Source organism: Pseudomonas fluorescens (genome assembly GCF_001307275.1).
Classification (GTDB): domain Bacteria; phylum Pseudomonadota; class Gammaproteobacteria; order Pseudomonadales; family Pseudomonadaceae; genus Aquipseudomonas; species Aquipseudomonas fluorescens_AA.
The window spans coordinates 1,381,293-1,438,717 of record NZ_CP012831.1; the positions used below are offsets into that span (position 1 = coordinate 1,381,293).

At 62.3% G+C, this 57,425-nt stretch carries 53 protein-coding genes (2 of these 53 cut by a window edge); 20 read left to right on the forward strand and 33 right to left on the reverse strand.

Features of this window, described 5'->3' with window-relative positions; genetic code table 11:
- The 10 genes from lysS to AO356_RS06290 form a co-directional block, all read right to left on the reverse strand.
- Positions 1-594 carry the beginning of a lysine--tRNA ligase gene (lysS, locus tag AO356_RS06245; RefSeq protein WP_060739030.1) on the reverse strand. It extends 909 nt beyond the left edge of the window, so only the first 594 of its 1,503 coding nucleotides appear in the window; its start codon is at positions 592-594; its stop codon lies off the left edge, out of view.
- A 108-nt stretch (positions 595-702) separates the two neighbouring features.
- Positions 703-1,798, reverse strand: a protein-coding gene (gene prfB, locus AO356_RS06250; RefSeq protein WP_095963568.1) for a peptide chain release factor 2 whose coding sequence is annotated in 2 segments (ribosomal slippage) — positions 703-1,725 and positions 1,727-1,798 — 1,095 coding nt in all. Because the reading frame shifts where the segments join, the coding sequence is not laid out codon by codon here.
- 258 nt (positions 1,799-2,056) lie between these two features.
- Positions 2,057-3,058: a response regulator gene (locus AO356_RS06255; protein ID WP_060743078.1), complete on the reverse strand. Its 1,002-nt coding sequence runs from the start codon at positions 3,056-3,058 to the stop codon at positions 2,057-2,059.
- A 48-nt stretch (positions 3,059-3,106) separates the two neighbouring features.
- Positions 3,107-4,117, reverse strand: coding sequence for a chemotaxis response regulator protein-glutamate methylesterase (locus AO356_RS06260; protein ID WP_060739031.1), 1,011 nt, complete (start codon positions 4,115-4,117; stop codon positions 3,107-3,109).
- Positions 4,114-6,378 (reverse strand): hybrid sensor histidine kinase/response regulator, encoded by a 2,265-nt coding sequence (locus tag AO356_RS06265; RefSeq protein WP_060739032.1) that lies wholly within the window; start codon positions 6,376-6,378, stop codon positions 4,114-4,116. The genes AO356_RS06260 and AO356_RS06265 overlap by 4 nt, the downstream gene beginning before the upstream one ends.
- Positions 6,375-7,043, reverse strand: a complete 669-nt coding sequence (locus tag AO356_RS06270; RefSeq protein ID WP_060739033.1) for a chemotaxis protein CheW — start codon at positions 7,041-7,043, stop codon at positions 6,375-6,377. The genes AO356_RS06265 and AO356_RS06270 overlap by 4 nt, the downstream gene beginning before the upstream one ends.
- Positions 7,040-8,305, reverse strand: a complete 1,266-nt coding sequence (locus AO356_RS06275; RefSeq protein ID WP_060739034.1) for a CheR family methyltransferase — start codon at positions 8,303-8,305, stop codon at positions 7,040-7,042. The genes AO356_RS06270 and AO356_RS06275 overlap by 4 nt, the downstream gene beginning before the upstream one ends.
- Entirely contained in the window at positions 8,302-8,838 is a 537-nt protein-coding gene (locus AO356_RS06280) for a chemotaxis protein CheW (protein WP_060739035.1), read from the reverse strand. Before AO356_RS06280 ends, AO356_RS06275 begins: the two co-directional genes overlap by 4 nt.
- Positions 8,838-10,460, reverse strand: a complete 1,623-nt coding sequence (locus tag AO356_RS06285) for a methyl-accepting chemotaxis protein (RefSeq protein ID WP_060739036.1) — start codon at positions 10,458-10,460, stop codon at positions 8,838-8,840. The genes AO356_RS06280 and AO356_RS06285 overlap by 1 nt, the downstream gene beginning before the upstream one ends.
- Before the next feature lie 223 nt (positions 10,461-10,683).
- Positions 10,684-11,394: a tellurite resistance TerB family protein gene (locus tag AO356_RS06290; protein ID WP_060739037.1), complete on the reverse strand. Its 711-nt coding sequence runs from the start codon at positions 11,392-11,394 to the stop codon at positions 10,684-10,686.
- Positions 11,395-11,578: 184 nt separating this feature from the next.
- Here AO356_RS06290 and AO356_RS06295 point away from each other — a divergent pair, with 184 nt between their 5' ends.
- The 9 genes from AO356_RS06295 (at position 11,579) to AO356_RS06335 (ending at position 20,632) form a co-directional block, all read left to right on the forward strand.
- Positions 11,579-12,493: a LysR family transcriptional regulator gene (locus AO356_RS06295; protein WP_060739038.1), complete on the forward strand. Its 915-nt coding sequence runs from the start codon at positions 11,579-11,581 to the stop codon at positions 12,491-12,493.
- A gap of 215 nt (positions 12,494-12,708) precedes the next feature.
- Positions 12,709-14,166, forward strand: coding sequence for a gamma-aminobutyraldehyde dehydrogenase (locus AO356_RS06300; RefSeq protein WP_060739039.1), 1,458 nt, complete (start codon positions 12,709-12,711; stop codon positions 14,164-14,166).
- Positions 14,167-14,256: 90 nt separating this feature from the next.
- A complete protein-coding gene (ydcS, locus tag AO356_RS06305) occupies positions 14,257-15,408 on the forward strand; it encodes a putative ABC transporter substrate-binding protein YdcS (RefSeq protein WP_060739040.1) in 1,152 nt (383 codons plus the stop codon).
- Between the two features lie 176 nt (positions 15,409-15,584).
- Positions 15,585-16,622 carry an ABC transporter ATP-binding protein gene (locus AO356_RS06310; protein ID WP_060739041.1) on the forward strand — a complete coding sequence of 346 codons (1,038 nt, stop codon included), beginning with the start codon at positions 15,585-15,587 and terminating at the stop codon, positions 16,620-16,622.
- Position 16,623: 1 nt separating this feature from the next.
- Positions 16,624-17,571: an ABC transporter permease gene (locus AO356_RS06315; RefSeq protein ID WP_060739042.1), complete on the forward strand. Its 948-nt coding sequence runs from the start codon at positions 16,624-16,626 to the stop codon at positions 17,569-17,571.
- Positions 17,561-18,379 (forward strand): ABC transporter permease, encoded by an 819-nt coding sequence (locus tag AO356_RS06320; RefSeq protein ID WP_060739043.1) that lies wholly within the window; start codon positions 17,561-17,563, stop codon positions 18,377-18,379. The genes AO356_RS06315 and AO356_RS06320 overlap by 11 nt, the downstream gene beginning before the upstream one ends.
- Positions 18,380-18,535: 156 nt before the next feature.
- The gene (locus AO356_RS06325; protein ID WP_060739044.1) at positions 18,536-19,960 is read left to right on the forward strand and encodes a gamma-aminobutyraldehyde dehydrogenase; all 1,425 of its coding nucleotides are present in this window, start codon (positions 18,536-18,538) and stop codon (positions 19,958-19,960) included.
- Between the two features lie 146 nt (positions 19,961-20,106).
- Positions 20,107-20,370 carry a CopG family ribbon-helix-helix protein gene (locus tag AO356_RS06330; RefSeq protein WP_060739045.1) on the forward strand — a complete coding sequence of 88 codons (264 nt, stop codon included), beginning with the start codon at positions 20,107-20,109 and terminating at the stop codon, positions 20,368-20,370.
- On the forward strand, positions 20,333-20,632 hold the full coding sequence (locus tag AO356_RS06335) for a type II toxin-antitoxin system RelE/ParE family toxin (protein WP_060739046.1): 300 nt from the start codon (positions 20,333-20,335) through the stop codon (positions 20,630-20,632). The genes AO356_RS06330 and AO356_RS06335 overlap by 38 nt, the downstream gene beginning before the upstream one ends.
- A 44-nt stretch (positions 20,633-20,676) precedes the next feature.
- Here AO356_RS06335 and AO356_RS06340 read toward each other — a convergent pair whose 3' ends face one another.
- Positions 20,677-20,862 carry a hypothetical protein gene (locus AO356_RS06340; protein WP_003198116.1) on the reverse strand — a complete coding sequence of 62 codons (186 nt, stop codon included), beginning with the start codon at positions 20,860-20,862 and terminating at the stop codon, positions 20,677-20,679.
- Positions 20,863-21,223: 361 nt separating this feature from the next.
- Here AO356_RS06340 and AO356_RS06345 point away from each other — a divergent pair, with 361 nt between their 5' ends.
- On the forward strand, positions 21,224-22,852 hold the full coding sequence (locus AO356_RS06345) for a glucan biosynthesis protein D (protein WP_060739047.1): 1,629 nt from the start codon (positions 21,224-21,226) through the stop codon (positions 22,850-22,852).
- A 176-nt stretch (positions 22,853-23,028) separates the two neighbouring features.
- On the opposite strand, the gene AO356_RS06350 is transcribed toward AO356_RS06345, so the two are convergent.
- The 3 genes from AO356_RS06350 to AO356_RS06360 all read right to left on the reverse strand — a co-directional run bounded on the left by AO356_RS06350 (position 23,029) and on the right by AO356_RS06360 (position 26,887).
- A complete protein-coding gene (locus AO356_RS06350) occupies positions 23,029-24,135 on the reverse strand; it encodes an NADH:flavin oxidoreductase/NADH oxidase (protein WP_060739048.1) in 1,107 nt (368 codons plus the stop codon).
- A 332-nt stretch (positions 24,136-24,467) separates the two neighbouring features.
- A complete protein-coding gene (gene recJ, locus AO356_RS06355) occupies positions 24,468-26,177 on the reverse strand; it encodes a single-stranded-DNA-specific exonuclease RecJ (RefSeq protein WP_060739049.1) in 1,710 nt (569 codons plus the stop codon).
- A 167-nt stretch (positions 26,178-26,344) separates the two neighbouring features.
- A complete protein-coding gene (locus tag AO356_RS06360; RefSeq protein ID WP_060739050.1) occupies positions 26,345-26,887 on the reverse strand; it encodes a YaeQ family protein in 543 nt (180 codons plus the stop codon).
- 147 nt (positions 26,888-27,034) lie between these two features.
- On the opposite strand from AO356_RS06360, the gene AO356_RS06365 reads away from it, so the two are divergent.
- Positions 27,035-28,234, forward strand: a complete 1,200-nt coding sequence (locus tag AO356_RS06365; protein ID WP_060739051.1) for a CaiB/BaiF CoA transferase family protein — start codon at positions 27,035-27,037, stop codon at positions 28,232-28,234.
- Between the two features lie 327 nt (positions 28,235-28,561).
- Here AO356_RS06365 and AO356_RS06370 read toward each other — a convergent pair whose 3' ends face one another.
- The 11 genes from AO356_RS06370 to ffh all read right to left on the reverse strand — a co-directional run bounded on the left by AO356_RS06370 (position 28,562) and on the right by ffh (position 39,066).
- The gene (locus AO356_RS06370; protein WP_060739052.1) at positions 28,562-28,849 is read right to left on the reverse strand and encodes a DUF3509 domain-containing protein; all 288 of its coding nucleotides are present in this window, start codon (positions 28,847-28,849) and stop codon (positions 28,562-28,564) included.
- Positions 28,850-29,012: 163 nt separating this feature from the next.
- Complete coding sequence (locus AO356_RS06375; RefSeq protein WP_060739053.1) at positions 29,013-30,401, reverse strand: transporter substrate-binding domain-containing protein; 1,389 nt, start codon at positions 30,399-30,401, stop codon at positions 29,013-29,015.
- Between the two features lie 120 nt (positions 30,402-30,521).
- On the reverse strand, positions 30,522-31,931 hold the full coding sequence (gene thrC / locus AO356_RS06380) for a threonine synthase (RefSeq protein ID WP_060739054.1): 1,410 nt from the start codon (positions 31,929-31,931) through the stop codon (positions 30,522-30,524).
- A gap of 104 nt (positions 31,932-32,035) precedes the next feature.
- Positions 32,036-33,340 carry a homoserine dehydrogenase gene (locus AO356_RS06385; protein ID WP_060739055.1) on the reverse strand — a complete coding sequence of 435 codons (1,305 nt, stop codon included), beginning with the start codon at positions 33,338-33,340 and terminating at the stop codon, positions 32,036-32,038.
- A 132-nt stretch (positions 33,341-33,472) separates the two neighbouring features.
- Positions 33,473-34,204 carry a bifunctional protein-disulfide isomerase/oxidoreductase DsbC gene (gene dsbC, locus AO356_RS06390; RefSeq protein ID WP_060739056.1) on the reverse strand — a complete coding sequence of 244 codons (732 nt, stop codon included), beginning with the start codon at positions 34,202-34,204 and terminating at the stop codon, positions 33,473-33,475.
- A gap of 260 nt (positions 34,205-34,464) precedes the next feature.
- Positions 34,465-35,361, reverse strand: coding sequence for a site-specific tyrosine recombinase XerD (gene xerD / locus AO356_RS06395; RefSeq protein ID WP_060739057.1), 897 nt, complete (start codon positions 35,359-35,361; stop codon positions 34,465-34,467).
- 132 nt (positions 35,362-35,493) lie between these two features.
- The gene (gene rplS, locus AO356_RS06400) at positions 35,494-35,844 is read right to left on the reverse strand and encodes a 50S ribosomal protein L19 (protein ID WP_003175895.1); all 351 of its coding nucleotides are present in this window, start codon (positions 35,842-35,844) and stop codon (positions 35,494-35,496) included.
- A gap of 45 nt (positions 35,845-35,889) precedes the next feature.
- Positions 35,890-36,663, reverse strand: a complete 774-nt coding sequence (trmD, locus tag AO356_RS06405) for a tRNA (guanosine(37)-N1)-methyltransferase TrmD (RefSeq protein WP_170845966.1) — start codon at positions 36,661-36,663, stop codon at positions 35,890-35,892.
- The gene (gene rimM / locus AO356_RS06410) at positions 36,645-37,181 is read right to left on the reverse strand and encodes a ribosome maturation factor RimM (RefSeq protein WP_058544503.1); all 537 of its coding nucleotides are present in this window, start codon (positions 37,179-37,181) and stop codon (positions 36,645-36,647) included. Before rimM ends, trmD begins: the two co-directional genes overlap by 19 nt.
- 5 nt (positions 37,182-37,186) lie before the next feature.
- Complete coding sequence (gene rpsP, locus AO356_RS06415) at positions 37,187-37,438, reverse strand: 30S ribosomal protein S16 (RefSeq protein ID WP_003198088.1); 252 nt, start codon at positions 37,436-37,438, stop codon at positions 37,187-37,189.
- Positions 37,439-37,689: 251 nt separating this feature from the next.
- Positions 37,690-39,066, reverse strand: a complete 1,377-nt coding sequence (ffh, locus tag AO356_RS06420) for a signal recognition particle protein (RefSeq protein WP_060739058.1) — start codon at positions 39,064-39,066, stop codon at positions 37,690-37,692.
- Between the two features lie 195 nt (positions 39,067-39,261).
- On the opposite strand from ffh, the gene AO356_RS06425 reads away from it, so the two are divergent.
- The 8 genes from AO356_RS06425 (at position 39,262) to cmoB (ending at position 48,645) form a co-directional block, all read left to right on the forward strand.
- A complete protein-coding gene (locus AO356_RS06425) occupies positions 39,262-40,074 on the forward strand; it encodes a cytochrome C assembly family protein (RefSeq protein ID WP_060739059.1) in 813 nt (270 codons plus the stop codon).
- Between the two features lie 12 nt (positions 40,075-40,086).
- Positions 40,087-41,328: an HlyC/CorC family transporter gene (locus AO356_RS06430; protein ID WP_060739060.1), complete on the forward strand. Its 1,242-nt coding sequence runs from the start codon at positions 40,087-40,089 to the stop codon at positions 41,326-41,328.
- 290 nt (positions 41,329-41,618) lie between these two features.
- Complete coding sequence (locus tag AO356_RS06435) at positions 41,619-42,932, forward strand: MFS transporter (protein ID WP_060739061.1); 1,314 nt, start codon at positions 41,619-41,621, stop codon at positions 42,930-42,932.
- 152 nt (positions 42,933-43,084) lie between these two features.
- Entirely contained in the window at positions 43,085-45,499 is a 2,415-nt protein-coding gene (gene lon, locus AO356_RS06440; RefSeq protein WP_060739062.1) for an endopeptidase La, read from the forward strand.
- Positions 45,500-45,714: 215 nt separating this feature from the next.
- Positions 45,715-46,107, forward strand: a complete 393-nt coding sequence (locus tag AO356_RS06445; RefSeq protein WP_060739063.1) for a protease inhibitor I42 family protein — start codon at positions 45,715-45,717, stop codon at positions 46,105-46,107.
- 2 nt (positions 46,108-46,109) lie between these two features.
- Positions 46,110-46,745 carry a lysoplasmalogenase gene (locus AO356_RS06450; RefSeq protein WP_060739064.1) on the forward strand — a complete coding sequence of 212 codons (636 nt, stop codon included), beginning with the start codon at positions 46,110-46,112 and terminating at the stop codon, positions 46,743-46,745.
- A 203-nt stretch (positions 46,746-46,948) separates the two neighbouring features.
- Positions 46,949-47,692, forward strand: a complete 744-nt coding sequence (gene cmoA, locus AO356_RS06455) for a carboxy-S-adenosyl-L-methionine synthase CmoA (RefSeq protein ID WP_060739065.1) — start codon at positions 46,949-46,951, stop codon at positions 47,690-47,692.
- On the forward strand, positions 47,689-48,645 hold the full coding sequence (gene cmoB / locus AO356_RS06460; RefSeq protein WP_060739066.1) for a tRNA 5-methoxyuridine(34)/uridine 5-oxyacetic acid(34) synthase CmoB: 957 nt from the start codon (positions 47,689-47,691) through the stop codon (positions 48,643-48,645). The genes cmoA and cmoB overlap by 4 nt, the downstream gene beginning before the upstream one ends.
- Positions 48,646-48,887: 242 nt before the next feature.
- Here cmoB and tadA read toward each other — a convergent pair whose 3' ends face one another.
- From tadA to AO356_RS06490, 6 genes are all read right to left on the reverse strand, one after another.
- Entirely contained in the window at positions 48,888-49,385 is a 498-nt protein-coding gene (tadA, locus tag AO356_RS06465) for a tRNA adenosine(34) deaminase TadA (protein WP_060739067.1), read from the reverse strand.
- Positions 49,385-50,761: a multicopper oxidase family protein gene (locus tag AO356_RS06470; protein WP_060739068.1), complete on the reverse strand. Its 1,377-nt coding sequence runs from the start codon at positions 50,759-50,761 to the stop codon at positions 49,385-49,387. The genes tadA and AO356_RS06470 overlap by 1 nt, the downstream gene beginning before the upstream one ends.
- 124 nt (positions 50,762-50,885) lie before the next feature.
- Positions 50,886-51,410, reverse strand: coding sequence for a helix-turn-helix transcriptional regulator (locus tag AO356_RS06475; RefSeq protein ID WP_060739069.1), 525 nt, complete (start codon positions 51,408-51,410; stop codon positions 50,886-50,888).
- 247 nt (positions 51,411-51,657) lie between these two features.
- Positions 51,658-52,065, reverse strand: coding sequence for a DUF6632 domain-containing protein (locus tag AO356_RS06480; protein WP_060739070.1), 408 nt, complete (start codon positions 52,063-52,065; stop codon positions 51,658-51,660).
- Between the two features lie 123 nt (positions 52,066-52,188).
- Positions 52,189-54,168: a tetratricopeptide repeat protein gene (locus AO356_RS06485; protein ID WP_060739071.1), complete on the reverse strand. Its 1,980-nt coding sequence runs from the start codon at positions 54,166-54,168 to the stop codon at positions 52,189-52,191.
- A gap of 317 nt (positions 54,169-54,485) precedes the next feature.
- Positions 54,486-55,043, reverse strand: a complete 558-nt coding sequence (locus AO356_RS06490) for a hypothetical protein (RefSeq protein ID WP_060739072.1) — start codon at positions 55,041-55,043, stop codon at positions 54,486-54,488.
- Between the two features lie 185 nt (positions 55,044-55,228).
- Between AO356_RS06490 and AO356_RS32990 the strand changes: the two genes are divergently transcribed.
- The gene (locus AO356_RS32990) at positions 55,229-55,540 is read left to right on the forward strand and encodes a hypothetical protein (RefSeq protein ID WP_060739073.1); all 312 of its coding nucleotides are present in this window, start codon (positions 55,229-55,231) and stop codon (positions 55,538-55,540) included.
- A 120-nt stretch (positions 55,541-55,660) separates the two neighbouring features.
- Here AO356_RS32990 and AO356_RS06500 read toward each other — a convergent pair whose 3' ends face one another.
- Together AO356_RS06500 and AO356_RS06505 are read right to left on the reverse strand one after the other, a co-directional pair.
- Positions 55,661-56,437 (reverse strand): class I SAM-dependent methyltransferase, encoded by a 777-nt coding sequence (locus tag AO356_RS06500; RefSeq protein ID WP_237140804.1) that lies wholly within the window; start codon positions 56,435-56,437, stop codon positions 55,661-55,663.
- A 152-nt stretch (positions 56,438-56,589) separates the two neighbouring features.
- Positions 56,590-57,425: the 3' portion of an alpha/beta fold hydrolase gene (locus tag AO356_RS06505; RefSeq protein WP_060739074.1), read on the reverse strand. 10 nt of this gene lie beyond the right edge of the window; only the last 836 of its 846 coding nucleotides appear in the window; its start codon lies beyond the right edge, outside the window; its stop codon occupies positions 56,590-56,592.

A 57,425-nucleotide genomic window follows, 5' to 3' on the forward strand; every position in this document is an offset into this window, starting at 1 on the left:
GAAGTCACGCTTCATCAGGAAGCTGCGGATGTGGGCGATGACTTGCGAGCGCACGCGGAACGTCTGGCGCACGTCTTCGTTGACGATCAGGTCGACGTAGCGCTGGCGATAGCGCTGCTCGGTGTCGGTCAGGCCGTGGTGCTTGTCCGGGAGCGGGCGCAGGGACTTGGTCAGCAGGCGCACGCTGGTCATCTCGACGTACAGGTCGCCCTTGCCGGAACGAGCCAGGGTGCCTTCGGCGGCAATGATGTCGCCCAGGTCCCAGGTCTTGACGGCAGCCAGGGTTTCTTCCGACAGGGTCTTGCGGTTGACGTAGACCTGGATGCGCCCGGTCATGTCCTGGATCACCATGAACGAACCACGATTGAGCATGATACGACCGGCCACCTTGACTGGAATCGCCGCCTCGGCCAGCTCTTCCTTGGTCTTGTCCGCATACTGCTTCTGCAAGACGTCGCAGTAGGCGTCGCGGCGGAAGTCGTTGGGGAAGGCCTGGCCCTTGGCGCGCTCGGCAGCAAGCTTTTCCTTGCGCAGGGCGATCAGGGAGTTTTCTTCCTGTTGCAGGGCTTGCGGGTCGAGTTCTAGGTCGCTCATGTCTTTAAGGATTCCATCACAGGTTCGTTGCCCCCGGCCCGGGCCGGAGTTTGCGAGCGAGCCGCGCTTCTTGATGGAAGCGTGCCCGCCCGCCGCATGGGTGTCGCGTTACAGCCCTTGTTTGAGGCTGGCGATCAGGTATTCATCGATATCGCCGTCGAGCACCTTGTCGCAATCGCTGCGTTCGATGCTGGTACGCAGGTCCTTGATCCGCGAGGCGTCGAGCACGTACGAACGGATCTGGTGACCCCAGCCGATGTCCGACTTGGTGTCTTCCAGCGCCTGGGACGCCGCGTTGCGTTTCTGCACTTCCTGCTCGTACAGGCGGGCCCGCAGCATCTTCATCGCGGTGTCTTTGTTGGCGTGCTGGGAACGCTCGTTCTGGCAACTGACCACAGTGTTGGTCGGTACGTGGGTAATCCGTACCGCCGAGTCGGTGGTGTTGACGTGCTGGCCACCGGCCCCGGAGGAACGGTAGGTGTCGATGCGCAGGTCCGCCGGGTTGATCTCGATTTCGATGTTGTCGTCGATTTCCGGCGAAACGAACACGGCCGAGAACGAGGTGTGGCGACGGTTGCCGGAGTCGAACGGGCTCTTGCGCACCAGGCGGTGCACGCCGATCTCGGTCCGCAGCCAGCCAAAGGCGTATTCGCCCTTGATGTGCACGGTGGCGCCCTTGATCCCGGCGACTTCACCGGCCGACAGTTCCATGATGGTGGCGTCGAAACCGCGCTTGTCAGCCCAGCGCAGGTACATGCGCAGCAGGATGTTGGCCCAGTCCTGGGCCTCGGTGCCGCCGGAACCGGCCTGGATGTCCAGGTAGGCGTTGTTCATGTCCATCTCGCCGCTGAACATGCGACGGAATTCCAGCTTGGCGAGGTTCTCGTCGAGGCGTGTCAGCTCGGCGACGACATCGCCGACCGCGCCTTCATCGTTCTCTTCGACAGCCATGTCCAGCAGGTCGCGGCAATCGGCCAGGCCGCTGGACAACTCGTCCAGGGTCTCGACGATCTGCGCCAGCGCAGAACGCTCGCGGCCCAGTTCCTGGGCGTACGAAGGGTTGTTCCAGACATTCGGATCTTCAAGCTCGCGATTGACTTCGGTCAGGCGCTCATGCTTTTGATCGTAGTCAAAGATACCCCCGAATAGTTTCGGAGCGCTCGGACAGGTCCTTGATGGTGTTAAGGATCGGGTTGATTTCCATGGCGGGCAGCACTCGTTGGCGAACTTTTGAAAGCCGGCGAGTATAACGTAATCAAGCGCCAGCGGCAGCCCGCCTGGCGGCTTTAGAGGATTGAGGCTTGCTCAGCGCAGATCGCTCGTAACAAGTGAGCTGTGGGAGCAAGGCTTGCCCGCGATGAAGTCGGTGCGGTTTCAAGTGGAAACAAGGTGCCTTCATCGCGGGCAAGCCTTGCTCCCACAAGCTTATCCCTCACCACAAAAGCCAACTCGCCCAGCTGTATTATTCGACCCCCACCCGATTACGCCCATTGTGCTTGGCCAGGTACAGCCCCTTGTCCGCCGCCGAGATCAATTGCCGGCAATCGCCACCTTGCTGCGGCGTGACGGTCGAGACGCCAATGCTGATGGTCAGGTTCTCGCCGCCGTCGGGCGTGGTGTGGGGGATTTTCAGGGCGACGACGCTCTGGCGCAGTTTCTCGGCCATCAACCGGGCGCCGCCCGGCGAGGTGCCGGGCAGCACCAGGGCGAACTCCTCGCCGCCGTAGCGGGCCGGCAAGTCGGACGGACGGCTGCACGCCTCGCGGATCGCCGTGGCGACCTTGCGCAGGGCTTCGTCGCCCTCCAGGTGACCGAAGTTGTCGTTGTAGGCCTTGAAGTAGTCCACGTCGATCATCAGCAGCGACAGTTGGCTCTGGTCGCGCATCGCCCGGCGCCATTCCAGCTCCAGGTACTCATCGAAATGCCGGCGATTGGACAGCCCGGTCAGGCCGTCGGAGTTCATCAACCGTTGCAGCACCAAGTTGGTGTCGAGCAGCTGCTGCTGGCTGACCCGCAGTGCGCGATAGGCCGCGTCGCGCTGCAACAGCATCATGTAGGAACGCGAGTGATAGCGGATGCGCGCCACCAGTTCGATGTTGTCCGGCAACTTGACCAGGTAGTCGTTGGCCCCGGCGGCGAACGCCGCGCTCTTGACCAGCGGGTCCTCCTTGGTGGACAGGACAATGATCGGAATATCGCGGGTGGCGGGATGGTTACGGTACTCGCGCACCAGGCTCAGGCCGTCGAGGCCGGGCATCACCAGGTCCTGGAGAATCACCGTCGGCTTGATACGAATCGCCTGGGCGATGGCCTGGTGGGGGTCGGAGCAGAAATGGAAGTCGATGTTTTTTTCATTCGACAGCCCGCGCCGCACCGCTTCGCCGATCATCGCCTGATCGTCGACGAGCAAGACCATGGCGGCGTTCTCATCGCGCTTGAAATCGTCGAGCTGCAGGTCATTCATCATGGTGGCTTACCTGGGTACGGCCCGGGGCAAGGCTCGCGGGGTTCTTCATGGGGTCACAATCTCCAACAGCCGTGGCGCGATGGCGTCCAGGGCAAGAATATGGACGGCGGCATCGATGGCGGCCGCGGCTTTGGGCATGCCATACACCGCGCTGCTGCGCTGGTCCTGAGCGATGGTCACGTAGCCCTGCTGACGCATGAGTTTAAGCCCTTGCGCACCGTCGCGGCCCATGCCGGTGAGCAATACGCCCACCGCGTCACCGCTCCAGTACTGGGCGACACTTTCAAAAAACACGTCGATGGAGGGCCGGTAGATCTCGTTCACCGGCTCGGCGGTGTAGGCCAGTGTGCCGTCCTTCAACAAACGCAGATGATGGTTGGTCCCGGCCAGCAACACCGTGCCACTTTGCGGCGTCTCGCCGTGCCGGGCCAGGCGCACCGTGTGGCCCGACACGCTGCCCAGCCACTCGGCCATGCCCGCGGCGAACACCTCGTCCACATGTTGGACCAGCACGATCGCTGGGGCAAAGTCCCGCGGCAACGCCTTGAGCAGCACTTCCAGCGCCGCCGGCCCGCCCGCCGATGACCCGATGGCCACCAGGCTCTTGCGCGACACCGCCGTACGCTGCGCCGCTGGCGCGGGGCGTTCATGCCTGTTGCGCTCACCGATCAGCCAGCCGATGTTGGCGATCTTGCGCAGCAGCGGCGCAGCCGCGTCCGCCGGATTACCAACACCCAGGGCCGGGGTATCGACCACATCCAGCGCGCCATGGCCCATGGCCTCGAACACCCGGTGGACGTTCTGCTGGCTGTCCCCGGTGACAATCACGATAGCGCAGGGGCTGTCGGCCATGATCCGCCGGGTGGCCTCCACGCCATCCATGATCGGCATGAGCAGGTCCATCAGGATCAGGTCAGGGGTGTATTCGGCGCAACGCTGCACCGCCTCGGCCCCGTTGACGGCCACCCAGACCAGCTGATGCGCCGGCTCGAACGCCAAGGCGCGACGCAGGGCCTCGACCGCCAGGGGCATGTCATTGACGATGGCGATCTTCAAGCGCGCGCCCCTCCGATCAGTTCAACCACGGCGTCGAGCAAGGCGTCGTCGTGGAAGCTCGCCTTGGCCAAATAATAGTCGGCGCCGGCGTCGAGGCCACGGCGACGATCCTCTTCACGATCCTTGTAGGACACCACCATCACCGGCAGCGACTGCAAGCGGTTGTCGCGCCGCAACAGCGACACCAGTTCGATACCGTCCATGCGCGGCATGTCGATATCGGTGATCAACAAGTCGAAATCCTCTGAGCGCAATGCATTCCAGCCATCCATGCCATCCACCGCCACCGCCACGTCATAGCCGCGATTGAGCAGCAACTTGCGTTGCAGCTCGCGCACGGTCAGGGAATCGTCCACCACCAGGATTCGCTTGCGCGGGGCCTGGGCCTGGTTCTGCCGGGCGATGCGCTCCAGGCGCCCGGTATCGAGCAACTTTTCCACCGAGCGCAGCAGGTCTTCGACATCGATAATCAACACCACCGAGCCATCGTCGAGCAGGGCCCCGGCGGAAATGTCCTGGACCTTGCCCAGGCGTTCGTCCAGGGGCAGGACGACCAGGGTTCGCTCGCCGATGAACCGCTCCACCGCCACCCCGTAGATCGTCTCGCGCTCGCGGATCACCACAACCTTGAGGGTCTGGCCGCCGTTCTGCGTCGACGGGCGATCGAGCAACTGGCTGGCGGCGACCAAGCCGATATGCCGGCCTTCGTGCCAGAAATGCTGACGCCCTTCGACCTGGACGATGTCTTCCGGCGCCAGGTCGCACATGCGTTCAATGTGAGCCAGGGGAAAGGCGTACGCCTCACTGCCGACTTCCACCACCAGGCTGCGCACCACCGACAGCGTCAGCGGCACCTCGAGATGGAAACGACTGCCCTCCCCCGCCGTCTGCTCCAGCACCACCGCCCCGCGCAACTGCCGGACCATGTGCTGGACGGCGTCCAGGCCGACGCCGCGCCCGGATACTTCGGTGACTTTGTCGCGCAGGCTGAAACCGGGCAGGAACAGGAAGGTCAGCAGTTCCTCTTCGCTCAGGCTGGCGGCGGTTTGCTCAGGGGAAAGACCGCGCTCGACGATGCTGCGGCGCACCCGCTCCAGGTCCACCCCGGCGCCGTCGTCCACCAACTCCAAGACCAGCAGGCCAGCCTGATGAGAGGCGCGCAGGCGGATCAGGCCTTCGGCGGGCTTGCCGGCCAGTATCCGTTGCTCCGGTGCTTCGATGCCGTGGTCCACGGCGTTGCGCAGCAAGTGGGTCAGTGGCGCTTCGAGCTTTTCCAGCACATCGCGATCGACCTGGGTTTTCTCGCCTTCGATCTCCAGGCGTACCTGTTTGCCCAGGCTGCGGCCCAGGTCACGGACCATACGCACCTGCCCCGAAAGCACATCGGCGAACGGCCGCATGCGACAGGCCAGCGCCGTGTCGTACAGCACCTGCGCCCGTTGACTGGCCTGCCAGGCGAATTCATCCAGCTCGGCGGCTTTCTGCGCCAGCAACTGCTGGGTCTCGGCGAGCAAGCGGCGGGCATCGCCAAGGGCTTCCTGGGCCTGCAGGCTCAGGGCATGGTCCTTGAGGTGTACGTTCAACTCTTCAAGGGCGCGCAAGCCAGTGCCTTGCTGGCGCTTGAGCCGTTGCAGCGTCGCCAGCCAGGGCTTGAGGCGCTGGGTCTCGACCAAAGACTTGCTCGACAGGTCGAGCAAGCTGTTGAGACGTTCGGCCGTGACCCGCAAGACCCGCTCGCCGCCTTCGGTGACCCGTTTATTCTTCGAAGCCGGCTCCGCTGTCGCGAACGGTTCCGGAACGAGCAGCTCGACACCGATGGGGTCGACAGGCACCTCGATGCTTGTCGGTACCGGCGCTGGCAGTTGTGCAGCGTTGGGGTCGAGCAATCGCCCCATCAACGCCACATAGGCATCGATATCCGGGGCGCCGACGTTGTTGCCCGGCGTGGCGATGCGCGTCAGCAGGTCGGTGCCTTGCAGCAAGGCGTCGATGTGCTCGGCCCCCAGCACCAGGCGCCGCTCCTGGGCACCGACCAGGCAATCCTCCATGACGTGGGCCACGCTGACGCCAGCGTTCACCCCGACGATCCGTGCCGCGCCCTTGAGGGAATGCGCCGCACGCATGCACGACTCGAGGTATTCGGCCTGGGTCGGATCGCGCTCCAGCGCCAGCAAGCCGGTGCTCAGCACCTGGACCTGGGCTTCGGCTTCCAGGCTGAACAGTTCCAGCAATGAGGCGTCGCGCATCTGGTCAGGAGTCATGACAGACTCCGGGCCACGGCGGACAGCAGCTGTTCTTCATCCAGCCAGCGCAGGCTGCGGCCTTTGTAGGGCAACACGCCACGGGTGTATTTGCCCGCCGATGGCGAAGCGCTCGCCAGGATGCGTTCATCGATGGCGTGGATGCCGTCCACCTCATCCACCGGCACCACCACCGGCCCACCCTTGGCCGCGACAATCAACATGCGCGGCATGACCCGTGTACCGGTAACCGCCGCGCCGGGCTCCAGGTCCAACAGCTCCACCAGCGACAGGCAGGCCACCAGTGCCCCGCGCACATTCGCCACCCCCAGCAAGGCCCGTGAGCGTTGGTGGGGCAACGAGTGGATCGGCTGCAACGGTGCCACTTCCACCAGGCTGCGCGTCGTCAGGCCCAGCCATTCCTCGCCGAGGCGGAACATCAGCAGCGAGCGCGTGACCACCTCGTTGTCCACCGGGGCCAGGGACAAGTCCCGTTGATCCTGCGGCAAGGTGTAACGGTCGAGCAGCCGGGTGGCGGCCGCCGAATACACCGAGCAATTGCGGCAGTGGATATGCTCGACCAACAGTGGACAGGATTTATCGCCATGCACCCCGATGCGATTCCAGCAATCATCGATTGCCTGGGCATCGTCATGGGTGACGTTGTAAGAAGCCGAACCGCTCATCGTTTGTGCTCACTGTCTACCGTGCGCCCGCTACGGGCGGCGCGTTCCTGCAATCGACGGGCTCCGGCCGCGTCTCCCTGGGAAGCCAGCAGCGCCGCCAGATGCACCAGGGCCTCGGCGTGTTGCGGTTCAAGATAAAGCGCCTTGCGATAAAAACCCTGGGCTTCAAGTGCACTGCCGGCCATGTCGCTGAGCAGGCCCAGCCAATAGAACACCTGGGCGTTCGGCGCATGGCTGCGCAAATACTCTTCGCACGCCGCACGGGCCTCGGCGCTTTTGCCACCGTTGGCCAGGGCGGCGATATTGGCCAGCAAGGTCGCGGCGTCGCTGCTCTTGGGTGGGGCAATCGGCGTGACGTTCGCGGCAAACGGCCGCGGCCGAATCACCGGCGCAACGACCCGGGGCGGCGGCTGACGAACCGGCAACGGCGGCGGCATCAACGCTGGCAACGGTTGAGGCTCCGCAGCCCCGTGGCGGCTGAAGGCGAACGATTGGGCTATCCCGATCGAGCGCATGCCCAGGCGTCCCAGCAAGCTGCCCTCGGCGGGGCCGATAAACAGCACGCCGTCCTGATGGGTCAGGCGCTTGAGCACCTCGAACACCTGCTGCTGGGTCGGCTGGTCGAAATAGATCAGCAAGTTGCGACAGAACACAAAATCGTAAGGTGCCTCGTGCACCAACAAGGCCGGATCCAGCAGGTTGCCCACCTGCAGGCGTACCTGTTCACGCACCCGTTCGCTGAGGCGGTAACCCTCGTCCGCGACGTCGAAATGCCGTTCGCGAAAAACCAGGTCGGCGCCACGGAAGGAGTTTTTGCCGTAGCGCGCGTCCTTGGCCCGTGCCACCGACAGCGGGCTGACGTCCAGGCCATCGACCTTGAACTGATGGGGCCCCAGGCCCGCGTCGAGCAAGGCCATGGCGATGGAATACGGCTCTTCGCCCGTGGAGCACGGCAAGCTGAGGATCCGCAGCGCACGCAGGTGCTTGATCTCGGCCAGGCGCTTGACGGCCAGCCTGGCGAGGGTTGCGAAGGATTCGGGGTAGCGGAAGAACCAGGTCTCCGGGACGATCACCGCTTCGATCAGCGCCTGCTGCTCCGGGGCCGAATGCTGCAGGGCCTGCCAGTATTCATCGGCGGTTCGCCCGGGCACGGCACTGATCCGTTGGCGCACGGCCCGCTCGATGATCGCGGTGCCGACGGAGGTCACGTCGAGGCCAATGCGCTCCTTGAGAAAATCGAAAAAACGTTGATCGTCGTTCATGGCGTTGGCCCGAGGTCGTCGAGGTCCAGCGGCGGCGCAGGAAACAGCAGCGCCCGAACGGATTCGTCGAGCAGGTCATTGACCCGCACCCATTGCAGCAACCCGTGGGCATCCTCGCGTACGGGGCCGAGGTACGGCGCCTGCCGATTGTCCAGGCCATAGGGTTTGAAATCGGCCGGATCACAACGCACGGTGTCGGTCGCCTGTTCCAGGATCAATCCCAGCACGTGCCCGGGTTGTTGCCCGTCGCTTCGATAACGCACCAGCACCAATCGTGTGCTGGTCCGGGCCTCGGCATTCTGGCCGAACGTCAGGGCGCACAGGTCGATCACCGGCACCATCGTGCCGCGCCAGGCAAGCACCCCCGCCACCCAGGACGGCGCCCGGGCAATCGGTTTGAGGGGCAAGCGCGGCAGCACCTCCACCACATCGATGGCCTGCAGGGCGTACCGTTCGTTGCCGATGCAGAACACCAGGAACAACGACTGGCGGGCCGTCGGTGCGGCGCCGCGCCGGGGATCGATTTCGCCCATCAGACTTTGAAACGCGAGACGCCGCTGCGCAGCCCCACGGCGACCTGGCTCAGCTCGTCGATGGCGGAACTGGCCTGGCGCAGGGAATCCACGGTCTGGCTGCTGGCATCGCCCAGTTGCACCAAGGCGTGGTTGATCTGCTCCGCGCCGGTGGCCTGGGCCTGCATGCCTTCGTTGACCATCAACACCCGCGGGGCCAGGGCCTGGACCTGATGGATGATCTGCGACAGTTGCTCGCCGATCTGCTGCACTTCGGCCATGCCCCGGCGCACTTCTTCGGAGAACTTGTCCATGCCCATCACACCGGCCGACACCGCGGACTGGATCTCACGCACCATCTGCTCGATGTCATAGGTCGCCACGGCGGTCTGGTCGGCCAGGCGCCGCACCTCCGTGGCCACCACGGCGAAACCGCGCCCGTACTCACCGGCCTTCTCGGCCTCGATGGCCGCGTTGAGGGACAGCAGGTTGGTCTGGTCGGCCACTTTGACGATGGTCACCACCACCTGGTTGATGTTGCCGGCCTTCTCGTTGAGGATCGCCAGCTTGGCGTTCACCAGGTCGGCGGCGCCCATCACCGAATGCATGGTTTCCTCCATGCGCGCCAGGCCCTGCTGGCCGGAGCCGGCAGCCACCGAGGCCTGGTCGGCGGCGGTGGAGACTTCGGTCATGGTGCGCACCAGGTCCCGGGAGGTGGCGGCGATTTCCCGGGACGTCGCGCCGATCTCGGTGGTGGTGGCGGCGGTTTCGGTGGCCGTGGCCTGTTGCTGGCGCGAGGTGGCGGCGATCTCGGTGACCGAGGTGGTGACCTGCACGGAAGAGCGCTGGGCCTGGGACACCAGCGAGGTCAGTTCAGCCATCATGTCGTTGAAGCCGGTTTCCACGGCGCCGAATTCGTCTTTGCGCGCCAGGTTCAGGCGCCCGCTCAGGTCGCCGCTGCGCATGATCGCGAGGATCTCGACGATGCGGTTCATCGGCGCCATGATCGCCCGCATCAACAACAACCCGCACAGTACGGCGACGATCAGCGCAACCAGGAACGACAGGCCCATGGCGACCTTGGCCGCCGTCACCGCGTCGCCAATGGTCTGGGTGGCGCTTTCCGCCAGCTCGCGATTACGCTCGATGATTTGATTCAAATGCCCGCGGCCGTCGAGCCACGCCGTCGTCAGCTCTGTGTTCAGCGCCAGTCGCGCCCCTTCGTAATCCTTGCGCTGATACAGGTCCAGGACCTTCGCCAGGGCCTTGTTGAAGTCCTGGTGATTGACTTCGAACTCGTCAAAAGAGACTTGGTCGGCCGGGTTCTGGATCAACTTCTGGTAGTTCTGTATCTCTTCGCGCAGGTGCTGCTCGAAACCCTGGTAGCGGGCCTTGTCCTCGGCGGTGATTTCCCGGTTCCCCGAGAGGCCGACGATCTGTTGGGTCAGGACATAGCTGTCGACCCAGCCACCGCGGATCATCGAACTGAAATACACCCCTGGCACCGCATCGGTCCGGACCTTTTCTTCACTGTCCTGGATCTTCAACAACCGTGAATACGAGACAACCACCATCAGCAGCATAATGGCGATGATCACCGCAAAACTCGCCAGGATGCGTTGGCGCAATGTCCAATTCTTCACAGTAAAACCTCGGGCACTTGAAATGCTGGGGAGTATAGCCGAGGGCGGCGTGGCGTCTGTATGGCGGCGTGGGAGGATTTTTGACAGGCCGAGGTTCGCGATGAAATCCATCCCTGTGGGAGCGAGCTTGCTCGCGATAACGGTGTATCAGTCAAAAATGCTGCGACTGACCGGGCGCCATCGCGAGCAAGCTCGCTCCCACAGGGAATAGCGTTGGGGCTGTTTAGGCGGTCGCCTGGCGCACCTGTTTTTCCAGTTCCACCTTCAACCCCGGCTCCAGCTTGAGTTGGCGCGCCAGTTCGTCGAGGTAGGACTTCTCCATGAAGTTTTCCTCGTCCACCAGCATCACACTGGCGATGTACATTTCCGCGGCTATTTCCGGGGTGCTGGCGGCGCGGGCGACGTCGGTGGGGTCCAGGGGTTTGTTGAGTTCGGCGTGCAGCCAGTGTTGCAGCTCCTGGTCGTTGTCGAGCTTGGTGAATTCACCTTCGATCAACTGCCGCTCCCGCTCGTCCACATGACCATCGGCCTTGGCCGCCGCCACCAGGGCCTTGAGGATCGCCTGGCTATGCTGTTCCACCTGCGCCGGGGGCACGCGGTCGAGGGTCTGCGGTTCGGTTTTCGGCGCGGTGCCCTGTTGGGCCTGCCAGTTGCCATAGGCTTTGTAGGCGATCACGCCCAAGGCAGCCAAACCACCGTAGGCCAGGGCCTTGCCACCGAAGCTGCGGGCTTTCTTGTTGCCCAGCAACAGGCCCATGGCCCCGGCGGCCAGGGCCCCGCCGCCCGCGCCGGAAAGCATCCCGCCCAGGTTGCCGGAGCCGCCGAGCAACCCGCCCAGGCCGCCGGACGACTTGCCCTGTGAGCCGCCAGCCTTGTTCTGCAACATTTCCTGGCCGGACTTGAGAAGCTGATCGAGCAATCCACGGGTGTTCATTTGTTGCCTCCACATTGTCGGGTCAACGTAAGGCCCCCAGCCTAGATCGAAAGTGCCCTGACGCCGCAGGCGAGATTGCTTCCAGATGTTGCCTGACTCATTCAAAGACGCACTCACCTACCCTTCTAAAAAAACGATATACACTCCAGCACATCGATAAAAATCACCCACCGGGTATACGCCCATGATGACCCTGCGTCAGATCCGCCACTTCATCGCCGTGGCCGAAACCGGTTCCATCTCCGCTGCTGCGCAAACGGCGTTCATTTCCCAGTCCACCCTGACCCTGGCGATCCAGCAACTGGAGCAGGACATCGGCGTCAGCCTGTTCAGCCGCCATGCCAAGGGCATGACCCTGACCCACCAGGGCCATCAATTCCTGCGCCAGGCCCATGTGATCCTGGCCACCGTCGACAACGCCAAGCGCAGCCTGCAACAAAGCACCGATCAGGTGGCCGGCCAAGTCACCATTGGCGTCACCAGCCTGGTCGCCGGCTATTACCTGGCGGACCTGCTCACCCGTTTCCAGCGTGCCTACCCCAACGTGGAGATCCGCGTGATGGAGGACGAACGGCCGTACATCGAGCATTTGCTGGTCAGCGGCGAAATCGATGTCGGGGTGCTGATCCTGTCCAACCTGGAAGACCGCCACGCGTTGCAGACCGAAGTCCTGACCCATTCGCCACACCGCTTGTGGTTGCCGGCGCAGCACCCACTGCTGGAGCACGACAGCATCAACCTGGCCGACGTGGCCCGCGAACCACTGATCCAGCTGAACGTCGATGAAATGGACCGCAACGCCCAACGCCTGTGGCGCGGCGCCGGCCTGCAACCGAGGGTCACCCTGCGCACCGCCTCGACCGAAGCGGTGCGCAGCCTGGTGGCGGCGGGATTGGGTGTGTCGATCCAGCCGGACATGACCTACCGCCCTTGGTCGCTGGAAGGCGACATCATCGAAGCCCGACCGATTGCCGACCTCAACCAGACCCTCGACGTAGGCCTGGCCTGGCGCCGGGGCACGGCGCGACCGGCGTCGGTCGACCCGTTCCTGGCCGTCGCCCGGGAACAACCTCATGGCGGGCGCAAGCCATCTATTTAATCGAATGCAGCCTTGAGTATTTCGAATTTGTCGGCCTCGGGGCTGAGCCCTAATCTGATTACGCCCCCCTTCCTGTGGGAGCTGAGCTCGCTCGCGATAGCGGTGGGTCAGGCAAAATTGATTCAACTGACAGACCGCTATCGCGAGCAAGCTCAGCTCCCACAGGGACTATTTTTAACTGGCAGTAGTCATCACCCTTAAATGAGAAATCGGACATGGCTGGCACGCAAACCCCGTTGTGCACCGCGTTGCTGATCGACGGAGAGTTCGTTGCCGGCGAAGGCCTTGTCGAACCGATCCTCAACCCGGCCACCGGTGAAGTGGTGGCTCACGTCGCCGAGGCCAGCACCGAACAGGTGGAAGCCGCGATCCTCGCCGCCCATCGCGCCTTCGACGGCTGGTCGCGCACCACGCCGCAACAACGCTCGAACCTCTTGCTGGACATCGCCAGCGCCATCGAAAAAGACGCCGATGAGCTGGCCCGCCTCGAATCCCTGAACTGCGGCAAGCCGCTGCACCTGGCGCGCCAGGATGACCTGAGCGCCACCGTGGATGTCTTTCGTTTCTTCGCCGGCGCCGTGCGCTGCCAGACCGGCCAGCTCAGTGGCGAATACCTGCCCGGCTACACCAGCATGGTGCGCCGCGACCCGATCGGCGTAGTGGCGTCCATTGCGCCGTGGAATTACCCGATCATGATGGCCGCCTGGAAAATCGCCCCGGCCCTGGCCGCCGGCAATACGCTGGTGTTCAAGCCCTCGGAACACACGCCGCTGTCGATCCTGGCCCTGGCGCCAGCGCTGGCCAGGATCCTGCCGCGAGGCGTCATCAATATCATTTGCGGGGGCGGCGAAGGTGTGGGCAGCCATCTGGTCAGCCACCCGAAAGTGCGCATGGTCTCGCTGACCGGCGACATCGTCACCGGGCAGAAGATCCTCCAGGCGGCGGCGAAAACCCTCAAGCGCACGCACCTGGAACTGGGCGGCAAGGCGCCGGTGATCGTGTGCAACGACGCCGACATCCAGGCCGTGGTCGAAGGCGTGCGCACCTACGGCTATTACAACGCCGGGCAGGATTGCACCGCAGCCTGCCGGATCTACGCCCAGGACGGGATTCACGACCGTCTGGTGGCCGAGCTCGGCGCGGCGGTCAGCAGCCTGCGCTTTGCCGGCAAGCGCGACGCCGACAATGAGATCGGCCCGCTGATCAGCACCCGCCAGCGCGACCGCGTGGCCAGTTTTGTCGAGCGCGCCCTCGGCCAACCGCACATCGAACGCATCACCGGCGCGGCGGTGCATTCCGGCGCCGGTTTCTATTACCAACCCACGCTGCTGGCCGGCTGCAAGCAAAGCGATGAAATCGTCCAGCGCGAGGTGTTCGGCCCGGTCGTCACCGTGACCCGTTTCGACGAACTCAGCCAGGCGGTGGACTGGGCCAACGATTCCGAATACGGCCTGGCCTCCTCGGTGTGGACGCAGAACCTGGACAAGGCCATGCAGGTGGCGGCGCGGCTTCAATACGGCTGCACCTGGATCAACAGCCATTTCATGCTGGTCAGCGAAATGCCCCACGGCGGCCTGAAACGTTCGGGTTATGGGAAAGACCTGTCCAGCGATTCGCTCCAGGACTACAGCGTGGTGCGCCACATCATGGCCCGCCACGGCCAGCATCTGTAGCTAACAGAACTACTCTAATAACAGGCCAGCCATGGCGCTTCACCCGGTTCGAACACTGCCCCGACCATAATTAAAGCAAGAGGGATTTCCATGTACGCGCACAAGACCGTATTGCTCAGTGCACTCACCACGGCGCTGCTGACCAGCGTCAGCCTCCAGGCCGCCGAACCGCTCAAGGCCGTCGGTGCCGGCGAAGGTCAACTGGATATCGTTGCCTGGCCGGGTTACATCGAACGCGGCGAAAGCGACAAGGCCTACGACTGGGTCAGCGGTTTCGAGAAGGAAACCGGCTGCAAGGTCAATGTGAAAACCGCCGCCACGTCCGACGAAATGGTCAGCCTGATGACCAAGGGCGGCTATGACCTGGTCACCGCCTCCGGCGACGCCTCGTTGCGGCTGATTGCCGGCAAGCGCGTGCAGCCGATCAACACCGCGCTGATCGCCAACTGGAAGAATCTCGACCCGCGCCTGAAGGATGCGCCGTGGTACGTGGTCAACCAGCAGACCTACGGCACCCCCTACCAATGGGGCCCGAACGTGCTGATGTACAACACCGACGTGTTCAAGCAGGCGCCCACCAGTTGGAGCGTGCTGTTCAATGCCCAGGACCTGCCCGACGGCAAGCCGAACAAGGGGCGCGTGCAAGCCTACGATGGCCCGATCTACATCGCCGACGCGGCGCTGTACCTCAAGACCGCCAAGCCTGAACTGGGCATCAAGGACCCGTACCAACTCGACGAAGCCCAGTACAAGGCCGTGCTGGAATTGCTGAGGGCTCAGCAGCCGTTGATCCACCGCTACTGGCACGACACCACTGTGCAGATGAGCGACTTCAAGAACGAAGGCGTGGTGGCGTCCGGTGCCTGGCCGTATCAGGTCAACGGCCTGATGAACGAGAAGCAACCGATCGCCTCGACCATTCCGAAAGAAGGCGCCACCGGCTGGGCCGATACGACGATGCTCCACGCCGAGGCCAAGCATCCCAACTGCGCGTACAAGTGGATGGACTGGTCGCTGCAACCGAAAGTCCAGGGTGACGTGGCCGCGTGGTTCGGTTCCTTGCCTGCGGTGCCGGCAGCGTGCAAGGGCAGCGAACTGCTGGGCGCCGAAGGCTGCAAGACCAACGGCTTCGATCAGTTCGACAAGATCGCCTTCTGGAAAACCCCACAGGCCGAGGGCGGCAAGTTCGTGCCGTACAGCCGCTGGACCCAGGACTACATTGCGATCATGGGTGGGCGCTAAGCCCAATCAGCCGGTGTAGTTCGCTGTGTGGGAGCAAGGCTTGCCCGCGATGAAGAGGACGCGGCTTCTTGGAAAACCGAGACGCCCGTATCGCGAGCAAGCTTTGCTCCCACCAAGCCCCTCGCCCGACGATTCAGCCATGTTCAACACAAGCCCCGTTTTTGGAGCCCCGCACCATGACGCTTGCAGTCCAGTTCACCCAGGTATCCCGTCAGTTCGGCGATGTGAAAGCCGTTGACCGGGTCTCCATTGATATCCAGGACGGCGAGTTCTTTTCCATGCTGGGCCCGTCCGGCTCGGGCAAGACCACCTGCCTGCGGCTGATCGCCGGGTTCGAGCAACCCAGTGCCGGCTCGATTCGCATCCACGGCGAAGAAGCCACCGGGCTCGCGCCGTATCAGCGGGACGTGAACACCGTTTTCCAGGATTACGCCCTTTTCCCCCACATGAACGTACGTGACAACGTGGCCTACGGCTTGAAAGTCAAAGGCGTCGCCAAGGCCGAGCGCATCCAGCGCGCCAACGAAGCCCTGGAAATGGTGGCCTTGGGTGGCTATGGCGAACGCAAGCCGGTGCAGCTCTCCGGCGGTCAACGCCAACGCGTGGCCCTGGCCCGGGCGCTGGTCAACCGTCCGCGGGTGTTGTTGCTCGATGAACCCTTGGGCGCCCTGGACCTGAAGCTGCGCGAACAGATGCAGGGCGAATTGAAGAAGCTGCAACGCCAGCTGGGCATCACCTTCATTTTCGTCACCCACGACCAGACCGAAGCGCTGTCGATGTCCGACCGCGTGGCGGTGTTCAACAAGGGGCGCATCGAACAGGTCGATACCCCACGCAACCTGTACATGAAACCGGCGACCACCTTCGTCGCCGAATTCGTCGGCACCTCCAACGTGATTCGTGGCGAGCTGGCCCGGGAACTGAGCGGTTATCCACAGCCGTTCTCGATCCGCCCGGAACACGTGCGTTTCGCCGAGGGCCCGTTGGCCAGCGATGAGATCGAGGTCCACGGCCTGCTGCACGACATCCAGTACCAGGGCAGCGCCACACGCTACGAATTGAAACTTGCCAACGGCCAGACCCTGAACCTCAGCCAGGCCAACACCCAGTGGCTCGACAACGCAGCCCAGCACCAGACCGGCCAACCCCTCAGTGTTCGCTGGGCCCGTGAGGCGATGGTCGCGCTGCACGACACCGTCAGTGGCGAGGTGTGAGATGAACACCCTGGCCATCACCCAAGCGCCTGCGCCCGGTTCGCCGCTGCGGCGCTTTGCCAACCTGCTGTACCGACGGCCCAACCTGTACCTGTCGATGTTGCTGGTGCCGCCGCTGCTCTGGTTCGGCGCGATCTACCTCGGCTCGCTGCTGACCTTGCTGTGGCAGGGGTTCTACACCTTCGATGACTTCACCATGGCGGTCACGCCGGACCTGACCCTGGCGAACTTCGCGGCGCTGTTCCAGCCCTCGAACTTCGACATTATTTTGCGCACCCTGAGCATGGCGATTGCCGTGTCCATCGCCAGCGCCGTCGTCGCGTTCCCGATCGCCTACTACATGGCGCGCTACACCCGCGGCAAGACCAAGGCGTTTTTCTACATCGCGGTGATGCTGCCGATGTGGGCCAGCTATATCGTCAAGGCCTACGCCTGGACGCTGCTGCTGGCCAAGGGCGGCGTGGCGCAGTGGTTCGTCCAGCACCTGGGCCTGGGGCCGGTGTTGCAGTTCGTGCTGGGGATCCCAGGCGTGGGTGGCAGCACCTTGTCCACCTCGCACCTGGGACGTTTCCTGGTGTTCGTCTACATCTGGCTGCCGTTCATGATCCTGCCGATCCAGGCGTCCCTGGAGCGCCTGCCGCCCTCGCTGCTGCAAGCCTCGGCGGACCTGGGCGCCAGGCCACGCCAGACGTTCACGCAGGTGATCCTGCCGCTGTCGATCCCGGGCATTGCCGCCGGCTCGATCTTCACCTTCTCGCTGACCCTGGGGGATTTCATCGTGCCCCAGTTGGTGGGCCCGCCGGGTTACTTCGTCGGCAGCATGGTCTACGCCCAGCAAGGCGCCATCGGCAACATGCCCATGGCCGCGGCGTTCACGCTGGTGCCTATCGTGCTGATCGCGGTCTATCTATCCATCGTCAAGCGACTGGGAGCTTTCGATGCGCTCTGACTCTCAAGACCGAGCCTCGTGGGGCTTGCGGATCGCAGCGTGGGGCGGGCTGCTGTTCCTGCATTTCCCGATCCTGATCATCTTCCTCTATGCCTTCAACACCGAGGACGCGGCCTTCAGTTTCCCCCCCAAGGGCCTGACCCTGAAGTGGTTCAGCGTCGCCTTCTCGCGCCCGGATGTGCTGGAGGCGATCAAGCTGTCGTTGCAGGTCGCGGCCATCGCCACGCTGATCGCCATGGTGCTCGGCACCCTGGCTTCGGCGGCGCTGTACCGTCGCGACTTCTTCGGTAAACAGGGCATTTCGCTGATGCTGATCCTGCCGATTGCCTTGCCGGGGATCATCACCGGCATTGCCCTGCTGGCGACCTTCAAGACCCTGGGCATCGAACCGGGAATGTTCACCATCGTCGTCGGCCACGCCACCTTCTGCGTGGTGATCGTCTACAACAATGTGATCGCCCGCCTGCGCCGCACCTCCCACAGCCTGATCGAGGCCTCGATGGACCTGGGTGCCGACGGCTGGCAGACCTTTCGCTACATCATCCTGCCTAACCTGGGGTCGGCACTGCTGGCCGGCGGGATGCTGGCCTTCGCCCTGTCGTTCGACGAAATCATCGTCACCACCTTCACCGCTGGCCACGAACGCACCCTGCCGCTGTGGCTGCTCAACCAGCTCAGCCGCCCGCGCGACGTGCCGGTGACCAACGTAGTGGCGATGCTGGTGATGATGGTCACGATGTTGCCGATATTGGGCGCGTATTACCTGACCCGCGGGGGTGAGAGCGTGGCCGGTAGCGGCGGGAAATAATCAACAGTGATCGCTCACTGGGGAACCGCAATCCTGTGGGAGCGAGCTTGCTCGCGAAGGCGTCGTGGCAGTCGCTGCAAAGGGTGAATGACCACCGCTATCGCGAGCAAGCTCGCTCCCACAGGGGATTTGGGAAACATTCAAGAGGACTTGGACATGCAAACCAAACTGCTGATCAACGGCCACCTGGTAGACGGCGAAGGCCCCGGCCAGGCCGTGTTTAACCCCTCGCTGGGGCGAGTGCTGGTGGAAATCAACGAGGCCAGCGAAGCCCAGGTCGATGCCGCCGTGCGTGCGGCCGACAGCGCCTTCGACAGCTGGTCGCAGGTGGCGCCCAAGGACCGATCCCTGTTGCTGCTCAAGCTGGCCGACGCCATCGAAGCCCACGGCGAAGAACTGGCGAAGCTGGAGTCGGACAACTGCGGCAAACCCCTTAGCGCCGCGCTGAACGACGAGATCCCGGCGATTGCCGACGTGTTCCGCTTCTTTGCCGGTGCCAGCCGCTGCATGAGCGGCTCGGCGGGCGGCGAGTACCTGCCGGGGCACACGTCGATGATCCGTCGCGACCCGGTGGGCGTCATCGCCTCCATCGCGCCATGGAACTACCCGCTGATGATGGTCGCCTGGAAAATCGCCCCGGCCCTGGCCGCCGGCAATACCGTGGTGCTCAAGCCGTCGGAGCAAACCCCGCTCACGGCCCTGCGCCTGGCGGAACTGGCGTCGGAGATTTTCCCGGCTGGCGTGCTCAACGTGATCTTCGGCCGTGGGCAGACCGTCGGCAACCCGCTGGTCACCCACCCGAAAGTGCGCATGGTGTCGCTGACCGGCTCCATCGCCACCGGCTCGAACATCATTTCCAGCACGTCCGACAGCGTCAAGCGCATGCACATGGAACTGGGCGGCAAAGCCCCGGTGATCATCTTCAACGATGCCGACATCGACGCGGCCGTGGAGGGCATCCGCACCTTCGGTTTCTACAACGCCGGCCAGGACTGCACTGCCGCCTGCCGCATCTATGCCCAGCAAGGCATCTACGAGCAGTTCGTCGAGAAACTCGGCGCCGCGGTGGGCAGCATCAAGTACGGCCTGCAAACCGCGTCCGACACCGAGATGGGCCCGCTGATCACCGCCCAGCACCGCGACCGCGTGGCCGCTTTCGTCGAGCGGGCCATCGCCCAGCCGCATATCCGCCTGGTCACCGGTGGCAAGGCCGTGGACGGCAACGGGTTCTTCTTCGAACCGACGGTGCTGGCCGACGCCCAGCAGGATGACGAAATCGTCCGGCGGGAAGTCTTCGGGCCGGTGGTGTCCGTCACCCCGTTCCTCGACGAAGCGCAAGTGCTGGCCTGGGCCAACGACTCGGATTATGGCCTGGCTTCATCGGTCTGGACCGCCGACATCGGCCGCGCCCATCGCCTGTCGGCACGCCTGCAATATGGTTGCACCTGGGTGAACACCCACTTCATGCTCGTCAGTGAAATGCCCCATGGCGGTCAGAAACGTTCCGGCTATGGCAAGGACATGTCCATGTATGGGCTGGAGGACTACACGGTGGTGCGGCATGTGATGTTCAAGCATTGACGACAAGACAACGTTGGCAACACATGCTCGCGCCTGCCCGGCGTTCGTCCTGCTAAGGTTTTCGTCGATCGGTGCACGCCCGCCGGTTGACGGAAATCCTGGCAGCACCTAGGGTGTCTACAACGTATACACCTTGGAGATCAGCCATGGCCTCGCCCGTTTTGTCCTTTCGTGTGGAAGAAGGTCTGGCCCAACAGCTGGACTTGCTGGCTGCCGCCACCGACCGCGACCGCCAATATCACCTCAAGCGTGCACTGGTTCGATATGTGGAAGCCGAATCCTGGCATCTGCAAGCCATCAGCGAAGGCATGGCCGATGCCGACGCTGGAAATCTGACCGATCTGGACGCCGTGAAGGCTAAGTGGGCAAAGCGTGCCAAGCATCGTACTGACCGACAAAGCACAGAGTGACCTCGACTCGATCCACGAACATTACCAAAGCGCTATCGGCGCAGAAGGCGCCGATGAGGTCATCCTCGCCATCCTGGAGACATTGCGCCAACTGCAACGCTTTCCCGGCTCGGGCCGTCCTTCGGTCGTTCCCGATGTTCGAGAGCTGGTGTTGACACGTTACCCGTTCGTTGCCCCCTACCGGCTCCATCAGGGGCAACTGCAAGTCCTGCGGATACTGCACCAGCGCACCGAACGTCCCCAGGACTGGTCGGTGGAGTGATGTCGGCCGGCGCGCCTGCCCCGACCGCTCACCTGCGCCACGCTTCAAAACCGTGAAACACTCCTCATCGCATCCACCAGATAGCGCATGGCGATGCGGTCGTTTTCCGACAACTCCCGATAGCGCTCCACCAGTCTCAATTCTTCAAGGCTGAGGCGGCGTGTCCTGCGCGGGTTGGTCAGGCCTGGAAAGATCCCCAGCATTTCGGTAATGCCCTGTATTTTTGTCATGAGTTGTCCTTCTTTACGTCGAGGTTGACCTGATAGCGCCGTCTGAACCCGGGTTAGATCGTCTATCACGCTAAAGAATAGGGAGGATTCAAAGCGTGAAAAGGGAGTTTTAGAGTAATTAGTCAAAAAATGCCGCAATCCTTATAAAAAAAGAAATAACTGTAAGAAAATTTGACCAAGCCACGCTTTCCTTGCTCTCAAAGCCTGTATTTCCCCTATGATTTTGCGCCTCGGTGAACCGATCCAGCTCTCAGGTATCTGTTCTAACGTTCGTCGCGTTTGGCCAAAGGCATGTCCGAACTCTTTTATCAGTCTTTGTTGCCAGGATCGGCGCGGGATTGTTTCGAGAAAGGTTGTATTTATGCACCGCAGGAATCTGCTCAAGGCCTCCATGGCCTTCGCCGCCTACACCGGGCTGTCGGCCTCCGGGCTCATGGCCGCTCGCGCCTGGGCCGCCGATCAGACTGCCGACGGCGAAGCCCGTCCCTTCGATTTCAACGGTTTGAAGGATCAGGCCCGGCGGCTGGCCGAAAGCCGCTACGTCGACACCAAGCAAGTCCTGCCACCCACCCTGGCGCAAATGTCGCCGCTGCAGTTCAACGCCATCCAATACGACGTCAATCACTCGTTATGGAATGACCTGGAAGGGCGACAACTGGATGCACAGTTCTTCCATGTCGGCATGGGTTTCAAGCAGCCGGTGCGCATGTACAGCGTCGACCCGAAGACGCGTATGGCCCGTGAAGTGCACTTCCGTCCGGAACTGTTCAACTATGAGAAAACCACGGTCAACACCTCGCAACTGACGGGTGACCTGGGCTTCGCCGGCTTTCGTGTCTTCAAGGCGCCGGAGCTGGATCGACACGACATCGTTTCGTTCCTGGGGGCCAGCTATTTCCGCGCCGTGGATGCCAGCGGCCAGTACGGGCTGTCGGCTCGCGGCTTGGCCATCGACACTTATGCCAAGAAGCGGGAGGAATTCCCGGACTTCACCAAGTTCTGGTTCGAAACCCCGGACAAGAACAGCACCCGTTTCGTGGTCTACGCCCTGCTCGACTCCCCCAGCGCCACCGGTGCCTATCGGTTCGACATCGATTGCCAGCCGACCCGGGTAGTGATGGAGATCGACGCGCACATCAATGCCCGTACCGCCATCGAGCAACTGGGTATCGCCCCCATGACCAGCATGTTCAGCTGCGGTACCGTCGAACGGCGCATGTGCGACACCATTCACCCGCAAATCCACGACTCCGACCGGCTGGCCATGTGGCGCGGCAATGGTGAGTGGGTCTGCCGTCCGTTGAACAACCCTGCCACCCTGCAATTCAATGCCTTCGCCGACAACAACCCGAAAGGTTTCGGCCTGGTGCAGACCGACCACGACTTTGCCAGCTACCAAGACACCGTGGACTGGTACAGCAAGCGCCCAAGCCTGTGGGTCGAACCGACGACGGCGTGGGGCGAAGGCTCGGTGGACCTGCTGGAAATTCCTACCACCGGAGAGACCCTGGACAACATCGTCGCGTTCTGGACGCCGAAAAAACCGGTGGCCGCCGGTGATTCGCTGAACTATGGCTACAAGCTCTACTGGAGCGCGTTGCCGCCGGTCAGCACCGACCTGGCCCACGTCGACGCCACCCGTTCAGGCATGGGCGGTTTCATCGAAGGCTGGGCACCGGGCGAGCATTACCCGACCGTCTGGGCACGTCGTTTCGCCGTGGACTTCAGCGGCGGCGGCCTCGATCAACTGCCGCCGGGCACCGGCATCGAACCGGTGGTGACCTGCTCCCACGGCGAAGTGAAGGACTTCAATGTGTTGGTGCTGGATGCGATCAAGGGCTACCGCATTACCTTCGACTGGTACCCGACCGACGACCGGGTGGACCCGGTGCAGATGCGCCTGTTCATTCGCACCAAGGACCGCACCTTGAGCGAGACCTGGTTGTACCAGTACTTCCCGCCGGCACCGGATAAGCGCAAGTATCCCTGACAGGGATCGGGTGCCTGGGCTGGCCCTATCGCGAGCAAGCTCGCTCCCACAGTAGATTGATGTTCTACCCTGTGGGAGCGGGCTTGCTCGCGAAGACGGCAGCACAGGCACCAGCGATTTCAGAGATGAAAAAGCCCCGGCCAATGACGACCGGGGCTTTTTGTTTTATCGGGCACTCAATCGCGCAAATCCGACTCATGAATCGGCTGGTCCCGATGCGTGGCCCGCTGGTACTGCGCCGGCCACGTGGCCTTGCGGCCGCCCAGGTCATCATCGGCATGCAGGGCCCAGTACGGATCGCGCAACAATTCGCGGGCCAGGAAAATGATGTCGGCCTGGCAGGTGCGCAGGATGTGTTCGGCCTGGGCCGGTTCGGTGATCATGCCGACGGTGCCGGTGGCGATTTCCGACTCCTTGCGCACCCGCTCGGCGAAGCGTGTCTGGTAACCCGGGCCGGTGGGGATTTCAGCATTGGCGGCCGTGCCGCCCGATGACACGTCGATCAGGTCCACCCCCAGCGCCCTGAAGCGCCGCGCCAGCTCCACGGTTTCATCCGGGTTCCAACCGTCCTCGACCCAATCGGTGGCGGAGACGCGAACGAACACCGGCAGCTCTTGCGGCCATACGGCCCGGATCGCTTCAGTGACTTGCAGCACCAGGCGGATGCGGTTCTCGAACGAGCCGCCGTACTGATCGCGCCGCTGATTGCTCAAGGGCGACAGGAACTGATGCAGCAGATAACCATGGGCCGCGTGGACCTCGACCACCTTGAAACCGGCCGTGAGGGCGCGCTTGGCCGAATCCACGAAGGCCTGGATGACTCCGGCGATCTGCCCTTCGTCCAACTGCACCGGCTGGGTGTGTTGCGGGTCGAAGGCAATCGGCGACGGACCGACCGGCACCCAGCCGCCATCCGCCGGTTTGACGCTGCCATGCTTGCCCAGCCAAGGTCGCCAGGTGCTGGCCTTGCGCCCGGCATGGGCCAGCTGTATGCCCGGCACGGCGCCTTGGGCGGTGATGAACCGGGTGATGCGTTGCAAGGGTTCGATCTGTTCATCGTTCCACAGCCCCAGATCCTGGGCAGTGATACGACCGTCGGCGGTCACGGCGGTGGCTTCGGTGAACACCAGGCCGGCACCGCCCACGGCGCGGCTGCCCAAGTGCACCAGGTGCCAATCGTTGGCCAGGCCATCGGTGCTCGAATACTGGCACATCGGCGATACCGCGATGCGATTGGGCAGGGTCAATTGGCGAAGGGTATAGGGTTCCAGCAGCAGACTCATGGGGCACCTCTCGAATCAGTGGGCAGGCTCCAGGGTTCTGTTTGAAAAGTCGACGAGTGACAAGAAGGTGCAACACCCGCCCCCGCGGGCAAAAAATTCGACAAGACGTCACAAGGGCTATCAAGCAGTGCTTAGAGCCTAGTCGACAACCCGGGAGGCGGGAGGGTTCAGAACTTAAAAACCGACGGTGTGACGCAATGGCGTACCCCTGTGGCGAGGGAGCTTGCTCCCGCTGGACGCGCCAGCGTCCCCTTGCGATGTGATGGCTGAAGTTCAGGGGGCCGCTTCGCAGCCCAGCGGGAGCAAGCTCCCTCGCCACGAAGACCCGTCGGCTAGCGCGGTTCGATATGGGCAATCATCAACTGCACCGTTTCCTGGCCGCGGAACTCGTTGAGGTCGAGCTTGTAGGCCAGTTCCACCCAGCGCACGGTAGGGTTGGGCCAGATCTCGCGGTCGATGCCGAAGGCGATGCCGTCGAGCTTCACCGAGCCGCACTCGCTCTTGAGAATGACCTTCAGGTGCCGTTCGCCCACCACCCGTTGTTCGACCAACTGGAACACACCATGGAACATCGGTTCCGGGAAATGCTGGCCCCAGGGACCGGCATGGCGCAGCGCCCGGGCCAGCTCGAGGTGGAACTCCTCCACCGCCAGGGTGCCATCCGACAACAACCGGCCGGTCAGGTCTTCTTCGCGCAATTGCCGGCGCACTTCCGCGTCGAACGCTTCGGCGAACAACGGAAAATTCGCTTCCGGCAACGTCAGCCCCGCCGCCATGGCGTGACCGCCGTACTTGCTGATCAGGGTCGGATGCTGCGCCGCCACCACGCTCAGCGCATCGCGAATGTGAAAACCCGGTACCGAGCGCCCCGAACCCTTGAGCAAACCGTCCCCGGCATCGGCAAAGGCGATGGTCGGGCGGAAATAGCGCTCTTTCATTCGCGAGGCGAGAATGCCGATGACCCCTTGGTGCCACTGCGGGTCGAAGAGGCACAAACCGAATGGCATCGACTCCACTGGCAGGTCCTTGAGCTGAGCCAGGGCTTCACGCTGCATGCCCTGCTCGATGGACTTGCGGTCCTGGTTCATGCCGTCCAGTTGCGCCGCCATCTCCCGCGCCAGGGCCGGGTCGTCGGTGAGCAGGCATTCGATGCCCAGGCTCATGTCGTCCAGGCGCCCTGCCGCATTCAGACGTGGCCCGAGGATAAATCCGAGGTCGGTGGAGGTAATCCGTGACGCGTCGCGCTTGGCCACTTCCAGGATCGCCTTGATGCCGGGCCGGGCGCGTCCGGCGCGAATCCGTTCCAGGCCCTGGTGCACCAGGATCCGGTTATTCGCGTCCAGGGGCACTACGTCGGCCACGCTGCCCAGGGCCACCAGGTCGAGCAATTCGCCGATGTTCGGCTGGGGGGTGCTGGCATACCACCCCAGGCTGCGCAGACGCGCCCGCAGAGCCATCAGCACATAAAAAATCACCCCGACACCGGCCAGGGCCTTGCTCGGGAATTCGCAACCCGGCTGGTTCGGATTGACAATGGCATCGGCCGCCGGCAATTCGAGGCCTGGCAAGTGGTGGTCGGTGACCAGTACCTGGAGCCCCGCCGCTTTCGCCGCCGCCACGCCTTCCACGCTGGAGATGCCGTTATCCACGGTGATCAGCAACTGCGGTGCGCGGGCCAGGGCGACTTCGACGATTTCCGGGGTCAGCCCGTAGCCATATTCGAAGCGATTGGGCACCAGGTAATCGACATGGGCTGCACCGAGCAGGCGCAACCCGAGCATCCCCACGGTGCTGGCGGTCGCGCCATCGGCATCGAAGTCACCCACGATCAGGATGCGCTGGCGCTGCTCCAATGCCGTCACCAACAGATCCACCGCGGCGTCGATCCCCTTGAGCTGCTGAAAGGGAATCAGGCGCGCCAGGCTCTTGTCCAGTTCAGCCTCGGACTGTACGCCGCGTGCCGCGTACAGGCGCGTCAAGAGGGGCGGCAGGTCACCGAGAAATGGCAGGGTGTCGGGCAGTTGGCGGGGTTCTATGCGCATGGGGTGACGACATTTCTCTGGATAATCGTGAAAATTCTGGCAGGGAGCTTGTGTGGGAGCGAGCTTGCTCGCGAAAGCGGCGGCACATTCAACATAAATGCAAACTGATCTACCGTATTCGCGAGCAAGCTCGCTCCCACAATGAGTTCACTTGATGCCGGGGCGGTTCAACCACGCTCGCCCAGCAACCATTGCAGCTGGACTTCATGCTGGCCACGGTCGTCGGTCACGAAAATCGTGCCCTCGCTGATCATCACATCCCACTTGATCACCCGGGGCATGTCCTGGGCCAGGGTTTCGAGCACGTCCTGGGGCACGGCGGCGATGTTGACGTTCTTCAGGTTCTTGACCGCCGGGATCACCTTGCCTTCCCACACCCGCAGGCTGCCATAGGCCAGCAGGCTGGTGCGCTCGGTCCGGCGCGAGCACCAGGTCAGGCGATCGGCATCCGGCTGGCCGACTTCGATCCAGTGCAACACACGGTCATCCAGGCTTTTTTCCCACAGCGCAGGTTCATCGACGTCTGACAGACCACGACCAAATGCCAGCAGCTCGTTGTACCAGAACGCGTAGGCCAGCAGGCGCACGGTCATGCGCTCTTCGGTTTCCGAAGGGTGGCGGGCGATGGTCTGCTTCACATTCTCGTACACATTGCGGTCGAGGTCGGTGAGGTTCAGTTCAAACTTGTAGGTCGTGGACGGCTGGGCCATGAACGGGCTTCTTGATACGAGGAAAGGCGGCAAGTCTAACCGATGACGCGGGCAATCCACGAATTGCCGACCATCAACCTGCGGCGACCGGCCCTGGCCTATGATAAAACGCTCTATTCGTTCTGCCTTTGTCCTACAGGATCCGCCATGTCGCTTACTGCCAAACCCCTTGCCGGCGTCAAAGTCATCGAACTGGGTACCTTGATCGCCGGGCCCTTCGCCTCGCGCATCTGCGGCGAATTCGGTGCCGATGTCATCAAGGTCGAATCGCCCGACGGCGGTGATCCACTGCGCAAGTGGCGCAAGCTGTACGAAGGCACCTCGTTGTGGTGGTTCGTCCAGGCACGCAACAAGAAATCCCTGACCTTGAACCTCAAGCACCCCGAAGGCCTGGCGATCCTGAAAAAACTGCTCGGCGAGGCCGACATCCTGATCGAAAACTTTCGCCCCGGCGTGTTGGAGAAGCTCGGCCTGGGCTGGGAGGTGCTGCATGCACTGAACCCGAAACTGGTGATGGTGCGGCTTTCGGGCTTCGGCCAGACCGGGCCGATGAAAGACCAGCCGGGGTTTGGCGCGGTGGGCGAATCCATGGGCGGCCTGCGCTACATCACCGGGTTCGAAGACCGCCCACCGGTGCGCACCGGGATTTCCATCGGCGACTCCATCGCCGCCCTCTGGGGGGTGATTGGCGCATTGATGGCCCTGCGTCACCGGGAGATCAACGGCGGCACCGGACAAGTGGTGGACGTGGCCTTGTACGAGGCGATTTTCGCCATGATGGAAAGCATGGTGCCGGAGTTCGACGTGTTCGGTTTCATCCGCGAGCGCACCGGCAATATCATGCCCGGCATCACCCCCTCGTCCATCCACACCAGCGCCGATGGCAAGCACGTGCAGATTGGCGCCAACGGCGATGCGATCTTCAAGCGTTTCATGCAGATCATCGGCCGTGACGACCTGGCCAATGACCCGCAACTGGCCAGCAATGATGGCCGTGACAGCCGGCGTGACGAGCTGTACGGGGTCATCGATCGCTGGGTCAACGCGCTGCCGCTCGATAGCGTTATCGACCAACTGAACCAGGCCGGGGTGCCGGCCAGTCGGATCTTCAGCGCCGAGGATATGTTCAGCGACCCGCAGTTCCTCGCCCGTGAGATGTTCCTGCAGGCCAAGCTGCCGGACGGCAAGGCGTTCAAGATGCCGGGGATCATACCGAAGCTCTCCGACACCCCGGGCACCTGCGAATGGGTCGGGCCGGCACTGGGTGAACACAACGCACAAGTGCTCGGTGAGCTGGGCTACGACCCACAGCAGATCGCCAAACTGCGCAGCGACGGCGCCATTTGAAGCACTGCAGGGAGGCAGTCACTGGAGATCAAACCGTGGGAGCGAGCTTGCTCGCGATAGCGTCAGATCAGCCGCATCGATCTCGACTGACACTCCGCTATCGCGAGCAAGCTCGCTCCCACAAAAGCGTCCTGCGCCCGACAGAACACACCAAAAAACATAAACGCCGGGCAAAAAGAAACCCCGAGAAGTGGGGAGACGACTCGGGGTTAAACGTGACCATTCAAGGTCCGTACAACAAGCGACAAGCACCGGAGCACAATGCTCGCTCTTGCTGGTAAAGGGTCTGACTGGTCAAGGCGTAGGAAGGTTCCCACAAAAGCCCAGTCAATTCGCCGCGACCATGACCTTGTCGCGCGCCAGATTGCGCAGCGCCGCAATCACACAGGGCTCCAGGCGCCCCTCGGCAATCAGCACATCGCGATGCAGGCCATCGACTACGTCCGTCAACTGACGCTTGTCGGTCAATTGGGCCTGATTGAACACTCGCTCGACCATGATGACCCCGCTGGCATTCTTCAGCGTCACCCGGCATTCGCCCTTGGCGCCGGAGGGAGTCAGCGAGACCTGATACGGGCTCAAGGCTTCATTCAGCAATAGGCTGATACTTTCCATTCGCTCACCCTTCAATAGTCCGAAACAACTGCATGTGCACAGTAAATGACCGTGGGCCGCAGCAGAAAGTTCGTCAGCGCACCGAACCGGCATGCCTTCAACCTGTTCAACCGAGCATGCGCGTCCAATATGACAGGCAAACAACAACGCTCTGCGAGAGCCGTTACGAGGTGACGGCCGGCTCAGACAGGCCCCTGTCGCAACGACGCCACCGCCGCCCGACATCGGTCCAGCCACCCAGAATGCCGCGCAGCTGCCCATCAGCCCCATAGAACGGCACCGACCAATGATAGATTTCCCGCAATCCGCCGCTGAACATCAATTGCCGGTCGACGAATCGAGATTGGCCGGTGCGCAATTGCTCCATCACTTCCCCGTGCAGCAGCTCGGCGGTGGCCGGCGGGAATGATGCCGAGTCGGTAAGCCGCGTGCCCCGCAGTTTTTCGAAGCGGGTCGCAAACTGGTCTTCATAGCTTTTGTTGCACATGATCAGGCGCCCTTCCAGATCACAGATAAAAATCGGGTCGGGAATGGCATCCATCAAGGCCCGCTGGAGCATCAACTGGTCCTTGAGGACCGCTTCGGCCTTGAGGCGTTGGTCGATCTGTATCTGCAGGCGGCGGTTCCACAGCAGGGACAAGAGACCAAACACCACGACCACGGTCACACACCAGTAACCCCAGCGGGACATCCGCTCCCAGATCGATGGCGCCTGGACGGGCGTAGCACCGGCCATCCATTTCGAACGCAGTGCACGCATGTCCTCGGCGGGGAAGGCTTCCAGCGCTTTATTCAAGATACTCAACAGCACGGTCAGGTCCTGGCGCACTGCCAGGTAGTCCGGTTCCCACTTGCCCTCAAGGCCGCTGCCGACCTGCAACTGCCCGGCGGGATAGAGATGCACCCCGGTTTCATTTTCGATGGTGGCATAAGCTTCCCGGCTCTCCACCAACGCCCGCGCCTCGCCAAAGGTCTTGGTCGTACGCAATTTGATCGCCGGGTAATCGCGCCTGATTTCCGCCTCCAATGCATGCCGTGCCGGCAGTGCCAGGACCTTCCCTTCGAGCTGCTCCAGCGAATGGAGGGACGATTCCCCGTCACGGCCGACGAATACCCAACCGGAACCCCCGAATGCATGGCTGAAACTCAGGAAGTCCCGACGTTCTTCATTCATCGCCAGCAGGGTCGTCATGTCGGCCTCGCCATTCTCCAGCATTGTCAGCAACTCGCCGGGGGAGAACGATTCACGATGCACGAACTCAAGGCCGGTCATGTGCGCGATGCGCTGGAGAACGTCGTGGTTCAGCCCATTCCACTGCCCCTGTTCGTTCTTGAACAGGTACAACGGAAACTGCATCGTGGCCACGATGACCCGGGGGTTCTCCTTGATCCACTTCAACTCCTGCGCGTCCAGCACCAGCCGTTCGCCAGGGTTGGGCGGTGGCGTTTCGAAAGCCGCCAGCGGCGCCGCGTTGCCTCCCTGCGTCCAGTACATCAGGGCCAGGCCCATTACCCAGCCCAGGGCCGGTTTGCCTTTGATAAAAAACGACATCTGCATTTCCTTCGAGATGACTCGCCCATCCCTCCAAGGGCGAAAACCCGGCCAGTTTGGCATGCAGAAACAAGAAAGCCCGTCAGGAGACGGGCTTCAAAATGTGACAGGTTTACCCGGTCAGAGAGGCTTGCCGCGATTGCCATGCTGGCTGACAAAGGCCTGCACGGCTTTCAAGTCGTTGGGCAACACGGTGCAACGCTCATCTCGCTCAAACAAATCAGAAAGATGCGCAGGCAGTTCGAGCGCTTTTCCTACACCGGCTTTCTCCACCGCTTCCGGGAACTTGACCGGGTGAGCGGTGCCCAGGATCACCATCGGGAGGTCCAGGCTGCGACGGCATTCACGGGCCGCCCTGACGCCGATGGCCGTGTGCGGGTCGAGCAGTTCGCCGCTCTGTGCGAACACCTCGGCGATGGTTTCGCAGGTTTGCTCATCGTCCACGGCCAGGGAGTCGAACAACTTGCGGGCTTCGGTCCAGCGCTCAGGCTCGACGCTGAAACCGCCGCCCTGGCGGAAGCTGTCCATCAGCCCGGCAATCGCCGCACCGTTGCGACCGTGCAGGTCGAACAGCAGGCGCTCGAAGTTCGACGACACCATGATGTCCATCGAAGGCGACAGCGTGGCGTGCAGGGTTTCCTTGACGTACTGGTTGCCGCTCATGAAGCGGTGCAGGATGTCGTTGCGGTTGGTGGCGACGATCAATTGGTTGATCGGCAGCCCCATGTTGCGCGCCAGGTAACCGGCGAAGATATCGCCGAAGTTGCCGGTCGGCACCGAGAACGATACGGAACGGGCCGGACCGCCCAATTGCAGGGCCGCGTGGAAGTAATAGACGATCTGGGCCATGATCCGCGCCCAGTTGATCGAGTTCACCGCCACCAGCCGCGTGCCCTTGAGAAAACTCTGGTCGGCGAAGCTGGCCTTGACCATTTCCTGGCAGTCATCGAAGTTGCCTTCGATGGCGATGTTGTGGATGTTGTCGCCGAAAATCGTCGTCATCTGGCGACGCTGCACTTCCGAGACGCGGTTGTGCGGATGCAGGATGAAAATGTCGACGTTTTCGCAATGCTTGCAGCCTTCGATGGCCGCCGAACCGGTGTCGCCAGAGGTGGCACCGACGATCACCACGCGCTCGCCACGCTTTTGCAGCACGTAGTCCAGCAGGCGACCGAGCAGTTGCAGGGCGAAGTCCTTGAACGCCAGGGTCGGGCCGTGGAACAGTTCCATGACCCATTCGTTACCGTTGAGCTGGCGCAGCGGTGCGATGGCATTGTGGGAAAAGACGCCATAGGTCTCTTCCAGGATCTTTTTGAAATCGGCGTCCGGGATGCTGCCGGTGACGAACGGGCGCATGACCCGGAACGCCAGCTCGTGATACGGCAGGCCGGCCCAGGAAGCGATTTCCTCCTGGGTGAAGCGCGGCAGGTTTTCCGGCACATAGAGACCGCCATCCGTGGCCAGGCCGGCCAGGAGGACATCTTCGAAATTCAGGGCCGGTGCCTGGCCGCGGGTGCTGATATAGCGCATTTTTTGGCAAACCTTCGGTTTGAGCTTCAAGGTCAAGCGGCAAGCAACAAGTCAAAGCGGCTCAGCTTCTACTTGCGGCTTGCAGCTTATAACTTGCCGCTAAATTAATTCAAATGTTCGACACGGATACGGACCACCGGCCCAACGACACCCTGGAGCGCTTCCAGCGCCGCAATCGCGTCGTTGATGCTCTGCTCGACCACCCGGTGGGTCAGCAGGATCATCGGCACCAGGCCGTCGTGTTCCTCGACTTCCTTCTGCATGATCGACTCGATGTTGATGCCGCGTTCCGAAAGGATACTCGCCACTTGGGCCAGCACGCCTGGATGGTCCTTGGCCTGGATACGCAGGTAGTAGGAGCTTTCGCACGCCTCGATCGGGAGAATCGGGTGCGCCGACAGCGAATCCGGCTGGAAGGCCAGGTGCGGCACACGGTTTTCCGGGTCCGAGGTCATGGCGCGAACCACGTCCACCAGGTCGGCAATGACCGAAGAGGCCGTCGGTTCCATGCCCGCGCCGGCGCCGTAGAACAACGTCGAGCCCGAGGCATCGCCGTTGACCATCACCGCGTTCATCACGCCGTTGACGTTGGCGATCAGGCGGTCGGCCGGGATCAGCGTCGGGTGCACGCGCAGCTCGATGCCGCTGGCGGTGCTGCGCGCCACGCCCAGGTGCTTGATGCGGTAGCCCAAGGCTTCGGCGTAGTTCACGTCAGCGGTGGTCAGCTGGGTGATGCCTTCGGTGTAGGCCTTGTCGAACTGCAACGGAATGCCAAACGCAATGGACGCCAGGATCGTCAGCTTGTGCGCTGCGTCGATGCCTTCCACGTCGAACGTCGGATCGGCCTCGGCGTAGCCCAGGGCCTGGGCTTCGGCCAGCACGTCTTCGAAGGTGCGACCCTTCTCGCGCATCTCGGTGAGGATGAAGTTGCCGGTGCCGTTGATGATCCCCGCGACCCAGTTGATGCGGTTGGCCGACAGGCCTTCGCGGATCGCCTTGATCACCGGGATACCACCGGCCACGGCGGCTTCGAATGCCACGATCACGCCCTTCTCGCGGGCCTTGGCGAAAATCTCATTACCGTGAACAGCGATAAGCGCCTTGTTCGCGGTGACCACATGCTTGCCATTCTCGATGGCCTTGAGTACCAACTCGCGGGCAACGGTATAGCCGCCCACCAGCTCTATGACGATGTCGATCTCAGGGTTCGTGGCCACTTCGAAGACATCGTTGGTAATCGCAATACCGGTCGTCTGGAACTGAGGCTTTGGCGTGCGCATGGCAATTTGTGCCACTTCGATCCCACGCCCGGCACGACGAGAAATTTCCTCGGCGTTGCGCTGAAGTACGTTGAAGGTGCCGCCACCGACGGTACCTAACCCACAGATGCCTACTTTGACCGGATTCACTCTTGACTCCCCATGAAACGGCCGACGCAAGGTCGGCCGTGAAATACAGCCGCGAAGCTACGCGACTCTGTGTTTAACGGCCCGACGAATGTGTTCGTCGAGCCGTGATCTTCAAAAGCGCACCGCACATGATCATTTCGCGCCCAGGGCCAGTTTGGCCACTTGTGGCGCCGGCTGGTAGCCCGGAATTACCTGACCATCGGCCAAAACAATCGCCGGCGTACCGTTCACACCTATTGACTGTCCGAGCGCAAACTGCTTGGAAACCGGGTTATCGCACTTGGCGGCCTTGATTTCCTTGCCGTCGACCATCTTGTCCATGGCCGCTTTCTTGTCCTTGGAGCACCAGACCGCCTGCAACTGCTCATCGCCCGGCGAACCCAGGCCCTGGCGCGGGAACGCCACATAGCGCACTTCGATGCCGCGTTTGTTCAGTTCCGGCACTTCGGCGTGCAGCTTGTGGCAATACGGGCAGGTAGTGTCGGTGAACACGGTGATGTGGGACTTGGTTTCGCCGATCGCCGGATAAACCACGGTTTCAGCGACCGGAATGCCGTTGATCAACTTGGAAATGCCCTGGCGCTCGGTCATCTCGGTGAGGTTGACCGGCTTGCCGTCCTTGAGCTCGAACAGGTTGCCCTGGACGATGTACTGGCCGTCGGCGCTGGCGTACAGCACGCGGCTGCCCTTGAGCTTGACTTCATACAGGCCGGCCATGGGGCTGGCCGAGATGGCTTCGATCGGCACTTCGAGCTGAAGGTTTTCCAGGCTCTTGCGGATAGCCTTGTCGGCCGCGTCATCGGCGATGGCAAAGGTACTGGCCAACGCAATGGCGGCGGCGGTGAACATCTGGATCAAACGCATGGGGACTCCTGAGGCGAACAAATGAGACGGGAAACGCCGACCCGCAGATTCGGGTTCCAACCGCCCACTGTGCAAACCGGCAAAGCCTACCACATAAGGCTGGCGTGGCCGAATGCCGCTGACGCACGACATGGGTGGAGGCTTTCTGTGGGAGAGGGCTTGTGGGAGCAAGGCTTGCCCGCGATGAACGATAACGCGGTTCAGTTGTTACACCGCGGCGCGGCCATCGCGGGCAAGCCTTGCTCCCACAGGGATTTCATTCAGCCACGAGGATGATGCTTGGCATGCAAGTTCTGCAACCGCGCCCGGGCCACATGGGTGTAGATCTGGGTGGTGGACAAGTCGCTATGGCCGAGCAGCATCTGCACCACCCGCAAGTCGGCACCGTGATTGAGCAGGTGCGTGGCGAAGGCATGGCGCAAGGTGTGGGGCGAGAGGGACTTGCCGATCCCGGCCACCTTGGCCTGGTGCTTGATGCGGTGCCAGAACGTCTGGCGAGTCATCTGCTCGCCACGCAGACTGGGGAACAGCACATCGCTGGGACGCCCGCCCAGCAACTCATGACGGGCATCGCGCATGTAACGCTCGACCCAGACAATCGCTTCCTCGCCCATCGGCACCAGGCGCTCCTTGCTGCCCTTGCCCATCACCCGCAGCACGCCCTGGCGCAGGTTGACCTGCTCCAACGTCAAGCTGATCAACTCGGTGACGCGCAAGCCACAGGCATACAGGACTTCCAACATGGCCCGGTCGCGCTGACCGATGGCCTCGCTGAGATCGGGTGCCGCCAGCAGCGCTTCGACATCGGCTTCCGACAGGGACTTGGGCAGCGGACGCCCCAGTTGCGGCATTTCCACACGCAAGGTTGGGTCTACCGCGATCAGCTTTTCCCGCAGCAAATAGCGATAAAACCCACGCAGACCGGAGAGAAACCGCGCGGTCGAGCGGGGTTTGTAGTTCTGCTCCAGGCGCCACGCCAAGTGATCGAGGATCAACTCGCGACCGGCATTGACCAGTTCCAGGTGATTTTCCTGCAACCAGCCGTTGAACAACGCCAGGTCGCTGCGGTAGGCATCGCGGGTGTTATCGGACAGGCCCTTCTCCAGCCACAGGGCGTCGAGAAACTGGTCTATCAGAGGATGATCGATGGCTGGCATAAGAACTCTTGAAGGATGCGGGCACACACGGCATCGAAATTGAAAATGAAGCTATGCAGGGTGCTCAAAGCGCAAATCGCAGGCAACAAAAAAGCAGCCCGCAGGCTGCTTTTTTTGCATCGGAAGCTGGACTTAAGCCAGTTTTTCCTTGATGCGAGCTGCTTTACCCGACAGGTCACGCAGGTAGTACAGCTTGGCTTTACGTACGTCACCGCGACGCTTGACAGCCATGCTGTCGATTTGCGGGCTGTAGGTCTGGAAAGTACGCTCTACGCCAACACCGTTGGAGATTTTACGAACGGTGAATGCACTGTTCACGCCACGGTTACGCTTGGCGATAACGACGCCTTCGAACGCTTGCAGACGGGAACGGTCGCCTTCCTTCACTTTCACCTGGACGACAATGGTGTCGCCTGGGGCAAAGGTAGGGATTTCTTTGGTCATCTGCTCTGCTTCGAGTGCAAGGATGATTTTGTTAGTCATGCTGTGCTCCTAAGGCGAGTCGTCGGACTCACCATCGATACGTTGTTAACTATCGTCCCGCTCGCGGATGTATTCCTCGAGCAGCTTCTTCTCTTCTCCAGAAAGCGAGCGGCTTTCCAGAAGATCGGCGCGTCGTTCGTAGGTCCGACCAAGGGACTGCTGCAAACGCCAACGCCGGATGTGCGCGTGGTTGCCACTTAGCAACACGTCGGGAACACGCTGATCCGCATACACCTCCGGTCGGGTGTAGTGCGGGCAATCCAGCAGACCATCCGTAAAGGAATCTTCCTCAGCGGAATCCGCATGCCCTAAAGCTCCAGGCAGCAGTCGTGTAACCGCATCGATCAGGACCATCGCCGGCAGCTCGCCGCCAGACAGTACATAGTCGCCAATCGACCACTCTTCATCGACATGAGCTTCAATGAAACGCTCGTCAATGCCTTCATAACGGCCGGCAATCAGGATCAATGCATCCGAATTCGCCAGCTCGCGTACCGCCGACTGGGTCAGCTGGCGGCCTTGGGGCGACAGGTAGATCACCTTCGCACCCTCCCCGGCTGCCGTCCTGGCCTGAACCAGCGCATCTTCCAGGGGCTTGATCTTCATCACCATGCCCGGACCACCGCCAAACGGGCGATCGTCCACAGTGTGATGCCGATCCGTGGTGTAGTCCCGCGGATTCCAACAGGTGAGCTGCAACAGCTCCTGTTTCACCGCGCGGCTGGTTATGCCGTACTCGCTGATGGCGGAAAACATCTCGGGAAACAATGTGATGACTTCAACGCGCAAATTAGCCACGTTTAGAAATCCGCATCCCATTCCACCTTCATCTCGCCTGCGGCAAGGTCGACGGCCAACACGCATTGCTCGGTATAGGGCAACAGGCGTTCGCGATCATCCAGGCTGCCGACGCAAGGCTTGACCACCATGACATCGTTCGAACCGGTCTCGAGCAGGTGATCGATTTTCCCGAGCAATTGCCCGAGGTGGTCGATGACCTTCAGACCCACCAGCTGGTACCAGTAGTACTCGCCGTCGGTCAGTTCAGGGAACAGGTTGCGCGGCACGCAGATCTCATAACCGGCCAGAAGACGAGCTTCTTCACGATCATCGAGACCCTTGAGCTTTGCGACCAGGAACTTGTCGTTCCCGCGTCCGCTGACCAGCTCCACCTGTTTCACGCTACCTTCGCGCTTGAGCGTCCAGGTTTTGTAGTCCAACAGGTTCTTGATCGGATCAGTAAAGGAATACACCTTCACTTCGCCGCGAACGCCATGTACAGAATAGATCTTGCCGACAACGATCAAATCATCAGCATCTTTTGGCGTCGCGTTCATATTGCTCAGGCCGCAGCCTTAGCCGATTCCTTCAACAACTGAGCAACGCGCTCAGAAGGTTGTGCACCAACGCTCAGCCAGTAGGCTACGCGCTCTTGGTTCACGGACAGACGAACTTCCTGACCACGGGCAACAGGGTTGAAGAAACCAACCTGCTCCTTGTGGGAACCGTCACGCGGGTTGCGGCTGTCGGTTACGGTCAGGTGGTAAAACGGGCGCTTTTTGGAGCCGCCAAGGGCAAGACGGATTGTTAGCATGTGAACATCGTTCCTGTAGTCGGTGCTGCAAATCTAAATGCACAGCGGGCATAGGTGCCCGAAAGGCCGCATATTCTAAGGAATATCCGGACTTTTGCAAATGTCTTTTTCCGGCGCCATGCGCCATGCGATCAAGATTTGCCATAGAGCCGTCATGAAAAACGGCAGGTCAGCTCCCGCATAGCACGGGTTTGCTGGAGATCCCCGCATCCGTGCGGGGCAACGCCGGCATGACAGCCGGCGCAGATTCTTTACATTTTCGGCATGCCGCCGCCGGGCAACATACCGCCCATGCCGCGCATCATCTTGGCCATCCCGCCCTTGGCGGAGAATTTCTTCATCATCTTCTGCATCTGCTTGTGTTGCTTGATCAAGCGACCGATGTCCTGCACCTGGGTGCCGGAACCCATGGCGATGCGGCGCTTGCGCGAACCGCTGATCAGCTCAGGGTCGCGGCGCTCGGCCGGGGTCATGGAGTTGATGATGGCTTCCATCTGCTTGAACTGCTTTTCAGCCGCGCCCTGGGCATTGCCCATCTGCGCCAGGTTCACGCCACCGATGTTCGGCAGTTTGTCCATGAGGCCGCCAAGGCCGCCCATGTTCTTCATTTGTTGCAGCTGGTCACGGAAGTCTTCGAGGTCGAAGCCCTTGCCCTTCTTCAGCTTCTTGGCCAGTTTGTCGGCCTTGTCCTTGTCGAGGGTCTGCTCGGCCTGCTCGATCAGGCTGAGCACGTCGCCCATGCCGAGGATGCGCGAAGCGATACGCTCGGGGTGGAACGGCTCGAGCGCTTCGCTCTTCTCGCCCATGCCGATGAACTTGATCGGCTTGCCAGTGATGGCCCGTACCGACAGCGCGGCACCGCCACGGGCGTCACCGTCGACCTTGGTCAGGATCACGCCGGTCAGCGGCAGTGCATCACCGAACGCCTTGGCCGTGTTGGCCGCGTCCTGGCCGGTCATGGCGTCGACCACGAACAGGGTTTCCACCGGGTTGATCGCGGCATGCAGCGCCTTGATCTCGCCCATCATCTCTTCATCGATGTGCAGGCGACCGGCGGTATCGACGATGACCACGTCGATGAACTTGAGCTTCGCTTCCTTGATAGCCGCCTGGGCGATGTCCACCGGCTTCTGGCTCAGGTCGGACGGGAAAAACGTCACGCCGATGTCGTTGGCCAGGGTTTCCAGCTGCTTGATCGCCGCCGGACGGTAGATGTCCGCCGACACCACCATCACCGACTTCTTCTTGCGCTCTTTAAGGAAGCGCGCCAGCTTGCCGGCGGTCGTGGTCTTGCCCGCGCCCTGCAGACCGGCCATCAGCACCACCGCTGGCGGTACGGCGGCGAGGTTCAGGTCCTCGTTGGCGGCGCCCATCAGGCTTTCGAGCTCGGCCTGGACGATCTTCACGAACGCCTGGCCCGGCGTCAGGCTGCGCGACACTTCGGTGCCGACGGCGCGTTCCTTGACCGAATTGACGAAGTCCTTGACCACCGGCAGAGCGACGTCGGCTTCGAGCAACGCCATGCGCACTTCGCGCAGGGTGTCTTTGATGTTGTCCTCGGTCAGTTTCGCCTTGCCGGTGACATGGCGCAGCGTCTGCGAGAGACGGTCGGTTAGGTTTTCAAACATGCGCGATCCTTTCAGGCCCAGATGAGACCGGGATAATGGCGGCCCAGACCGTGAAAAATGTGCTCGGCGAGCCTGCGGCGTGGGCAGGTCGCGGATTATAGCGAAGAAGCGTGCGGCGTACACCTGCTGTGGTCTTTCGTGTGGAGGGGGTTCTATGCCAAACTCAGCGCCTTTCGGGCTTGCCTAACAGGATTTATGCTCCCCTTGTCACCCAGCTTGCTTGCCACCCTCGCCGCCGCTTGCCTTTATGCCGCTGCGACCCTCTATCAAGGCACCCGCCTGGCCACCGGCGCCAAGGCGAACAAACGCCTGCTGGTCACGCTTGGCGTGCTGGCGGTGCTCGGCCACGCGGCCAGCCTTTATACCCACCTGATGACGCCGATCGGCCTGGGCCTGGACTTTTTCAACGCCGCCAGCCTGATCGCCGTCGCCGTGATCGCCCTGACGTTGCTGGCCTGCTCGCGCATCCCGGTGGAAAACCTGCTGGTGCTGCTGTTCCCACTGGGGCTGGCCACGGTGTTGCTGGCGCAGTTCGCGCCGTCGGGCACCGTGCAGATCATCGACGAAGAGCCGGGCATCCTCGCCCACATCCTGCTGTCGATCCTCGCCTACGGCCTGTTCACCATCGCCGTGTTCCAGGCCCTGTTGCTGCTGGTACAGGACCACCAGCTCAAGAACAAGCACCCCTCCGGACTGATCCGCAACTTCCCGCCGCTGCAAACCATGGAAAGCCTGTTGTTCGGTTTCCTCTGGGCCGGCTGGAGCCTGCTGTCGCTGTCATTGATCTCCGGCTGGTTGTTCGTCGAGAACCTGTTCGCCCAGCACCTGGTACACAAGACCCTGCTGGCCTGCCTGGCGTGGGTGGTCTTCAGCGTGCTGCTGTGGGGCCGCAACCGCCTCGGCTGGCGTGGGCACAAAGCGATTCGCTGGACCCTGGCCGGTTTCTGCCTGCTGATGCTGGCGTACTTCGGCAGCAAGCTGGTCCGTGAATACATCCTGCATATCTGACGGACGGACCTGATGGATACGTTGCCCGTAGCGCCGTTGTTCGCCGTGCTGGTGGTGCTGATCCTCTGGTCGGCCCTGTTCACGGCCATCGAAGCCGCCCAGCAACACCTGCTGGCCCAGCGCACGGCTTCGCGCGCCAGTGACAAACCACTGGCGACACTGACCTTCCCGCTGCCCAGCCTGATCCTGTGCAATACCCTCTGTCGCGCCCTCGCCGTGGTCATCGGCACCTTGCTGGCGATTTTTACCTGGCTGGAAAACGGCCCCTGGGTCGCCTGGCTCGGCACCAGCGCCGCCCTGCTGGTGTTCGCCGACTACCTGCCGCGCACCCTGGCCACCCGCCAGCCCGACGCGGTGCTGGCACTGGGTAACACCTTGCTGGGCATACCGTTGAAGATCCTCTATCCATTTGCCTGGCTGTTGAATGGCGCCAGCCAGTTGTTGCTGCGTCCATTTGCCCGCAAGCCCGGCATGGTGCAGCAGAGCGACGACGAAATGCCCGCGCCACCGCGCAGCGAGCAAGAGTCAGAGCAAGGCAGTGGCCGGCTGCATCCGATTTCCGGCATCCACGCCCTGGACAACATCACCGTCAACGATATCCTCGTGCCCCGCAGCGAGGTCGATGGGATCAACCTCGACGACCCCATCGGCGAGATCATCGAACAGTTGCGCCTGAACCGACGGACGCGCCTGCCGGTGTTCCACAGCGATATCAACCAGGTCGAAGCAGTGCTCAACACTCGCCAGATCCGTCACCTGCTGGCGGACGCGAGCCTGACCAAGGAAGCGCTGCTGGCCGCCTCCCATGAACCCTACTTCGTGCCCGAAAGCACACCGTTGCAGCTGCAACTGCTGAATTTCCACAAGCAGCAGCGGCGCCTGGGCATGGTGGTGGACGAATACGGTGAAGTACTGGGCATCGTCACCCTGGAAGACATCCTCGAAGAAATCGTCGGCGAATTCGAGAGTCAGCACAGCCTCGACAACCCCCACGTCCATCCCCAGCCCGATGGCCGCCTGATGATCGATGGCGCGGCGTCGATCCGCGAATTGAACAGGACCCTGGGCTGGCATCTGCCTTGCGACGGCCCCAAGACCCTCAACGGGCTGGTGACCGAAGCCCTGGAAACCATCCCCGAAAGCCCGGTCTGCCTGAAGATCGGGCGTTATCGCCTGGAAATCATCGAGACCGTGGACAACCGCGTCAGCCAGGTGCTGGCGTGGCATAACAGTTCGGTGCCCACGGCGCTCTAAACCCCTTGTGGCGAGGGAGCTTGCTCCCTCGCCACGGGGTTCTGCGCAATGTGTGCGGACTCTCTTGTTGATTCGTTAGCCCCCTTCCTATACTCAACCCGCTTACCCAGCTCCGCCCGAACCCCGTGCCTACCCCGCGCCCGGTCGGTTCCGGCCAGACCATCGGCAAAATCCGCATCAACCCTGGGACTGTTCCTACCCGAAACAGCGACGGGATACCCGTCCGCATCCCTGGGCGTTCGACCATAATAATCGCTCCAACGGAGCACATGACTGTCAGGGATAACCGCATGACGACCGCAACCTGCAACGAGGCTGTGCCTGCCCAGCCGACCAACTCGGCCACTCGCGTGGCGACCGCGAGTTTCATCGGCACTGCCATCGAGTTCTACGACTTCTACGTCTATGCCACGGCGGCGGCCCTGGTGATCGGGCCGGTGTTCTTTCCACAAACCTCAGGCACGGCACAGATGCTGTCGTCTTTCCTGACGTTCGGTATCGCCTTCCTCGCCCGTCCGCTGGGTTCTGCGCTGTTCGGCCATTTCGGCGACCGGATCGGGCGCAAGTCGACGCTGGTGGCCTCCCTGCTGCTGATGGGCGTGTGCACCACGCTCATTGGCGTGCTGCCCGGCTACGCCAGCATTGGCGCCTGGGCGCCGATCCTGCTGTGCCTGCTGCGTTTCGGCCAGGGCCTGGGGTTGGGGGGTGAATGGGGCGGAGCGGCACTGCTGGCCACCGAGAACGCGCCCAAGGGCAAGCGCGCCTGGTTCGGCATGTTCCCGCAACTGGGGCCCTCCATCGGCTTCCTGGCAGCCAACGGGCTGTTCCTGACCCTGGCCATGAGCCTGGACGACGAGCAATTTCGTGACTGGGGCTGGCGGATTCCGTTCCTGCTCAGTGCCGTGCTGGTGATCGTCGGCCTCTACGTGCGGCTCAAGCTCCATGAAACCCCGGTGTTCGCCAATGCCATGGCCCGCCAGGAGCGGGTCAAGGTGCCGTTGGTCGAGCTGTTCAGCCAATACTGGGCGCCGACCTTGCTGGGCGCCGCGGCGATGGTGGTGTGTTACGCGCTGTTCTACATCTCGACGGTATTTTCCCTGAGCTACGGCGTATCCACCCTCGGCTACAGCCGCGAGACATTCCTGGGCCTGCTGTGCTTTGCCGTACTGTTCATGGCCGCCGCTACGCCGTTGTCCGCCTGGGCCAGCGACCGCTACGGCCGCAAACCGATATTGATCATCGGTGGCCTGCTGGCGATTGCCTCGGGTTTCCTCATGGAACCGTTGCTGACCCACGGCTCGACCGGCGGCGTGGCGCTGTTCCTGTGCATCGAGCTGTTCCTGATGGGGGTGACCTTCGCTCCCATGGGCGCCTTGCTGCCGGAACTGTTTCCGACCCACGTGCGCTATACCGGCGCCTCGGCGGCCTACAACCTCGGCGGTATCGTCGGCGCCTCGGCCGCACCGTTCTTCGCCCAGAAACTGGTGGCGATGGGCGGCTTGAGCTATGTCGGAGGCTATGTTTCAGCGGCCGCGCTGCTCAGCGTCATCGCCGTGCTGTGCCTGAAGGAAACGCGCCACAACGACTTGAACCGGGTCGCCTAGGCCGGGCCCGTGGCGAGGCTCTGCGCCTCGCCACGCAAACCTGTCGCCAGCCTGAACGGCCACCAATGAAATAACCGTTAACAATCGCCCACCATTGAAACCACCCCCCACCTGCCCCATCTAAGACCCATACCCCATTGCGCAGGTGCCCCATGAGCGACCAGCACTCTACTGAAGCCACTAACGACTACGCTGACTCCGAACACATCGAACACACTTCCTCCGGCACCGGCCTGGCGCTGCCCGGCCAGAACCTGCCGGACAAGGTCTACATCATCCCCATCCACAATCGCCCCTTCTTCCCGGCCCAGGTGTTGCCGGTCATCGTCAACGAAGAACCGTGGGCCGAGACCCTGGAACTGGTGGCCAAGTCCGATCATCACTCCCTGGCGCTGTTCTTCATGGACACGCCCCAGGAAGACCCGCGCCATTTCGACACCTCGAAACTGCCGCTGTACGGCACGCTGGTGAAGGTCCATCACGCCAGCCGGGAAGGCGGCAAGCTGCAATTCGTCGCCCAGGGCCTGACCCGCGTGCGCATCCGCACCTGGCTCAAGCACCATCGCCCCCCGTACCTGGTGGAAGTCGAGTACCCGCATCAGCCAAGCGAGCCAACCGACGAGGTCAAGGCCTACGGCATGGCGCTGATCAACGCGATCAAGGAACTGCTGCCGCTCAATCCGCTGTACAGCGAAGAGCTGAAGAACTACCTCAACCGCTTCAGCCCCAACGACCCTTCGCCGCTGACCGACTTCGCCGCCGCGCTCACCTCCGCCACCGGCAATGAGCTGCAGGAAGTGCTCGACTGCGTGCCTATGCTCAAGCGCATGGAAAAAGTGCTGCCGATGCTGCGCAAGGAAGTCGAAGTGGCGCGGTTGCAGAAAGAGATTTCCGCCGAGGTCAACAACAAGATCGGCGAACACCAGCGCCAGTTCTTCCTCAAGGAACAGCTTAAGGTCATCCAGCAGGAACTGGGGCTGACCAAGGACGACCGCAGCGCCGACCTCGAACAATTCGAGCAGCGGCTGGCAGGCAAAGTCCTGTCAGCCCAGGCGCAGAAGCGTATCGAAGAGGAGATGAACAAACTCTCCATCCTGGAAACCGGCTCGCCGGAATACGCCGTCACCCGCAATTACCTGGATTGGGCGACCTCCGTGCCATGGGGCGTGTATGGCCAGGACAAACTCGACCTCAAGCATGCGCGCAAGGTGCTCGACCAGCACCACGCCGGCCTGGGCGACATCAAGGACCGCATCCTCGAATTCCTCGCCGTCGGCGCCTACAAAGGTGAGATCAACGGTTCCATCGTGCTGCTGGTGGGCCCGCCGGGCGTGGGCAAGACCAGCGTCGGCAAGTCCATCGCCGAATCCCTGGGCCGGCCGTTCTATCGCTTCAGCGTCGGCGGCATGCGCGATGAAGCCGAGATCAAGGGCCATCGACGCACCTACATCGGTGCCCAGCCGGGCAAGCTGGTGCAGGCGCTCAAGGATGTCGAAGTGATGAACCCGGTGATCATGCTCGACGAAATCGACAAGATGGGCCAGAGCTACCAGGGCGACCCGGCCTCGGCGTTGCTGGAGACCCTTGATCCGGAACAGAACGTCGAATTCCTCGACCACTATCTGGACCTGCGCCTGGATCTGTCGAAAGTGCTCTTCGTGTGCACCGCCAACACCCTGGACTCGATCCCCGGCCCGCTGCTGGACCGGATGGAAGTGATCCGCCTGTCGGGCTACATCACCGAAGAAAAAGTCGCCATCGCCAAACGGCACCTGTGGCCCAAGCAACTGGCCAAGGCCGGTGTGTCCAAGGGCAGCCTGAGCATCAACGACAGCGCCCTCAAGGCCCTGATCGACGGTTACGCCCGTGAGGCCGGGGTGCGACAGTTGGAGAAACAGCTGGGCAAACTGGTGCGCAAGGCAGTGATGAAGCTGATCGACGACCCGAAAGCGGTGATCAAGCTCGGGCCGAAGGACCTCGAGGCTTCCTTGGGCAAGCCCGTGTTCCGCAACGAGCAGGTGTTGTCCGGCATCGGCGTGATTACCGGCCTGGCCTGGACCAGCATGGGCGGCGCGACCTTGCCGATCGAAGCGACGCGCATCCACACCCTCAATCGTGGTTTCAAGCTGACCGGGCAACTGGGTGAGGTGATGAAGGAGTCGGCGGAGATCGCCCACAGCTACGTCAGTTCGCACCTGAAGCAATTTGGCGGCGATCCGAAGTTCTTTGACGAGGCGTTCGTTCACCTGCACGTACCGGAAGGCGCCACACCCAAGGACGGCCCGAGCGCCGGCGTGACCATGGCCAGTGCCTTGCTGTCCCTGGCCCGCAACCAGCCGCCGAAAAAAGGCGTGGCCATGACCGGCGAACTGACCCTCACCGGGCACGTCCTGCCGATTGGCGGCGTGCGCGAGAAGGTCATCGCCGCGCGCCGACAGAAGATCAACGAACTGATCCTGCCGGAAGCCAACCGGGGCAACTTCGAAGAATTGCCGGACTACCTCAAGGAAGGTGTGACCGTGCACTTTGCCAAGCGGTTTGCGGATGTGGCGAAGGTGTTGTTCTGAGGTTTTTTATAGCCGCTGTACCGGCCTCATCGCGAGCAAGCTCGCTCCCACAAGGTTTGGTGTGGATCACAAATGCTGTGAACACCACAAATCCCCTGTGGGAGCGAGCTTGCTCGCGATGGCGTCATCCGCAACAACACATCCCCACCTGACACACCCAGTAGCATCTTCGGTTATGCTCGCCGTTCGTCGTGAATGCCGGAGCCGTTGCCCTTATGTCCCTCACTCGCCTGTTCGTCCCCCTCAGCCTCGCCCTGCTGAGCGCCTGCGCCACGCAAACCAGCAACAACGTGACCGTGGAAAAACTGAGCCAGTGCCCCGTAAGGCTCAATAACGGACAGAACCTGATCCTGAGCCTGCCCAGCAACCCCAGCACCGGTTATCGCTGGGCGATCCAGGATTCGGCCGGTGGTGTATTGAAGGGTTTGGGGCCGGAGGTTTATCGCAACCCGGAAGACGCCGGCATCGTTGGCGCCGCAGGTGTTTCGACCTGGCGCTTCCAGGCGTTCAACGCCGGCACCGGGCGCTTGCGCCTGACTTATCAACAGCCTTGGGCGCCGGAAGTGCCGCCCGTGGAAACCTTTGACTGCGCTATCGCGGTGAACTGACTGTGGGTTGGCTGATCCTCGCACTGATGGGTGCGGCCACCTATCTGTACGGCCTGGCCATGCATGCCACGCTGCTGTGCCTGCTGGTCAAGCCCATGCCGGTGCTGGCCCTGCTCGGCTGGCTGCACGATGCGCCGCCCAGCGAATATCGGCGCTGGATCAGCCTCGGGCTGATTTTCTCGCTGGTGGGCGATGTGTTGCTGGCCTGGCCGGGGGACCTGTTCGTGTTCGGCCTTGGGGCGTTTCTGCTGGCGCACCTGGCCTACCTGAAAGCCTACCTCAGCGACTGCCGCCGACCGGCGCTGCTGCCCTTGGCCCTGGCCTTGGGCATCGGCGCGGTGCTCCTGGCAATCCTGGTGTCGAGCGGTCTCGGGCCGTTGCTGGTGCCGGTGGTGATCTACGGCCTGGTCATCAGCGCCATGCTCTGGCGGGCGTTGGCACGACTGGGCACCGACGTGCCCAAGCGTTCGGCGTGGCTGGCCGCCACCGGGGCGCTGGCGTTTGTGTTTTCCGACAGCCTCATCGGCATCAACCGGTTCGTGCACCCCTTCCATGCCGCGCCTTACCTGATCATCGTCAGTTATTGGCTGGGCCAATGGGGCATTACAGCGTCGGCGTTCGCCCGAAAGCCACACTAAACAAAGCTCAATAATATGGGAGCAAAGGTTCTGTGGGGCACGGCTCTGTGGGAGCAAGGCTTGCCCGCGATGAACGACAGTTCGGTCTTGCTATAGACCGCGGAGCCTTTATCGCGGGCAAGCCTTGCTCCCACAAAGCTCGCTCCCACTGGTTTTTTGGTTAAAATGCCGGCCTTTTCACCACCCATGCCGCTGGAACCGCCGTGAGCAAAGACCCCGATCGCCTATTCGCCCAGCCCCTGGCCCAAGTGCCGGACTTCGCCTTCAACGAGGACGTGGTGCGGGTGTTTCCGGACATGATCAAGCGTTCGGTGCCGGGTTACCCGACCATCGTCGAAAACCTCGGCGTGCTCGCCGCGCAATTCGCCCAGCCGGGCAGCGTGCTCTACGACCTCGGCTCGTCCCTGGGTGCGGTGACCCAGGCCCTGCGCCGTCATGTGCGCACCGACGGTTGCCGGGTGATCGCGGTGGATAACTCGGCGGCCATGGTCGAGCGCTGCCGTGAATACCTCAATGGCCAGGACTCGATGTTCCAGGAGCTGCTGCCGGTGGAAGTGGTCGAAGGCGACATCCTCGCCCTAACGTTCCAGCCAGCCTCGGTGGTGGCACTGAATTTCACCCTGCAATTCATCGCGCCGGACCAGCGCACCGCACTGTTGAGCCGCATCCGCCAGTCCCTGCTGCCGGGTGGCGCCCTGATCCTGTCGGAAAAATTGCGTTTCAACGATGCAGAGGAACACGCCCTGCTCACCGACCTGCACGTTGCGTTCAAGCGCGCCAACGGCTACAGCGAGCTGGAGATTGCCCAGAAACGCAGCGCCATCGAAAACGTCATGAAGCCCGACAGCCTCGAAGAGCACCGCGAGCGCCTCTTGGCGGCCGGCTTCTCGAAAGTCGTGCCATGGTTCCAGTGTCTTAACTTCGCCTCGTTGATTGCCCTGCCATGATCGATCTGTCCCCCCTCGCCCGCCATCTGGCCGGCACGCCCCTGGCCGATTGGGCCGCGACGCTGCAGACGCAACTCGACAGCAAGATGGAAAAGGGCCACGGCGACCTGGAGCGTTGGCAAAGCGCCCTCGATGCGCTGCCGGTTTTGCAACCCACCACCGTCGACCTGCTGAATGGCCTGACCCTCGACACCGATTGTTCCGACGAAACCCGTGGGCAAATGCGTACCGCGTTGATGGGCCTGTCACCATGGCGCAAAGGGCCTTTCGACCTGTTCGGCGTGCACGTGGACACCGAATGGCGCTCGGACTGGAAGTGGTCGCGGGTGGCTCCGCACCTGGATCTTGCGGGCAAGCGCATCCTCGATGTGGGCTGCGGCAACGGTTATTACATGTGGCGCATGCTCGGTGCCGGGGCGGACACGGTGATCGGCGTCGACCCCAACTGGCTGTTCTTCTGCCAGTTCCAGGCGGTACAGCGCTACCTGTCGCAGCCCAACGCCTGGCATTTGCCGTTCCCGTTCGAGGCCCTGCCAGCGGAACTGGAAGGCTTCGACACGGTGTTTTCCATGGGCGTGTTCTACCATCGCCGCTCGCCGATCGAACACTTGCTCGCCCTGAAGGATTGCCTGGTCAAGGGCGGCGAACTGGTGCTGGAAACCCTGGTGATCGAAGGCGACGAACACCAGGTGCTGGTGCCCGAGGACCGCTACGCGCAGATGCGCAACGTGTGGTTCCTGCCGTCGGTCCCGGCCCTGGAACGCTGGCTGCGCCGCGCCGGGTTCAGCGACGTGCGTTGCGTGGACGTGAGCCTGACGACCGTGGAAGAACAGCGCAGCACCGAGTGGATGAAGTATCAGTCATTGAGTGATTTCCTCGACCCCGCCGATCACAGCAAGACCATCGAGGGGCTGCCGGCGCCGATGCGGGCGGTGATTGTGGCGCGTAAATAAATCGCCCAAGCCGCCTGTGTGAGAGCTTCTGTGGGAGTGAACCTGTGGGAGTGAACCTGTGGGAGTGAACCTGTGGGAGTGAACCTGTGGGAGTGAACCTGTGGGAGTGAACCTGTGGGAGTGAACCTGTGGGAGTGAACCTGTGGGAGCAAGGCTTGCCCGCGATGACAGCACCGCGGTCTACAGCAAGGCCGCGTTGTCGTTCATCGCGGGCAAGCCTTGCTCCCACAGGGGATCGGTGTTTAGTCTGAAGACTTGGCTCTTCGGGCCTTGAAGAACTCACTCAGCACCGTACTGCACTCCTCGGCCAACACCCCGCCCTCGAACATCACCCGATGGTTCAGGAAACCCTGGCTGAAAAACTGCCCCTGGCTCTGCACGATGCCGGCCTTGGGCTCCAGGGCGCCGTAGACGACCCGGGCGATGCGCGAGTGGACGATGAGGCCTGCGCACATGCTGCACGGCTCCAGCGTCACATACAGGGTGCTGCCGGGCAGGCGATAATTGCTCACCGCCTGGGCAGCGGCGCGGATGGCGACCATTTCCGCATGGGCGCTGGGATCGTGGCCGCTGATCGGGCAATTGAAGCCGCGCCCGATGATCTCGCCGTCCTGCACCAGCACCGCGCCCACCGGCACTTCCCCCAGGGCGGCGCCTTGGGCGGCGAGGGCCAGGGCTTCGCGCATGAAGTCCTGGTCGCGACTGCGGTCGATGATTCTGGCGGGGCGAATCTGGCGCATCACGCCACCTCGATGGCGGCCATCAGGCCGGTTTCCATGTGGTCGATCACATGGCAGTGGAACATCCACACCCCTGGATTATCCGCCACCAGCGCCACCTGCGCCCGTTCGTTCTTGCCCAGCAAGTAAGTGTCAGTGAAGTACGGCACGACCTTGTGCCGGTTCGACGCGATCACCTTGAAGCTCATGCCGTGCAAATGGATCGGGTGCTGGTACTGGGTCATGTTCTTCAATTCGAAAATGTAGCTCTGGCCTTTCTTCAGCGTGGCGATCGGCCGGTCGGCGCAAGTCTTGTCGGTGATGTCCCAGGCCTTGCCGTTGATCTGCCACAGGCTTGGCGGCTTGCCGTTGTCGACATTGACCGACACCGAGCCGACCCATTCGAAATTGAAGTTGAGTTTCTGCGCATTGGCCAGGTCCGGCTCGGACACCGGGTTGGCTGGCAGTGCCGGCGGCCACTGGGTCGGTGCGTCACTGTTGGGCACCGAACGCAAGGTGCCCAGGCGCACCGGACCATTGCGCAACGACAATTCTTCACCGGCCGGCGGCGCCTTGATCGCCAGGCAAATGCGCATGCCCGGGCCCAGCCAGTATTCCTTGCCCAGCGGGCGCGGTTCGATGGGGTTGCCGTCCAGCGCATAGATCTGCGCTTCAACGCCTGGGATGTTGATGCGGTAAGTCAGGGTGTTGTCGAGGTTGAGCAAACGCACCCGGGTGATCTGCCCGGCCGGCAGGTCGATCACCGCCTGCGGCACACCGTTGATGGTCGCCAGCCGCCCGGCCGTGCCACCACGCGCCGCCTCACGGGGAATGCTGAACGCCACGAACTGGCCTTGCTCGTCCACATGCCAGCTCTTGAGGCTCAGGGTCTGTTCATACTTGAATCCGGTCGGCTCACGTTCCTCGACGATCAACGGTCCCACCAGCCCACGTCCCAGTTCTTCGCTGCTGTTGACGTGGGGGTGGTACCAGTAACTGCCGGCGTCCGGCACGCGGAATTTGTAGTCGAAATATTCGCCCGGCAGCACCGGTAGTTGCGAGACATATGGCACGCCGTCCATCTCCAACGGCAAACGGATCCCGTGCCAGTGGATGGTGGTGGCGACCGGCAGATGGTTGATGAAGCGCACCCGCAACCATTCGCCCTGGCGCACCCGCAGCTCGGTGCCCGGCGCCGAAGGGCCGAACGCCCAGGCCTGGGTCTTGTGCCCGGCCACCAGTTCCACGTCCAGGGGCGCCGCGATCAGTTCATAGTCGTGACCGGCCTCGGCGTCGGCCCGCTTGCCCAGCCAGTACCGCGACGCACCGCCTGCACCCACACCAACGACAACAAGACCGGCCAGGCCACCGAGTATTTGGCGACGGGTAAAGGACATGAACACAACCACCTATTGAATCCGCGCGAACCGTTGGGCCCGCAAAAGGCGAATACGATACACCCGCAATTGAGAAATATTAAGTGAAGGATTGTCGCGGCACTCGCTCGAACAATGATGGCCGTCACCCAACCAAAGCTTCCAACTCTTTGGCAGCCAGGCTCGGTAACCGTCGGCCCTCTTTCGCAACGTTGACCTGGGAGGCCACCAGGGCCACGTCCAGCACGCTCTTGGTAAGCGAATAGCTGCCCTTTGCCTGCAGCCAGGTCAGAACGTCCGCCAAGTGCCAGATAGACGCACTTCCCTCGTGCACCGGCGTCGGGAAGCTGCTCGGATGAGCCAGCATCAGCTTGCGCATGTTCTGCCGTGAGACACCTACGATCTCAGCTACGTCGGTCAGGCCCACCAAGTCAGGGGCAACCTCGATCAGTTTGGCCGACGGCACCGCGCGGCGGACGTCGCTCAGAGCGCTAAACACCGCCTTGACCGCATCGGGAGCCTCGCGAGTGAACTCAAGCGCCAGCCGCCCCGGCTGCCCAATGCCGACCAGGGCATCGTCACAGCCAGCTTCACCCAGCCGCTCGACCAGCTCATCCGCGGCACAGTCATCGTCAGCAAGCTGATATTTCAAGGTAAAGGTATATTCCATCGTTCTATTCCTCAGCAGCGTCATCAGCCTCGGGACGACTGCGACAGGTGGCCAAACTCCTCCCTTGGATGATAAGCACTTCTCGGCAAACTCGATGAGGGCAGAATCGTAGCGAAAGGTGACGACACCGAGCGGCTTTAAGCGAGAAGTCCCAGGACACCGCTGAGAAAAATCGGGATGACCACCCAAATGGAAAAGCCCTGGGGGGTTCATCCACAGGGCTTTCAGGCACGCCGCAACGCAAGGATCAGCCCGCCAATAAACGCGCCTTCTCACCCCGAGGCGTGAAGAACGCCAGCGCCGCCGCGACGACGAACAGCGCGGGCACGTCGCCGAGCAGATGGCCGTAATGGCTCATCCCGTCCATACCGACACCAAAGGACTGCACGGCCATGATCGCGCCGTGCACGACGCTCGACCATACGGTGAACCAGATCAGGCTCAAGTGCCTCATCGGATCACGGGAAGCCCTCAGCAGGAATACGCCCAGGGTGGCGTAGAGACCGACAATCATCAGCGGATAGTCGGAATGGCCGCTGTGCCAAGTCCAACCGGACGGCCACAGGATCATCAGTGGCCAGATCGCGAACACGGCGATCAGCCCCACAACGATTAAAACGATACGTAACGCGGCGAGTCGTTGGGTGTCATTCATGGCAGGCTCCTTATTCCGGCGTGTCTGTCGCCGTAACTGGACGCCCTTGAGTATAGGACTCTCCTCGGACATGCCCCCTTGAACCCGCACCGTCATTCGCCCTGACGGTGGTCGAGAGCCCCGTTATTCGCTGATTCGCGCCAGCCAGGCCTTATGTTCAGGCCGTGTATCAGCGGGCAAGTCCCGAATGTAGGCGTGTAACTCTGCCTGCATACCGAACACCCTCCATATCAGCGGAGCCAAGCGCAATACAGGGCTGCGCGCCTGTTCCAACTCACGCAGCAATTGCAGGCTGCGTTCTTTGTATTCGGCGAGTGCGTCCGACTGGTAATCGAAGGCTTTGCCCAGCCCGGAGATGTACATCAATTTTGCGACTTCAACCGTCGGCCAGTGGAGAGCCATGTTGAGCGGCCAGTCGAGCATGGCGCGCTCACCCCACATTGCGGACTTGGGCATATGCCCGTTCGCCAGCAGCGTCAACGTGAAGGCCTGGCCCAGCTCGGTCAGGTACACCGGCAGAACTTCGGCCGTGGGATGCAGGTAGAACGAATCCAGTGGTGTCTCGCGCCTCAGTCCAATGCCGGCCAGCAAGCGCGTCTCAAGATCGAGTACCAGCGCGCCGATGTCTGCTGTCACCGCGCTGCCGATTTCCGCGGCCTGCTGGGTGCGGGTCGCGCAGTCCCAGAGCTTCAGGGAAATCTGCCATTGGGCTTGATCACCTTCACCCGAACAGCCGATCTCGCCGGTGATGAAGGACTTCATCGTCGGCGGCACGATATCGAAAAGCGCGTGGCCGTCGGCTTCACACCCCGATAGCACCGGGCCGCCGCCTTCCACGATTTGGATGTAACAAGTGCCTACATGGTCGCTCCAGTAGTGCACGGCTTCAGACAGGTAAAGAGGAATCGCGCGCGCGAAGCGCCCCAGTTCATCCTCCCGTTGCGATTCGGCGCGCTCTGATCCGTCTGTGCTTTTGGATAACGCGAAGAAGCCGATTTCCGATGCCCCTTCCGGTTTCTGCGCAAAGAACCAGTCGGCATTGCGCAAACCGTAGTGCCAGATCGGCTGGCTCAATGCCAACGTCGCGAACCTCAGGCTTTCAGGATCAACCGGCACGCCTTGGTCGTCCTGCTTGTGCATTTGCAGGAAGGCTTGGGCAAACTGATCGAGTTGGCTTTTGATCGGTGCAAAACCCAGGGCATACAGGCGGGCGAGCAGCGCCTCGCCTTCGACCGCATTCCCGAGTGCCTGATAGGCGCGCAGCAAGTTGATACCGGCCATGGGGTCGTGTTTGCGTTCATCGTAGACAGGCCCGACCAACTCAACGATCAGTGGGATCTGGCCGTTGTTACCCAAGTCGCCCGAGATCATCATCAGGGCATTGCCGTCGAAGGTACCCGCCGTCAGCACCTGCGCGTAAAACCTGCGTGCCGACTCGACGTCGTTCTGTTCCAGGCAATGACGCGCCAACCACAATGGCGCACGCCAACTACCGGGTAACGCCGCCACGGAACGCAGCGCCTTGAGATAGCCCGCCTCGCCGGCCCTTTCCCGCTGCATGGCTGCCCACCACAACAGGCCGTTCTCCAGGTTGGGGTCGGCCTGGATCGCGCGCCAAAGCGTTTCATCGGCAAGCACCGGCTCGCCTCGCTCGCTGAAGACCTTGGCCAGGTTGGTCAGCAAGGTACCCGTCGCGCCTACTTTCGCCATCCCCGTGCGCAGCGTGTTTTCGGCGGCATCGAGCTGGCCGTTCTCCATCAGCACAATGCCCTGGATGACATGGCTGCGCTCGGGATTGCTGTCGATCTCGACAAGTTGCGCAGCGGCCGGGATCAAGTCAGCGACAAAGCCATCATTCAACCCCGAGATAATCAGGCTGTAGAGCTCGTCGGCAGAACGCCATTTCTCCTGCAGGTTTGGCAGGAAGACTTGGTCGCGCCACTCGTTGCGGGTGATCTTCATCTCACGACCGTAGCTGTCGTAGACCGTGATAAGTTCATTGTCGGCCGGCTGGGGCGGCGTCGCCTCAGGGTGCGCAGAAGAAACAGGTGCCGAAGTGCGGGACTTCTTACCGCCCAGGGCGGACAGGATGCGTTTGAACATAAGGGCAATGACACCGTTTCTGAGTTTGTCGGCACGGTGTTCCTGGGATGGAAGTCTGCAGTCTTCTTGTGAGCGGCCGACAGCTTTGCGCATTCACTTGCAGAGAGCGACAAACGTGGACAAGCCAAGAGCAACGATGGGGGAAGTTGGCATTTAAGCACAACTTCAAACACGACTTTGCGCAGCCGCTGGGCACAGACACCTTGGAAACGTCTATCCCCCTGTGGCGAGGGAGCAAGCTTCCTCGCCACACTGATAGGTTGCCGAATGCCTTATTGGAAAGTTCTTATCGTCATGAAAAGACTATCCCTGCATGGTCAGTTTGCGTCGGCATCCATTTTTGGAACGCCAATGGTTTTGCGTTCACCCGTTGCGGAGATTTCGTACACGTTCATGACCCAAGTGTCGGCGATCACGGTTTCAACCAGGTAATTCTTCTTGGCTTGCGGCGTGAATTGCTGCGCAACAGGCTGTTCCTTGTCGAACGGCGTGGGCATGGGAATACCGTTAAAGGTAAACGGTTTGTCCTTGACCTCCCCTTTTACGTACACCGTTTTGTCCGATTCGACCAGTTGACTGATGTTGTCAGTCCCACCGGCGATTTTCTTCAGATAAGCCGGTATACGCTTGAAGTAAGCAGAGTCGTAAACCCGCTCACCCGCGCTCATGAATCCAGTATTGGCATACCCGTACAGGTAACTGACAGGACGATCACCCTCGCCGCCTATGGTACGGAAAGTCACGCTGGCTTGATGGTCATTCATGGCCAGTGGAACGACCGGCCCTGAAGTAAGATCACCCGCCTGACGGCTGCTGCAGCCGGTCATGACAAGGGCGAAAGTGATTGCTAATGGAAACGCCAAAGAAGTTTTCATTCGATCCCTGAACAGTTTAAAAAGGACTGTATAGAAGCATTTGCAGAGTGGAAGTTCCCTGTACGCTGTCGGTGCTGCTGTGGAATTGCCCCGCCTGCCGACGCCACGCTGATCCTACACCACTGGAGAGACTCACCCGACGGCGTCTCACACTTTATCCGAGTCAAACCATAAGAAATAACGCCATGTGCACGAGGAGCCTGTTGCTGAGTTTGTGCGCAGTGTTACTGGTTGGCTGCACGGGAAGGGGCTTTCAACCGCCGCCTGGGGACTTCACACAATGGTACAAAAAGGGGGTGTCCCAATCGGGCGTCGACAACGCCATGCGTGCTTGCGGGTATACCAATCTTGATGGCGCGGGAGACACCTCGCCGATTGATGTTGTGCTGACCCGGTTCTACTGCATGAAAGACGCAGGGTTCTCGCGCAGGGACAATCTCGACCTGTGCAAGGAAGGCCGCATCGGCGAATCATCGGTGTGCGAAGGCCGCCGGTAACGTTTTCGAGTGTCATGAAAACGCTGTAAACGACGGCTTCCAAGCCAGAAGGGGCAGCAATCCGACCGGCCAAAGACACCCCGCGCCACCGAGCGGGGGCGTCCTCCCTGTTACTCCCTTTCAGCTTGCCGGATTGCGTGCCGTGACGATCCACGCCGCGCCGTCGATCATCACCGAGCGCTCGCCGGGGAGGCCCGCGAAGGCGGCACGAACCGCGGCCCAGGCGCGGGCGCGGATGTCGTCGGGCTGGTCAGCGAGCACAAGCGACAGCGGGCCGCCCTCGAACGCCATCTTCACCCCGTCGTCGATCGCTTCGTCCCGCGTCCCGCCCTCACCGAACGGGATAGAAGCATCGAAGGGCGCGATCGCGATATCGGTGAAGCCGGCCGCCGTCAGGATGCGTGTCACCCGCCCCCGATCACCAAACGAGAATGGGCCGGGCGCTTCGGGATCGGGCGGTGCGGTCAGTGGGACGATGCCCTTGATCGCGCCCATCGGCAGGCGCACCCAATCGTTCTCGGCCACGCCGCGCCAGCAGACGAAAGCGACCCGCCCGCCCGGCCGAAGCGCGCGTCGCATATGGGCGAACGCCCCTGTCGGATCGTCGAAGAACATCACTCCGAAGCGCGAGAACAGGATGTCGAAAGCGCCCTCGGGCAGCTCGGCGCGGCTGGCGTCGGCTACCCGGAACCGGGCCGGCGTATCCTGGGGTGCCCGTGCGTGCGCTCGGCCGATCAGCGGTTCGGATATGTCCACGCCCAGCACATGGCCGCCCGCGCCGACGCGGCCAGCCAGATCCAGACTCGATGCGCCCGCGCCGCAGCCGACGTCCAGCACGCGTTCGCCCGTGGCGGGCGCGGCGGCTTCGATCGCGGCCTGGCCGAACACCGCAAACATGGCGTCGAGCCGGGCCTGGTTGGCGGCCCAGTACTCACGCTTTGGCCATTCCAGTCGGCGACCTGAGGGGCTTTTTGCTCTGTCATGACATCTCCTCGTTTTGATTCGTTCTTGACCAGCGCCCCTTTGATCGAGGCAAGGAGGAAAGGACGCTACTTGGCCCATGCCGCGATCCGTTCCGCGATCGCCTCAGGGGCCTCGATGTGCAGGAAGTGACCGACGCCGGGGACGACCTCCATCGCGTGCGGGGCGGCGAACCGATGTCGGTCGTCGACCTGCGCGGGGAGGATGCAGCCGTCGTTGGCACCGTGAAGCTGCAACAGGGGCACCGTGATCGGCTGAGACATGCGGCGCGTCGCACCAATCATGCCGGGGCGCAGCATCGCCCGGTAATACTTTAGGGGCGCGGGCATGCTCTTGCGCAGATGCTCGTGTAGCTCTGCCTTGAGAGCGGGATCGAGCGAGAAGCCGGGGGACCACTGACGCCAGAGGCGGTCGATGAAGGCGAGATCGCGGGCGGTGGCGATCCAGCCGCTTCCAGGCAGTTGAAAGAGCCCCATGTACGAGCTCCGGCGCAGTTGAGCGAGGTGCGTCAGCCGGCTCATGAACGTGAGCGGGTGAGGGATTGCGAGCGCGACCGCGCGTTCGATCCGCTCCGGCGCGGTGACGCAGGCGTCATAGGTGATCAGGGCGCCCCAGTCGTGGCCAATCAACTCCACGGCTCGCCCCGGAGACCAGCGGTCGATCAGCGCGAGCACGTCGCTGGTGAGGGCTGCGAAGTCGAACGGGCCCGCGGTCGGGGACGGTGAGTAACCGCGAAGCCAGGGTGCGATGACGTGACGGCCACGGCGGCCGAGCTCGGCAAGGAAGGGCTTCGCGGTCGGCGGATGATCCGGGAAACCGTGCAAGACGATCGTCGGTTGACCATCCGGATCACCCCCCTTCAACGCATGAAAGGTACCGTGTGGCAGGTCGAAAGTGACGTGTT

Excerpts from the sequence above, each read along its gene's own strand:
- AO356_RS06255 (WP_060743078.1), bottom strand. The coding sequence starts at position 3,058 with ATGAATGACCTGCAGCTCGACGATTTCAAGCGCGATGAGAACGCCGCC.
- AO356_RS06265 (WP_060739032.1), bottom strand. The coding sequence starts at position 6,378 with ATGACTCCTGACCAGATGCGCGACGCCTCATTGCTGGAACTGTTCAGC.
- AO356_RS06270 (WP_060739033.1), bottom strand. The coding sequence starts at position 7,043 with ATGAGCGGTTCGGCTTCTTACAACGTCACCCATGACGATGCCCAGGCA.
- AO356_RS06275 (WP_060739034.1), bottom strand. The coding sequence starts at position 8,305 with ATGAACGACGATCAACGTTTTTTCGATTTTCTCAAGGAGCGCATTGGC.
- AO356_RS06280 (WP_060739035.1), bottom strand. The coding sequence starts at position 8,838 with ATGGGCGAAATCGATCCCCGGCGCGGCGCCGCACCGACGGCCCGCCAG.
- AO356_RS06290 (WP_060739037.1), bottom strand. The coding sequence starts at position 11,394 with ATGAACACCCGTGGATTGCTCGATCAGCTTCTCAAGTCCGGCCAGGAA.
- AO356_RS06295 (WP_060739038.1), top strand. The coding sequence starts at position 11,579 with ATGATGACCCTGCGTCAGATCCGCCACTTCATCGCCGTGGCCGAAACC.
- AO356_RS06300 (WP_060739039.1), top strand. The coding sequence starts at position 12,709 with ATGGCTGGCACGCAAACCCCGTTGTGCACCGCGTTGCTGATCGACGGA.
- ydcS (WP_060739040.1), top strand. The coding sequence starts at position 14,257 with ATGTACGCGCACAAGACCGTATTGCTCAGTGCACTCACCACGGCGCTG.
- AO356_RS06310 (WP_060739041.1), top strand. The coding sequence starts at position 15,585 with ATGACGCTTGCAGTCCAGTTCACCCAGGTATCCCGTCAGTTCGGCGAT.
- AO356_RS06315 (WP_060739042.1), top strand. The coding sequence starts at position 16,624 with ATGAACACCCTGGCCATCACCCAAGCGCCTGCGCCCGGTTCGCCGCTG.
- AO356_RS06320 (WP_060739043.1), top strand. The coding sequence starts at position 17,561 with ATGCGCTCTGACTCTCAAGACCGAGCCTCGTGGGGCTTGCGGATCGCA.
- AO356_RS06325 (WP_060739044.1), top strand. The coding sequence starts at position 18,536 with ATGCAAACCAAACTGCTGATCAACGGCCACCTGGTAGACGGCGAAGGC.
- AO356_RS06330 (WP_060739045.1), top strand. The coding sequence starts at position 20,107 with ATGGCCTCGCCCGTTTTGTCCTTTCGTGTGGAAGAAGGTCTGGCCCAA.
- AO356_RS06340 (WP_003198116.1), bottom strand. The coding sequence starts at position 20,862 with ATGACAAAAATACAGGGCATTACCGAAATGCTGGGGATCTTTCCAGGC.
- AO356_RS06345 (WP_060739047.1), top strand. The coding sequence starts at position 21,224 with ATGCACCGCAGGAATCTGCTCAAGGCCTCCATGGCCTTCGCCGCCTAC.
- AO356_RS06350 (WP_060739048.1), bottom strand. The coding sequence starts at position 24,135 with ATGAGTCTGCTGCTGGAACCCTATACCCTTCGCCAATTGACCCTGCCC.
- recJ (WP_060739049.1), bottom strand. The coding sequence starts at position 26,177 with ATGCGCATAGAACCCCGCCAACTGCCCGACACCCTGCCATTTCTCGGT.
- AO356_RS06360 (WP_060739050.1), bottom strand. The coding sequence starts at position 26,887 with ATGGCCCAGCCGTCCACGACCTACAAGTTTGAACTGAACCTCACCGAC.
- AO356_RS06365 (WP_060739051.1), top strand. The coding sequence starts at position 27,035 with ATGTCGCTTACTGCCAAACCCCTTGCCGGCGTCAAAGTCATCGAACTG.
- AO356_RS06370 (WP_060739052.1), bottom strand. The coding sequence starts at position 28,849 with ATGGAAAGTATCAGCCTATTGCTGAATGAAGCCTTGAGCCCGTATCAG.
- AO356_RS06375 (WP_060739053.1), bottom strand. The coding sequence starts at position 30,401 with ATGTCGTTTTTTATCAAAGGCAAACCGGCCCTGGGCTGGGTAATGGGC.
- thrC (WP_060739054.1), bottom strand. The coding sequence starts at position 31,931 with ATGCGCTATATCAGCACCCGCGGCCAGGCACCGGCCCTGAATTTCGAA.
- dsbC (WP_060739056.1), bottom strand. The coding sequence starts at position 34,204 with ATGCGTTTGATCCAGATGTTCACCGCCGCCGCCATTGCGTTGGCCAGT.
- xerD (WP_060739057.1), bottom strand. The coding sequence starts at position 35,361 with ATGCCAGCCATCGATCATCCTCTGATAGACCAGTTTCTCGACGCCCTG.
- rplS (WP_003175895.1), bottom strand. The coding sequence starts at position 35,844 with ATGACTAACAAAATCATCCTTGCACTCGAAGCAGAGCAGATGACCAAA.
- trmD (WP_170845966.1), bottom strand. The coding sequence starts at position 36,663 with ATGGGATGCGGATTTCTAAACGTGGCTAATTTGCGCGTTGAAGTCATC.
- rimM (WP_058544503.1), bottom strand. The coding sequence starts at position 37,181 with ATGAACGCGACGCCAAAAGATGCTGATGATTTGATCGTTGTCGGCAAG.
- rpsP (WP_003198088.1), bottom strand. The coding sequence starts at position 37,438 with ATGCTAACAATCCGTCTTGCCCTTGGCGGCTCCAAAAAGCGCCCGTTT.
- ffh (WP_060739058.1), bottom strand. The coding sequence starts at position 39,066 with ATGTTTGAAAACCTAACCGACCGTCTCTCGCAGACGCTGCGCCATGTC.
- AO356_RS06425 (WP_060739059.1), top strand. The coding sequence starts at position 39,262 with ATGCTCCCCTTGTCACCCAGCTTGCTTGCCACCCTCGCCGCCGCTTGC.
- AO356_RS06430 (WP_060739060.1), top strand. The coding sequence starts at position 40,087 with ATGGATACGTTGCCCGTAGCGCCGTTGTTCGCCGTGCTGGTGGTGCTG.
- AO356_RS06435 (WP_060739061.1), top strand. The coding sequence starts at position 41,619 with ATGACGACCGCAACCTGCAACGAGGCTGTGCCTGCCCAGCCGACCAAC.
- lon (WP_060739062.1), top strand. The coding sequence starts at position 43,085 with ATGAGCGACCAGCACTCTACTGAAGCCACTAACGACTACGCTGACTCC.
- AO356_RS06445 (WP_060739063.1), top strand. The coding sequence starts at position 45,715 with ATGTCCCTCACTCGCCTGTTCGTCCCCCTCAGCCTCGCCCTGCTGAGC.
- cmoB (WP_060739066.1), top strand. The coding sequence starts at position 47,689 with ATGATCGATCTGTCCCCCCTCGCCCGCCATCTGGCCGGCACGCCCCTG.
- tadA (WP_060739067.1), bottom strand. The coding sequence starts at position 49,385 with ATGCGCCAGATTCGCCCCGCCAGAATCATCGACCGCAGTCGCGACCAG.
- AO356_RS06470 (WP_060739068.1), bottom strand. The coding sequence starts at position 50,761 with ATGTCCTTTACCCGTCGCCAAATACTCGGTGGCCTGGCCGGTCTTGTT.
- AO356_RS06475 (WP_060739069.1), bottom strand. The coding sequence starts at position 51,410 with ATGGAATATACCTTTACCTTGAAATATCAGCTTGCTGACGATGACTGT.
- AO356_RS06480 (WP_060739070.1), bottom strand. The coding sequence starts at position 52,065 with ATGAATGACACCCAACGACTCGCCGCGTTACGTATCGTTTTAATCGTT.
- AO356_RS06485 (WP_060739071.1), bottom strand. The coding sequence starts at position 54,168 with ATGTTCAAACGCATCCTGTCCGCCCTGGGCGGTAAGAAGTCCCGCACT.
- AO356_RS06490 (WP_060739072.1), bottom strand. The coding sequence starts at position 55,043 with ATGAAAACTTCTTTGGCGTTTCCATTAGCAATCACTTTCGCCCTTGTC.
- AO356_RS32990 (WP_060739073.1), top strand. The coding sequence starts at position 55,229 with ATGTGCACGAGGAGCCTGTTGCTGAGTTTGTGCGCAGTGTTACTGGTT.
- AO356_RS06500 (WP_237140804.1), bottom strand. The coding sequence starts at position 56,437 with ATGTTTGCGGTGTTCGGCCAGGCCGCGATCGAAGCCGCCGCGCCCGCC.